The sequence below is a fragment of the Gordonia sp. KTR9 genome, from assembly GCF_000143885.2.
GTDB lineage: Bacteria > Actinomycetota > Actinomycetes > Mycobacteriales > Mycobacteriaceae > Gordonia.
This window is the reverse complement of sequence record NC_018581.1, coordinates 5,216,831-5,274,501: the sequence shown is the minus strand read 5'-3', so window position 1 is coordinate 5,274,501 and position 57,671 is coordinate 5,216,831. Positions and strand designations below refer to the sequence as shown.

The 57,671-nt window shown below is 67.4% G+C and carries 49 protein-coding genes (2 of these 49 running past the window's edge); 23 read left to right on the top strand and 26 right to left on the bottom strand.

Annotation, left to right across the window (positions count from 1 at the left end):
• A protein-coding gene (locus KTR9_RS24335; protein ID WP_014928598.1) for a PadR family transcriptional regulator crosses the window boundary here: on the bottom strand, positions 1-636 show its 5' portion. The gene continues 114 nt to the left of window position 1, outside the view; only the first 636 of its 750 coding nucleotides appear in the window; its start codon is at positions 634-636; the stop codon falls past the left edge of the window.
• Positions 637-923: 287 nt separating this feature from the next.
• Here KTR9_RS24335 and KTR9_RS24330 point away from each other — a divergent pair, with 287 nt between their 5' ends.
• The 4 genes from KTR9_RS24330 (at position 924) to KTR9_RS24315 (ending at position 5,866) form a co-directional block, all read left to right on the top strand.
• A complete protein-coding gene (locus KTR9_RS24330; RefSeq protein WP_010844588.1) occupies positions 924-1,316 on the top strand; it encodes a DUF5318 family protein in 393 nt (130 codons plus the stop codon).
• 126 nt (positions 1,317-1,442) lie between these two features.
• Positions 1,443-3,791, top strand: coding sequence for a transglycosylase domain-containing protein (locus KTR9_RS24325; protein ID WP_014928597.1), 2,349 nt, complete (start codon positions 1,443-1,445; stop codon positions 3,789-3,791).
• Positions 3,751-5,394: a glycosyltransferase family 87 protein gene (locus KTR9_RS24320; RefSeq protein ID WP_014928596.1), complete on the top strand. Its 1,644-nt coding sequence runs from the start codon at positions 3,751-3,753 to the stop codon at positions 5,392-5,394. Before KTR9_RS24325 ends, KTR9_RS24320 begins: the two co-directional genes overlap by 41 nt.
• Positions 5,395-5,458: 64 nt before the next feature.
• Positions 5,459-5,866 carry a hypothetical protein gene (locus KTR9_RS24315; protein WP_014928595.1) on the top strand — a complete coding sequence of 136 codons (408 nt, stop codon included), beginning with the start codon at positions 5,459-5,461 and terminating at the stop codon, positions 5,864-5,866.
• An 8-nt stretch (positions 5,867-5,874) separates the two neighbouring features.
• On the opposite strand, the gene KTR9_RS24310 is transcribed toward KTR9_RS24315, so the two are convergent.
• Positions 5,875-6,447 carry a GNAT family N-acetyltransferase gene (locus tag KTR9_RS24310; protein ID WP_014928594.1) on the bottom strand — a complete coding sequence of 191 codons (573 nt, stop codon included), beginning with the start codon at positions 6,445-6,447 and terminating at the stop codon, positions 5,875-5,877.
• On the bottom strand, positions 6,444-7,928 hold the full coding sequence (locus KTR9_RS24305) for a hypothetical protein (protein ID WP_044507411.1): 1,485 nt from the start codon (positions 7,926-7,928) through the stop codon (positions 6,444-6,446). The genes KTR9_RS24310 and KTR9_RS24305 overlap by 4 nt, the downstream gene beginning before the upstream one ends.
• A 167-nt stretch (positions 7,929-8,095) precedes the next feature.
• Between KTR9_RS24305 and rpsF the strand changes: the two genes are divergently transcribed.
• From rpsF to rplI, 4 genes are all read left to right on the top strand, one after another.
• Positions 8,096-8,377, top strand: coding sequence for a 30S ribosomal protein S6 (gene rpsF, locus KTR9_RS24300; protein WP_004020660.1), 282 nt, complete (start codon positions 8,096-8,098; stop codon positions 8,375-8,377).
• Positions 8,378-8,492: 115 nt separating this feature from the next.
• Positions 8,493-9,017 carry a single-stranded DNA-binding protein gene (locus KTR9_RS24295; RefSeq protein WP_004020661.1) on the top strand — a complete coding sequence of 175 codons (525 nt, stop codon included), beginning with the start codon at positions 8,493-8,495 and terminating at the stop codon, positions 9,015-9,017.
• An 86-nt stretch (positions 9,018-9,103) separates the two neighbouring features.
• Complete coding sequence (gene rpsR / locus KTR9_RS24290) at positions 9,104-9,361, top strand: 30S ribosomal protein S18 (protein ID WP_004020662.1); 258 nt, start codon at positions 9,104-9,106, stop codon at positions 9,359-9,361.
• Between the two features lie 19 nt (positions 9,362-9,380).
• The gene (gene rplI / locus KTR9_RS24285; RefSeq protein ID WP_010844594.1) at positions 9,381-9,836 is read left to right on the top strand and encodes a 50S ribosomal protein L9; all 456 of its coding nucleotides are present in this window, start codon (positions 9,381-9,383) and stop codon (positions 9,834-9,836) included.
• 251 nt (positions 9,837-10,087) lie between these two features.
• Here rplI and KTR9_RS24280 read toward each other — a convergent pair whose 3' ends face one another.
• On the bottom strand, positions 10,088-10,750 hold the full coding sequence (locus tag KTR9_RS24280) for a hypothetical protein (protein ID WP_044507408.1): 663 nt from the start codon (positions 10,748-10,750) through the stop codon (positions 10,088-10,090).
• A 572-nt stretch (positions 10,751-11,322) separates the two neighbouring features.
• Between KTR9_RS24280 and dnaB the strand changes: the two genes are divergently transcribed.
• Positions 11,323-13,554 carry a replicative DNA helicase gene (gene dnaB, locus KTR9_RS24275; RefSeq protein WP_014928591.1) on the top strand — a complete coding sequence of 744 codons (2,232 nt, stop codon included), beginning with the start codon at positions 11,323-11,325 and terminating at the stop codon, positions 13,552-13,554.
• 175 nt (positions 13,555-13,729) lie between these two features.
• Here dnaB and KTR9_RS26610 read toward each other — a convergent pair whose 3' ends face one another.
• Positions 13,730-14,338 carry a TetR/AcrR family transcriptional regulator gene (locus KTR9_RS26610; RefSeq protein ID WP_014928590.1) on the bottom strand — a complete coding sequence of 203 codons (609 nt, stop codon included), beginning with the start codon at positions 14,336-14,338 and terminating at the stop codon, positions 13,730-13,732.
• A gap of 91 nt (positions 14,339-14,429) precedes the next feature.
• On the opposite strand from KTR9_RS26610, the gene KTR9_RS24265 reads away from it, so the two are divergent.
• Positions 14,430-15,170, top strand: coding sequence for an SDR family NAD(P)-dependent oxidoreductase (locus KTR9_RS24265; RefSeq protein ID WP_014928589.1), 741 nt, complete (start codon positions 14,430-14,432; stop codon positions 15,168-15,170).
• 319 nt (positions 15,171-15,489) lie between these two features.
• The gene (locus KTR9_RS24260) at positions 15,490-16,509 is read left to right on the top strand and encodes a hypothetical protein (RefSeq protein ID WP_148281323.1); all 1,020 of its coding nucleotides are present in this window, start codon (positions 15,490-15,492) and stop codon (positions 16,507-16,509) included.
• Between the two features lie 78 nt (positions 16,510-16,587).
• Here the strand turns inward: KTR9_RS24260 and KTR9_RS24255 are convergent, their stop codons facing one another.
• Positions 16,588-16,785, bottom strand: a complete 198-nt coding sequence (locus KTR9_RS24255; RefSeq protein WP_014928587.1) for a hypothetical protein — start codon at positions 16,783-16,785, stop codon at positions 16,588-16,590.
• A gap of 7 nt (positions 16,786-16,792) precedes the next feature.
• The gene (locus KTR9_RS24250; RefSeq protein WP_014928586.1) at positions 16,793-17,896 is read right to left on the bottom strand and encodes a zinc-binding dehydrogenase; all 1,104 of its coding nucleotides are present in this window, start codon (positions 17,894-17,896) and stop codon (positions 16,793-16,795) included.
• A gap of 332 nt (positions 17,897-18,228) precedes the next feature.
• On the opposite strand from KTR9_RS24250, the gene KTR9_RS24245 reads away from it, so the two are divergent.
• On the top strand, positions 18,229-18,978 hold the full coding sequence (locus KTR9_RS24245; RefSeq protein ID WP_010844600.1) for a FadR/GntR family transcriptional regulator: 750 nt from the start codon (positions 18,229-18,231) through the stop codon (positions 18,976-18,978).
• A gap of 7 nt (positions 18,979-18,985) precedes the next feature.
• Here the strand turns inward: KTR9_RS24245 and KTR9_RS24240 are convergent, their stop codons facing one another.
• From KTR9_RS24240 to KTR9_RS24220, 5 genes are all read right to left on the bottom strand, one after another.
• The gene (locus KTR9_RS24240; protein ID WP_014928585.1) at positions 18,986-20,440 is read right to left on the bottom strand and encodes a wax ester/triacylglycerol synthase domain-containing protein; all 1,455 of its coding nucleotides are present in this window, start codon (positions 20,438-20,440) and stop codon (positions 18,986-18,988) included.
• Positions 20,437-21,930 carry an HAD-IB family hydrolase gene (locus tag KTR9_RS24235; RefSeq protein ID WP_014928584.1) on the bottom strand — a complete coding sequence of 498 codons (1,494 nt, stop codon included), beginning with the start codon at positions 21,928-21,930 and terminating at the stop codon, positions 20,437-20,439. Before KTR9_RS24235 ends, KTR9_RS24240 begins: the two co-directional genes overlap by 4 nt.
• Complete coding sequence (locus KTR9_RS24230) at positions 21,927-24,245, bottom strand: glycerol-3-phosphate 1-O-acyltransferase (protein ID WP_014928583.1); 2,319 nt, start codon at positions 24,243-24,245, stop codon at positions 21,927-21,929. Before KTR9_RS24230 ends, KTR9_RS24235 begins: the two co-directional genes overlap by 4 nt.
• A 72-nt stretch (positions 24,246-24,317) precedes the next feature.
• Positions 24,318-25,085 (bottom strand): oxygenase MpaB family protein, encoded by a 768-nt coding sequence (locus KTR9_RS24225; protein ID WP_014928582.1) that lies wholly within the window; start codon positions 25,083-25,085, stop codon positions 24,318-24,320.
• A 131-nt stretch (positions 25,086-25,216) separates the two neighbouring features.
• On the bottom strand, positions 25,217-25,420 hold the full coding sequence (locus KTR9_RS24220; protein WP_004020476.1) for a cold-shock protein: 204 nt from the start codon (positions 25,418-25,420) through the stop codon (positions 25,217-25,219).
• A 214-nt stretch (positions 25,421-25,634) separates the two neighbouring features.
• On the opposite strand from KTR9_RS24220, the gene KTR9_RS24215 reads away from it, so the two are divergent.
• Together KTR9_RS24215 and KTR9_RS24210 are read left to right on the top strand one after the other, a co-directional pair.
• A complete protein-coding gene (locus tag KTR9_RS24215; protein WP_014928581.1) occupies positions 25,635-29,066 on the top strand; it encodes a serine/threonine-protein kinase in 3,432 nt (1,143 codons plus the stop codon).
• Between the two features lie 148 nt (positions 29,067-29,214).
• Complete coding sequence (locus tag KTR9_RS24210) at positions 29,215-30,048, top strand: aldo/keto reductase (RefSeq protein ID WP_014928580.1); 834 nt, start codon at positions 29,215-29,217, stop codon at positions 30,046-30,048.
• Between the two features lie 278 nt (positions 30,049-30,326).
• On the opposite strand, the gene KTR9_RS24205 is transcribed toward KTR9_RS24210, so the two are convergent.
• From KTR9_RS24205 to KTR9_RS24195, 3 genes are all read right to left on the bottom strand, one after another.
• Entirely contained in the window at positions 30,327-31,121 is a 795-nt protein-coding gene (locus KTR9_RS24205) for a class I SAM-dependent methyltransferase (RefSeq protein ID WP_014928579.1), read from the bottom strand.
• Positions 31,122-31,264: 143 nt separating this feature from the next.
• Positions 31,265-32,047, bottom strand: coding sequence for a sulfite exporter TauE/SafE family protein (locus KTR9_RS24200; protein ID WP_044507404.1), 783 nt, complete (start codon positions 32,045-32,047; stop codon positions 31,265-31,267).
• A gap of 60 nt (positions 32,048-32,107) precedes the next feature.
• The gene (locus tag KTR9_RS24195; RefSeq protein WP_014928577.1) at positions 32,108-33,058 is read right to left on the bottom strand and encodes a DUF808 domain-containing protein; all 951 of its coding nucleotides are present in this window, start codon (positions 33,056-33,058) and stop codon (positions 32,108-32,110) included.
• 438 nt (positions 33,059-33,496) lie between these two features.
• Between KTR9_RS24195 and KTR9_RS24190 the strand changes: the two genes are divergently transcribed.
• Positions 33,497-35,143, top strand: a complete 1,647-nt coding sequence (locus tag KTR9_RS24190) for an acyl-CoA synthetase (RefSeq protein ID WP_014928576.1) — start codon at positions 33,497-33,499, stop codon at positions 35,141-35,143.
• A gap of 1 nt (position 35,144) precedes the next feature.
• Here KTR9_RS24190 and KTR9_RS24185 read toward each other — a convergent pair whose 3' ends face one another.
• The 6 genes from KTR9_RS24185 to KTR9_RS24160 all read right to left on the bottom strand — a co-directional run bounded on the left by KTR9_RS24185 (position 35,145) and on the right by KTR9_RS24160 (position 43,980).
• A complete protein-coding gene (locus KTR9_RS24185; RefSeq protein WP_014928575.1) occupies positions 35,145-37,637 on the bottom strand; it encodes a polynucleotide kinase-phosphatase in 2,493 nt (830 codons plus the stop codon).
• On the bottom strand, positions 37,634-39,046 hold the full coding sequence (locus KTR9_RS24180) for a 3' terminal RNA ribose 2'-O-methyltransferase Hen1 (protein ID WP_014928574.1): 1,413 nt from the start codon (positions 39,044-39,046) through the stop codon (positions 37,634-37,636). The genes KTR9_RS24185 and KTR9_RS24180 overlap by 4 nt, the downstream gene beginning before the upstream one ends.
• 207 nt (positions 39,047-39,253) lie before the next feature.
• A complete protein-coding gene (locus KTR9_RS24175; RefSeq protein ID WP_014928573.1) occupies positions 39,254-40,543 on the bottom strand; it encodes a competence/damage-inducible protein A in 1,290 nt (429 codons plus the stop codon).
• A 96-nt stretch (positions 40,544-40,639) separates the two neighbouring features.
• Positions 40,640-42,172: a catalase gene (locus KTR9_RS24170; protein WP_010844485.1), complete on the bottom strand. Its 1,533-nt coding sequence runs from the start codon at positions 42,170-42,172 to the stop codon at positions 40,640-40,642.
• A gap of 73 nt (positions 42,173-42,245) precedes the next feature.
• Complete coding sequence (locus KTR9_RS24165; RefSeq protein WP_014928572.1) at positions 42,246-43,424, bottom strand: CaiB/BaiF CoA transferase family protein; 1,179 nt, start codon at positions 43,422-43,424, stop codon at positions 42,246-42,248.
• Between the two features lie 31 nt (positions 43,425-43,455).
• Positions 43,456-43,980 (bottom strand): MarR family winged helix-turn-helix transcriptional regulator, encoded by a 525-nt coding sequence (locus KTR9_RS24160; RefSeq protein WP_014928571.1) that lies wholly within the window; start codon positions 43,978-43,980, stop codon positions 43,456-43,458.
• 55 nt (positions 43,981-44,035) lie between these two features.
• Between KTR9_RS24160 and KTR9_RS24155 the strand changes: the two genes are divergently transcribed.
• Positions 44,036-44,464 (top strand): DUF5313 domain-containing protein, encoded by a 429-nt coding sequence (locus KTR9_RS24155; RefSeq protein WP_010844482.1) that lies wholly within the window; start codon positions 44,036-44,038, stop codon positions 44,462-44,464.
• Positions 44,465-44,485: 21 nt separating this feature from the next.
• On the opposite strand, the gene KTR9_RS24150 is transcribed toward KTR9_RS24155, so the two are convergent.
• Positions 44,486-45,322, bottom strand: coding sequence for an SDR family oxidoreductase (locus tag KTR9_RS24150; RefSeq protein ID WP_014928570.1), 837 nt, complete (start codon positions 45,320-45,322; stop codon positions 44,486-44,488).
• A 446-nt stretch (positions 45,323-45,768) separates the two neighbouring features.
• Here KTR9_RS24150 and KTR9_RS24145 point away from each other — a divergent pair, with 446 nt between their 5' ends.
• Positions 45,769-47,370, top strand: coding sequence for a GMC oxidoreductase (locus KTR9_RS24145; RefSeq protein WP_044507403.1), 1,602 nt, complete (start codon positions 45,769-45,771; stop codon positions 47,368-47,370).
• Positions 47,371-47,404: 34 nt separating this feature from the next.
• Here the strand turns inward: KTR9_RS24145 and KTR9_RS24140 are convergent, their stop codons facing one another.
• Positions 47,405-48,049, bottom strand: coding sequence for a TetR/AcrR family transcriptional regulator (locus KTR9_RS24140; RefSeq protein WP_014928568.1), 645 nt, complete (start codon positions 48,047-48,049; stop codon positions 47,405-47,407).
• A 253-nt stretch (positions 48,050-48,302) separates the two neighbouring features.
• Here KTR9_RS24140 and KTR9_RS24135 point away from each other — a divergent pair, with 253 nt between their 5' ends.
• Positions 48,303-50,297: an OPT family oligopeptide transporter gene (locus KTR9_RS24135; protein ID WP_014928567.1), complete on the top strand. Its 1,995-nt coding sequence runs from the start codon at positions 48,303-48,305 to the stop codon at positions 50,295-50,297.
• 3 nt (positions 50,298-50,300) lie between these two features.
• The gene (locus KTR9_RS24130; RefSeq protein WP_014928566.1) at positions 50,301-50,912 is read left to right on the top strand and encodes a maleylpyruvate isomerase family mycothiol-dependent enzyme; all 612 of its coding nucleotides are present in this window, start codon (positions 50,301-50,303) and stop codon (positions 50,910-50,912) included.
• Between the two features lie 19 nt (positions 50,913-50,931).
• On the opposite strand, the gene KTR9_RS24125 is transcribed toward KTR9_RS24130, so the two are convergent.
• The gene (locus tag KTR9_RS24125; RefSeq protein WP_010844475.1) at positions 50,932-51,501 is read right to left on the bottom strand and encodes a type 1 glutamine amidotransferase domain-containing protein; all 570 of its coding nucleotides are present in this window, start codon (positions 51,499-51,501) and stop codon (positions 50,932-50,934) included.
• A gap of 152 nt (positions 51,502-51,653) precedes the next feature.
• Between KTR9_RS24125 and KTR9_RS24120 the strand changes: the two genes are divergently transcribed.
• From KTR9_RS24120 to KTR9_RS24105, 4 genes are all read left to right on the top strand, one after another.
• Entirely contained in the window at positions 51,654-52,757 is a 1,104-nt protein-coding gene (locus KTR9_RS24120; RefSeq protein WP_014928565.1) for an alpha/beta hydrolase, read from the top strand.
• A 61-nt stretch (positions 52,758-52,818) separates the two neighbouring features.
• Positions 52,819-53,226, top strand: coding sequence for a hypothetical protein (locus tag KTR9_RS24115; RefSeq protein ID WP_238553994.1), 408 nt, complete (start codon positions 52,819-52,821; stop codon positions 53,224-53,226).
• Entirely contained in the window at positions 53,207-54,790 is a 1,584-nt protein-coding gene (locus tag KTR9_RS24110; protein ID WP_014928564.1) for a sensor histidine kinase, read from the top strand. Before KTR9_RS24115 ends, KTR9_RS24110 begins: the two co-directional genes overlap by 20 nt.
• Entirely contained in the window at positions 54,787-55,455 is a 669-nt protein-coding gene (locus KTR9_RS24105; protein ID WP_014928563.1) for a response regulator transcription factor, read from the top strand. Before KTR9_RS24110 ends, KTR9_RS24105 begins: the two co-directional genes overlap by 4 nt.
• Before the next feature lie 7 nt (positions 55,456-55,462).
• Here the strand turns inward: KTR9_RS24105 and KTR9_RS24100 are convergent, their stop codons facing one another.
• Together KTR9_RS24100 and KTR9_RS24095 are read right to left on the bottom strand one after the other, a co-directional pair.
• Positions 55,463-56,608, bottom strand: coding sequence for a hypothetical protein (locus KTR9_RS24100; protein WP_014928562.1), 1,146 nt, complete (start codon positions 56,606-56,608; stop codon positions 55,463-55,465).
• Between the two features lie 4 nt (positions 56,609-56,612).
• On the bottom strand, positions 56,613-57,671 hold the 3' portion of the coding sequence (locus KTR9_RS24095) for a phosphotransferase family protein (protein WP_014928561.1). Its footprint extends 75 nt past the window's final position; the window shows 1,059 of its 1,134 coding nt (coding positions 76-1,134); its start codon lies beyond the right edge, outside the window; it ends in the stop codon at positions 56,613-56,615.

Here is a 57,671-nt window from a genome sequence, read left to right as displayed (position 1 = left end):
TTCGTCATCGGCTCGTCCGGTGGAGGCATTGGGCCGCCCCGAATCGAACTGTGACCGTTCGCTGTCGGCGAGGTCGTCGTCGAACTGCGTGTCGAACGGATTCGGCGCCCCGTCCTGCTGGGAGCTCTCGGCTGCGATCAGCTCGTTGAGCCAGCGGACTTCGCGTTCGCTGGACTCGAGGCTCAGCTGATGTAGCTGACGGGTGTACCGGTCGACGGCCCGGTTGGACCGTCCGACGATCTCCCGCAATCCCTCCCGACGCTCCTCGACCTGCCGGCGACGGCCCTCGAGGATGCGCATACGCGCAACCGCGGGGGTGCGGCTGAAGAACGCCAGGTGCACCCCGAAGCCGTCGTCGGTGTAGTTCTGCGGTCCGGTGTCGGCGACCAGCTCGGCAAACCGTTCCCGGCCTGCGTCGGTGAGCTGGTAGACGCGCCGGCCACGCCGCACCTTGGCGCCCAGGGGCGTCTCGGGTTCGTCGATGAGGCCGTCGGCCTGCATGCGGCGCAGCGTCGGGTAGAGCGATCCGTACGAGAACGCACGGAAGGCACCGAGCAGTCCGGTGAGCCGCTTGCGCAGCTCGTACCCGTGCATGGGGGATTCGAGAAGTAGTCCGAGAATGGCCAGCTCGAGCACTTCGCCACCCCCTTCACGGTTCTGCCGATGATCTGTCACTTTCTCCTCGGACTTGATGTACCGGCACGCTCTGACGCGCCGACACCTCGTTCCGATGTAGTTCTCAATGTATCGCACCGATATAACTGGTGTCCACGAGTGGTCGGTCAGGGGAAGGACTGGTGTCGGGACAGCGTCCGGACGGCGTGATGCATGTCTCCGAGGGGCGGACGCGGTTGATTTCCGCGGCGGTCACGCGGGACCCCGTCGCGCCGACGCCCCGGCAGAGACCACGTACCCTGAAAACCGTGCAACGCCAGATCGTCGACTACGCCCTGCAGCGGCGCGCTCGGCTGTCCTCGGTCCATGCGGGCCGGACCGCCGTTGCCGAGGTCTGCGACGCGAGTCCGTACCTCCTGCGCGCGGCGAAGTTCCATGGTCGGCCCAGCACCACGATGTGCCCGATCTGCCGAAAAGAGCAGGTCACCCTCGTGTCATGGGTGTTCGGCGAACGACTCGGTCAGGTCAGCGGTTCGGCGCGTAGCAACGAAGAGATCGCCCGGCTCGCGACAACCGCCGAAGAGTTCTCGGTACATGTCGTCGAGGTGTGCCGGACCTGTAGTTGGAACCATCTGGTTCAGTCGTACGTTGCCGGGCTGCCGCCGCAGTCCACGCGTCGCTCTCGACGCGTGGCCAAGTAGCGCGCCGGCCTGCGGGTTTTTGCCCGGGGCGGTTGCCTGCTGTCACAGTGGAGCGGCACGAGGCCAGAGAAGTCGAACGAGATCGACGGGCGACGACGTCCGCTCGATCCGGTAGGAAGGTGGACGATGAGCGAGGCACGCGGTTCTTCGCCCACGCCCCGACGCACCGGCATCCGTCCCGGTCCGGGCGGTGGCGGTCAGAACGGAAGCGACACGGCAACCCGGCACCGGCGGTTCGCGTGGGCGCTCGGGATCGTGGGCGCCGTCGTCCCGGCGATCGTGCTCGTGCTCATCGTCGCGTTCGCGTTCACCTACTTCACCGCCGAGATCCCGGAACCCGACGTGAGCCAGAAGGCCACCATCGTCGACACGTCCGGTCGCACACTGGCCGACATCACCTCACCCGACGGCAACCGCACGGTCGTCCCCTTCGACGAGATCCCCGAGACGATGAAGCAGGCGATCGTCGCCGCGGAGGACCGCGAGTTCTGGACCAACAACGGTTTCTCGCCCCGCGGCCTCTCCCGTGCCGCGATAGGGCAGATCACCGGCAACCAGACGGCCGGCGGCGGTTCGACCATCACGCAGCAATACGTCAAGAACGCGATCGTCGGTGACGAGCGCAGCTTCGATCGCAAGTTCAAGGAACTCGCGATCGCCGCGAAGATGAACGACCGTCATGGCTGGTCCAAGGAGAAGGTTCTCGAGGCCTACCTCAACACGATCTACTTCGGCCGCGGCGCGTACGGCATCGCCGTCGCCACGCAGAAGTACTTCAACAAGTCGATCACCGACAAGCGCCGCGCCGAGCGCAACCCGCTGACCTTCGAGGAGGCGGCCCTGCTCTCGGCGGTCATCCGGGCACCGTCGTATTACGACCCCGATTCCAACCGCGAGGTCACCGAGTCCCGCTGGCGCTATGTACTGGAAGGCATGGTCGCCACCGGCGCCATTACCCAGCAGCAGGCCGACAACGCGGTGTTCCCGAAGACGATCAAGGCGCGCGTCACCGAATCCGATGAGACGCCCGGACCCAACGGACTGATCAAGCGCCAGGTGCTCGGCGAGCTCGACCGTATCGGCATCACCGACAAGCAACTGCGCACCGGCGGCCTGAAGATCAGCACGACGATCGATCCGCAGGTGCAGAACGCGGCGGTGCAGTCGGCGTGCCGCAAGAACCGGATCTACAAGTGCCCGGAGGGCGAGCTCAACGGCGAGCCCGACGACGTGCTCGCGTCGGTGGTGTCGATCGACCCACAGACCGGCGGCGTCCGCGGGTACTACGGCGGCGACAACCCGTCCGGCTGGGACCTCGCCCAGGCCGGGCTGCAGACCGGGTCGTCGTTCAAGGTGTTCGCACTCGTCGCGGCCCTCGAACAGGACATCCCGCTGTCGAAGACCTACAGCTCGGCGCCGTTCCAGGCCAGCGGTGGCCTGACGGTCGAGAACTCCGACGGCGAGAGCTGCGGCACCTGCAACCTCGCCACGGCGATGAAGATGTCGCTCAACACGGTGTACTACCGCCTGATGATGGACCTCGACGGTGGAGCGCGAGCCGTCGCCGACGCCGCGCACCGTGCGGGTGTTGCCGAGTCCTTCGGCAACATCGAGCGGACCCTGCAGGAGGCGAATGGGCAGCCCGAGGGCGGCGTGGTCCTCGGCCAGTACCAGTCGCGGGTCATCGACATGGCCTCGGCGTACGCGACGCTCGCGGCGTCGGGCGTCTACCACGAGCCGTACTTCGTCCAGAAGGTCGTCGACTCCGAGGGGCAGGTCCTCTACGAGCGCAAGACCGAGGGCAAGCGCGTCTTCCCCGAGAAGGTCGCCGACACCGTGACCGCGGCGCTCGAGCCGATCGCGGCGTACTCCAACGGCAACTCGCTCTACGACTCGTCCCTCGGTTCGCGACCGTCCGCCGCCAAGACCGGCACCGTCCAGCTCGGCGACACCGGGCAGAACAAGGACGCCTGGATGGTCGGGTACACCCCGCAGCTGTCGACCGCGGTGTGGGTCGGCACCAACGACGGCACGGCCCTGACCAACTACAACGGCGCCTCGATCTACGGCAGCGGCCTGCCGGCGTCGATCTGGAAGTCGGCGATGGACGCCGCGCTCGAGGGCAAGGAGATCAAGCAGTTCCCCGAGGCCGACGAGCCCATCGGCGGCGAGACAGGCATCCCGTACGAGGCGCCGGCCACCACCGAGGCGCCGACGCGGACGCGTGGACCCTCGGTGCCGACCTTCGACATCCCCGACCAGGCCGGTGACGGCAACCTCACCCTCGCTCCGGGAGTGACGATCCCGATCCCGGGCGCTCCGCGGAACGGCGGCGGTGGCGGCGGCGGAAACAGCCCGGGCGGCGGCGGGCTGGCCCCCGCCGACCCAGGTGGTGGCGACGGCGGCGATTCCGGCGGCGGGGTACCCGGCGGCGGTGACGGAGGCGGAGGAGTCCCTGAACCGCCCATCGGCTGACCCGGACCCGGCTGCCGACTCCGCGGCGAGCGGCTCCGACCCCGTCTGGGACAGCCCTGCACCCATCGCGAGTGATCTGCGCGTCGACGACGCGCGCGTCCTCCCCACGCGCACGGACGGTCTGGTGCGTGAGGCGAGTTCGCTGGTCGGTGGACCGGTGGGGACGCACGCCGTCATCGGCCGGGCCCGGCATCTGACACCGCTGCGCGTGCTTTTCGCGCTGGCGCTGTGCGGACTGGCGCTCGGGTGGTTCGGCAAGGCCGCGTGCCTGCAACAGGCGCCTGCCGACGGCGGTACGACCGCGAACGCCGAGATGCGGCTGGACTGGGACGATCAGCGTCAGTTCACCAACCTCTGCTACTCCGACGTGATCAGCTTGTTCGGTGCGGAGCGGCTCAACCGGGGCGCGTTGCCCTACCGCGACTTCTGGTTCCAGGAGGACTCCGACGGGCAGACCATCAAGCGGTACATGGAGTACCCGGTCCTCACCGGGATGTTCATGTACGGCGCGGCTCAGCTGACCCAGGGGTGGCTCTGGGCGGAGACCAACTGGGGTGTTCCCGGCGCACTCGACGTCGTCCTGTTCTTCACCATCGTCGCGTTGGGACTGACGGCGTTCTGGCTGGTGACCATCTGGGCGACGGCCCTCACCGCACGACACCGCACGTGGTCGGTGTGGCTGGTCGCGTTGTCCCCGCTCGTCTTCGTGCACGCGTTCACCAACTTCGACGCGATAGCCACCGCAGCAGTGGCGACGGCGCTGCTGGCCTGGTCGAGGGAGCGGTTCTGGCTGGCAGGTGTGCTCATCGGGCTCGGAACCGCCGCCAAGCTGTATCCCGCCCTTCTGCTGGTGGTGCTGGGTGTGCTGTGCCTGCGGACCGGGAAGGTCCGCGAGTTCGGGGTCGCGGCTGCGACGGCGATCGGCGCGTGGCTGGCGGTGAACCTGCCGATCCTGATCCCGTACCCGTCCGGTTGGTGGGAATTCTTCCGGTTCAACGGTGACCGGTCCGCGGACCCGGACACGATCTACCGGGTCGTCGCCGACGCCGCTGGTTTCACATGGAACATCGGCTATCTGAATGCGCTGTCGGTGGGCCTGACGGTCGTCGTGATCGCCGCGGTGGTCGCGGTCGGTGTCCTGGCGCCATACCGGCCCCGGGTGGCCCAGCTCGCATTCCTCGCCGTGGCCGGCTTCCTGCTGGTGAACAAGGTGTGGAGTCCCCAGTACTCGTTGTGGCTGGTTCCGCTTGCGGTGCTTGCCATTCCGCACACTCGCCTGCTGCTGGCCTGGATGGCCGTCGACGCGCTCATCTGGGTGCCCAGGATGAGTCTGTTCCTCGACGCCGAGCGCCGGTGGCTCCCCGATCAGTGGTTCACCGCCGCTGTCGTGCTCCGTGGACTGATGGTGGTGGTTCTCTGCGCCGTCGTCCTCTGGCAGATCTGGCATCCGCGCGACGACCTGGTCCGCCACGGAAACGACGGCAGGTGGTACGACGACCCGGCCGGCGGCGTCCTCGACGGTGCTCCCGACCGGATCGGACGACGGTCGAGAGCGACCCAGACGGCGGAGGACCCGCGGGAGCCGGTGCCGGCGGCCGGATAGCGGTCGCGCTTCACGGGAGCCGTACCGACGATTGGGCGAAGGTTTCGGTGGGTATTGACGGGTCATGTCGGATACCGCACCTCATATCTCGGACGACACCGCGGAAGCGGTCGGCAAGGTGGGGGAGGCGCTGGAGTACATCGAGCGCGCCCGCGGCCACCTGTACTCATTCCATCAACTCATCGGACGCGGGGACCTGCTGCTCGGCGAGGCCGTCGACGAGCTGCGCGAGGCGGGCCACGCCGAGTTCGCCGATGAACTGTCCACCGAACTGGTCGGACGCAACGTGCTCGATGGTCGGTGGACGTTCCAGATCGTCGAGGAATTCGACGACACCTACTGGGGTCCGCTGCGGGAGTACGTCGACCGGGTGCGAGCCGATCTGACCGATGGTCAGCGGCACGTTCACGAGGCGCGCTTGAAAGAAGATCGACGCACCCACGGGCATCCGAAGCACACCGAGAAGCCCTGAGCCGGCGGTCAGGCGGTGATCCGCTGCAGCAGGCGATCTCTGGCCGACGGCCAATCGTCATCGGTCATCGCGTACAGGGCGGTCGTGCGCCAGCCGTCGCCGAATCGGCGGTGCTTGCGCAGCAGACCCTCGAAGGTCGCACCCAGCTTGGCGATCGCGGCGCGCGACTGAGCGTTGAGCTCATGGGTGTGCCAGGTGAGGCGGACGGCGCCGCAGTCCTCGAACGCGTGGCGCATCAGCAGGAACTTGGCGGTGGGGTTCACCGCGGTCCCCTGGACGCGTTCGCTGTAGAAGGTGTAGCCGATGCACGCGGATCGGTTGGCCTCGTCGATGTCGTAGAAGCTCGTCGACCCGACGACGCTGCCGTCGGTGTTGTCGACCACCGCGAAAGCCACTCGCGACCGAAGAGCGGACTCGACGTACCGGCGTGCACTGTCCTCGTCGGTCGGCACCCCGGGTGCCCATCGGAAACGGGTGGGGTCACCGATCAACCCGGCGAGCGCGCCGACATCGTCGAGGCCGATCGGACGTAACGTGACCCGGTCACCCACCAGGGGGCCGGTCGCCAGCCACGAAGTCACGGGGACCCTTTCGCCACGGCTTCTCGTCGCGGGTCGAGGGTCACCCCGGAGGCGGCGGGATCAGTCCCATCTCGCGCGCTTCCGGCCACACGGGAGGCCAGCGGCTCACGAAGCGGGGTGCCGACGAGGGTCACGATCAGATAGACGAGCAGGACGGCGTGCACCCACACCGAACCCGCGACGCCGGAGACGATCCACCACGGCAGCGGATCGCCGGCATCCCGGATCGGGAACAACCGGAAGATCGTCAGATCGAGAGCGAGGTCGGTGAGCAGGTACGCCAGGATGACCGGCCAGCGCACCTTCATCAGGACGAAGAACGGCAGTATCCAGAGCGTGTACTGCGGGGAGTGCACCTTGTGGAACAGCATGAAACCGGCCAGCATCGCGCCGCTCACGCCGATCCACGGGAAGGTGCCGACGCGTTCGAAGCGGCGCCACCCGAGGTACATCGCGACCGCGAACGAGGTGAGGATCAGCAGCGGCGACATCACGCTGACGATGGAGTGGTAGGTGTCGGTGGTCCCGGTAACATACCGCAGACCCCAGTACCAGATGGAATTGGTGTCGACGTCGGCCCGGCGACGGCCCTGGAAGGACAGCGCGGCCTTCCACCCGTCGAATCCGAGGACCATGAACGGCAATTGGATCGCGGCCACCGTCACGACGGCGGCGCCCGCAACCCAGCCGGCGCCCGTCCAGTCGAGGCCGCCTCCGGCGTCACGTCGTCCCGCAACCGCGCGTGCGCCGCCGGCGCCGCGCGTGAGAACGTATGCGGCCAGCGGTAACACGAAGATCCCCGGGTAGAGCTTGAGACAGAAGCCGACCGCGAGCAGAACAGCCGCGACCACCGCGCACGTCCGAAGCGGCAGTCGTCGCCGGCCTGTTCCGGGCTGGACGGACGCGCCCCAGGCCATCACGGCGACTGCCCCGACGGCGGTCGCGACGACCGGCAGCTCCCAGTTGTGGAAGGAGTACAGCACCAACGGGGGCGTCGCGGCCCAGAGCAGCGCCCACCATCGGACCATCAGGGCGAGCAACACGGTGATCGCGACCCCGAACGGCGCCAGCAGGAGCGCGGAGTGGGTGAAGAACTCGGTGTCGGTGTCGGCGCCGATCGCACCGAAGAACATGAGGACGCCGGAGAGCACCGGGTACTCGACGACACCGCCGAACAACGTGCCGTCGGAAGCGATTCCGCCGTGGATGTAGGGAAAGACGTGGGTGTTGATGTCGCGGCCGAGCCAGAGGTACATCAGGTCCGAGTAGCAGGGGATCACCGCATCCGGATCCCCGACCGGCCAGTTGCCGCTGCGCCCGAACGCGTCGAACGGTGGGCCCCCGCACCGGAGCTTGGCCCGGAAACTCCAGAACATCGTGACCGTGGTCGCGAGCACCGACACGACAACGATCAGGGCCGTCTCACCACGGCCGGACAGCCGTGCGGACCATCGACCCGGGGTTGTCCACCGTTCCGACATGGGCAACAGCGTAGGTGGTCCGGCAGTGCGCCGCCGAAGCGACCCGCGGCCTCGGATTTCTCTGCGAACGGGCAGGTCATGTATCTTGGACCGGTTGCCGACGCAGGCGACCCTCCTGCCACGGACAGTCCGTGGCCGACCTAGCCCATAGGAGGTGATGTGGTCTTATGCGTCACTACGAATTGATGGTCATCCTCGATCCGAACCTGGACGAGCGCACCGTCGCACCCTCACTCGATACGTTCCTCAATGTTGTCCGCAAGGATGGCGGTTCGGTGGACGGCGTCGACATCTGGGGCAAGCGCCGTCTTGCCTACGAGATCCTCAAGCACAACGAGGGCATCTACGCCGTCATCGATCTCAACGCCGAGCCCGCCACGGTCACCGAGCTCGATCGTCAGCTGAAGCTGAACGAGTCGGTTCTGCGCACCAAGGTCCTGCGGAAGTAATCCACAGGCTTTCTTGATCGTCTGAACACGTCGGTACCGGGTTCTAGGGTTGGACCCAGAACACCCGGTGCATGTCGATCAGCGAGTGCCCACCAACGACCCAAGGGGAACACACATGGCAGGCGACACGGTCATCACCGTCATCGGCAATCTCACCGCCGACCCGGAACTGCGGTTCACGCCGTCCGGGGCAGCGGTTGCCAACTTCACGGTGGCTTCCACTCCGCGCACTTTCGATCGCCAGACCAACGAGTGGAAGGACGGCGAAGCGCTGTTCCTCCGCTGCAACATCTGGCGTGACGCCGCGGAGAACGTGACCGAAAGCCTGACCAAGGGTTCCCGGGTGATCGTGCAGGGACGGCTCAAGCAGCGGTCCTACGAAACCAAAGAGGGCGAACGACGCACGGTCGTGGAACTCGAGGTCGACGAGATCGGCCCCTCGCTGCGGTACGCCACCGCCAAGGTCAACCGCGCCTCGCGCGGTGGCGGCGGTGGTGGCGGATTCGGGTCCGGCGGTGGCGGCGGTAGCCGCGGCGGCGGGAACTCGAACCAGCAGGTTGCCGACGATCCCTGGGGCAGCGCGCCTGCCAGCAACAGCGGCGGATCGTTCGGTGGCGGGGACGACGAACCACCTTTCTGATATCGCTCGGGGCATGATCGACCCGCCCCGAACAGCCCGGGAACGGCAGTGACCGTCCCCGAAGCATTGACTGGAGCAACACACACATGGCAAAGGCAAAGCCGAGCCGGAAGCCTCGCGTCGAGAAGGTCACCAAGACCAAGGCGTGCAGCTTCTGCAAGGACAAGAAGGCCGTCATCGACTACAAGGACACCGCGCTGCTGCGTCGTTTCCTGTCCGACCGGGGCAAGATCCGGTCGCGTCGCGTGACCGGCAACTGCGTGCAGCATCAGCGCGACGTCGCTGTGGCAGTGAAGAACTCGCGTGAGGTGGCCCTGCTGCCCTTCACCTCGACCAGCCGATAAGCGGAAAGGATCAGTTGACATGAAGCTCATCCTCACCGCCGCCGTGGAGAACCTCGGCGAAGCCGGCGACATCGTCGTGGTCAAGGACGGCTACGGCCGCAACTACCTGCTGCCCCGCGGCCTGGCCATCAAGGCCACCCGTGGAGCCGAGAAGCAGGTCGAGGGCATCCGCCGTTCGCAGGAAGCCCGCGAGGTCCGCGGTCTCGAGCACGCCAACGAGCTGAAGCAGGCCCTCGAGGGCCTCGCCGATGTCTCGCTGGACGTCAAGACCCATGACTCGGGCAAGCTCTTCGGTTCGGTCACCGCGGCAGACGTCGCCGGTGCCATCAAGACCGCAGGCGGCCCGACCGTCGACAAGCGCAGCGTCGAGCTGCCCAAGGGACACATCAAGGCAACCGGCAGCTACCCGGTCATCGTCAACCTGCACCCGCAGGTCTCGGCGACCGTACAGCTCGCCGTCGTCGCCGCGAGCTGACCTCAGCGTTACGACCAAAGGCCGGGTGGAGATCCTCCACCCGGCCTTTGTCGTGTCTGCCTGACCGAGAGATCGACATCACCACTGCTCCCTGAGGCCTGACCGAGAGAACGACATCACCACCGCTCCCTGAGGCCTGACCAAGAGAAGGACATCACCACTGCTCGGTGAGGCCTGACCAAGAGAAGGACATCACCACCGCTCCCTGAGGTGCGAGGAGCGAAAGCGACGAGCCACGAAGGGTCGAAGCCCTACTTCGGGGCCGGTGGATTCGCCGGCAGCTGGTTCCAGTACTGCAGCCTCGGCGGAAGGTATTGCGGTGCCGGGTTGGCGCTGTGGTCGACGGCGTTGTTGCCGGGGCCCAGGGTGTCCCACGACGGGAAGAAGAACTTGTGCCAGGCCGGGGTGAAGATCAGCGCGCGGTCGCCGGTACGGCAGGCCACGGCGTCGCGGCGGGGAACGGTGCACGTGACGCCTTCGATGGTGACCCGTTTGCCGACGCCGAGGACCGGTGGTCGGAACCCGCTCTTCGGACCGAATCGATAGGTCTGATCCGTGCGCGCCCACCACGGACCCTGCTGGTCGTCGGAGATGACCGCGCCCGACGCGTTGGGCGGTGCGGTCGCGGGACGGCCCGCACAACCGACGTAGCGGTAGCCGGGACCGACCTGGCACACCCACCGGCCGGTGGTGAAGAACGACCGGCCGTTGTCGACGTAGGCCAGCGATCGGAACGTCGTGGGGTTGACGGGTTGGTAGCGCGAGAGATCGAACTCGACGGGCATCGTGGGCCCGGGCGCGGCGAGAGCCGATGGGGCCGTCGTCAGTCCGGCGGCAGCGGTCAGGGCGGCCAGCACGGTGACCACGCGACGGACGACGACCGACCTCAACCCCAACCTCGACACGCTCGACATTGCACCACAACCGACGGCGTGCCGTCGGCGATCGAAGGTAAGTCGCGCGACTGATGACGCCCGCGACGTCGTCTGGCCAGGTGTAACGCAGACCACACCGGATGTTCACCCGAATATTCGCCACCAGGAGTTGAACAGGCGTCCGCAACACGCCCGCAAGGCGACGCGCCGAAGAAGCCCCAACGATTTCCAATTCGTTGATTGTGGAAATTAGCGAAGGTCCTGACCTGCGAGAACTGTGTTGTTCACACCCGAATTCCTCAGGTTGTCCACAAAGGGTGCACAACGCGTCCCCCGGCCACTCACACACGCTCCACAAGTGATCCCCAGATTCGTCAACAGGTCGGTTTGAGTCGCGGTCGTAGAGGTCCTAGTGTCACGCCTCAGCGTCTCCGTCCGTCTCGGCGCACACGACAGTCCGACTGTCGGTGCCACCCGATAGGAAGAGACAGACCGAAACACGACGTCGACACCGGGGACTCGCGACGTGGCCTACCGGGGCCGACACCAGACTCAAGGTCGTACTCATTCGATGTCGGGTGGGATCGAACGTTGCGAGAGGTTTGACACGCGTGGCTGTTGTGGATGACCGCGGGCGCGGCCCCGCCGCCGGAGGGCGAGGACGGGGAGACGACGAGATCCCCGCCGAGGACTTCGGCAGGCAGCCCCCGCAGGACCTGGCCGCCGAGCAGTCGGTGCTCGGTGGCATGTTGCTGTCCAAGGACGCGGTTGCCGACGTCGTCGAGAAGATCCGCACCGGTGACTTCTATCGTCCTGCCCATCAGGCGGTGTTCGAGGCGATCCTCACCCTGTACTCGAAGGGCGAGCCCGCCGACGCGGTGACGGTCGCCGCGGAACTCGAGCGAGCGGGCGAACTCAAACGGATCGGCGGGGCGCCGTATCTGCACACCCTGATCTCCACGGTGCCCACCGCCGCCAACGCCGGCTACTACGCCGAGATCGTGGCGGAGAAGGCACTGCTGCGTCGGCTCGTGGAAGCCGGCACACGCATCGTCCAGTATGGCTACGCCGGCGCCGACGGCCAGGACGTCGCCGAGGTGGTCGACCGTGCCCAGGCCGAGGTGTACGAGGTCACCGAGAAGCGCACCGCCGAGGACTACGTCGCCCTCGAAGATCTCCTGCAGCCGACGATGGATGAGATCGACTCGATCGCGTCGCGGGGCGGCATCTCGCTGGGGGTCCCCACCGGCTTCGCCGACTTCGACAAGCTCACCAACGGTCTGCACCCCGGGCAGATGATCATCGTCGCGGCCCGTCCGGGTGTCGGCAAGGCGCTGGCGCTCGACACCCCGCTGCCGACGCCCACGGGGTGGACCACGATGGGCAAGGTCGGCGTCGGCGATCACCTCCTCGATGCGCACGGCCGGCCCACTCGAGTCGTCGCCGCGACCGAGGTGATGACCGAACGGCCTTGCTACGAAATAGAATTCAACGACGGCGCGACGATCGTCGCCGACGAGCAGCATCAGTGGGCGGCGGAGATCGACGGCAAACGCCGGGTGGTCACCACGGCCGGCCTGCGGACGCATGTCGGCGGCGCGGTCGTGCGAAACACCGCGCCGCTCGAGTTGCCGCGCAAGCGATTCGCCTACGGCCCGTACACGGTGGCGGCGCTGGCCGGCATGGCCTTCGACGATCCCGAGATCAGCATGCGGATCGACGCGGAGGGCCCTGTCGACGTCATGACGCTGATGGCCGACCTCGGCGGGCGGATCCCGTACGAGTACCTACGGGGTTCGATCGCGCAGCGCCGCGCCCTCCTCGCAGGTTTGCTGGATGCCCGTGCCTCCGTCGACGACGACGGCTGGATCACCGTGCCGGCCGCCACCCGGCACATGACGGCCGTCGTCGCCGACCTCGTGGCCGGACTCGGGTTCAACTACAAGCGGTCGGCAACGGGTTGGTTGCGCGTCGACGCCGACGACGATGTGTTCACCGTGCACCACAAGGCGATTCGTCACAAGGAGCTGCGCAGGCGGGCCGGGGTTCGACGCGTCGTCGCCGTTCGTCCGGTCGACCCGGTTCCGGTGCGTTGCGTCCAGGTCGACAACGCCGAACACCTGTATCTGGCGGGCGAGGCGATGGTCCCGACCCACAACTCGACCTTGGCGATGGACTTCCTGCGATCGGCCGCGATTGGCCACGGCCTCACCGCCGCGATGTTCTCGCTGGAGATGAGCAAGACCGAGATCGTCATGCGTCTGCTGTCGGCGGAGGCGAAGATCAAGCTGGCCGACATGCGTGCCGGCACCATGAGCGACGACGACTGGACTCGTCTCGCACGCCGTATGGGTGAGATCTCGGAGGCGCCGTTCTTCATCGACGACTCACCCAATCTCACGATGATGGAGATCCGCGCCAAGGCGCGCCGGCTCAAACAGCGCCACGATCTGAAAGTCGTTGCGGTGGACTACATGCAGCTGATGACGTCGGGCAAGAAGGTCGAGTCGCGCCAGCAGGAGGTGTCGGAGTTCTCCCGTCAGCTGAAGCTGCTGGCCAAAGAACTCGAGGTCCCCGTGATCGCGATCAGCCAGCTCAACCGTGGCCCCGAGCAACGTACGGACAAGAAGCCCCAGGTGTCGGATCTCCGTGAGTCGGGATCGCTGGAGCAGGACGCCGACATGGTCATCCTGCTCCACCGCCCCGACTCGATCGAGCGCGACGACCCGCGCGCGGGCGAGGCCGACATCATCGTCGGCAAGCACCGTAACGGCCCGACCGCCACGATCACCGTCGCGCACCAGTTGCACCTGAGCCGGTTCGTGGACATGGCGCGGGGGTAGCGAGCGAGAGAGAGAGCCCGAGCTCGAGGACTACGTGCCCGAGGGGCCGTCGTTGGGGTTGGCATCGGGCCTCGCTACATGGTCAGGCTTCACGACTGAACGAACAGCACGGACGTCGGCGACAACCCAACTCGGGAAGGAGTCGAACGGTGGCCTCGACCCGGAGAAGCGCCGTCTAGACATTCGGCCACCATGCCGGAATCGTCTGCTCGAGTCCGCGCACCCACCGGTCGGGATCGGCGTCCTCCTCGGCCGCCTCACACCACGCTTCCAGAACGCCGACGAATCCGCTTGCGCTGTAGGCGAGTACGACGTCCCGATCGACGGTCGGGATCCGTCCTTCGGCCTCCCACCGGTCGATCATCCTCGCCACCTGCTCGGAGACCGCATCGCGCAGGGCGCTGCGAAGGCGGCCGGACTCAGGAGAGGCGAACGCGGCCCGAAACAGTGACCGGTCGGCGGCCATGCGGGTGAACGATGGCCGGGCAATCTGCTCGAAGGCGGCCACCTCCTCACTGTCGCTGCGATCCGTCTGCGCCGGGGGGAGCCGCAGCATGTCCACGATCTCTGTGGTCATCGTCGAGACCAGAAGATCCGACACAGAGGCGAAGTGCGTATAGAAGCTCGTGCGGTTCACGCCGGCGAGTCGGCAGATGTGGGCGGCACTCAGATCCGGCGGATCCTGGGCCAGCGCCAACCGGACACCTGACCGCAACGCCGCGATGGTGCGCGGTGAACGTGGGTCCGCGCGGCGCGTTGCGGCCGGCGGTGGGAGCGAGGTCACAGCGTCGAACTCGTTTCTCCAGTAGATTCTGACACCTGTCAGAATATAATGATCTATATCTTTGCACGAAAACCGGAAAGGGGCGTCGGCGATGACGCGATTCGAGGGCAAGACAGCTTTGGTAACCGGCGCGGCTTCGGGCATCGGCGCCGCGATTGCGCGTCGACTCCATGCCGATGGCGCGACAGTGATCGTCGCGGACGTCTCCGACACCCGTGACGACCTGGCGGCCGAGCTCGGAGAGCGGGCGGTCGCCCGTCATCTTGATGTCTCCGACGCAGCCGACGTTGTGCGCACCGAGGAGTGGATCCAATCTGAATACGGTGGCCTCGACATCCTCGCGAACAACGCCGGTATCGGCGGCCCCACCTTCTTGACCCACGAGTACCCCGTCGATGTCTTCGACAAGGTGATCGCGGTCAACCTGCGCGGGCAGTTCCTTGTGCTGCAAGCAGGCATCCGCCTCATGCTCGCCAGCGGCGGCGGTGCGATCGTCAACACCGCGTCCATCGGCGGTTTTCGGGGTACACCGCAGTCGATCGCCTATATCGCGTCGAAAGGCGGCGACGTGATGCTCACTCGCACCGCTGCGCTCGAATATGCCCAGCAGGGCATTCGCATCAATGCGGTCGGCCCCGGCGTCATCGGCACCCCGATCATCGCCGATGCCCCGCGTGAGTTGGTCGAGGTACTCGAGTCGCAGGTTCCGCAGGGGCGGCTGGGACGACCGGAGGAGGTCGCCAACGTCGTGGCTTTCCTCGCCGACAACGAGCAGGCGTCGCATGTGACGGGTCAGGTGTGGCTGGTCGACGGCGGCCGCTCGGCGGGCTAGAAGGCAACCGCTGCATCAGATGCACACCGCCACAACGTGATTCGGCGTTTGTGGTTCGATCGAGCCCCGCGCGCCATGCACGTCGAAGGACATCGGGAGCGGTGAACACCTTCGCGACGTCGAGCGACTCGTGAACCCATGGCGCGCGGGTAGTTCGTCGCATCCCTGAGTGTGGGGTGAGAACTCGCTGATAATCGCGCCGCCGGGTGCTTCTCGATGGGAGAAGTCGTCCGCCGGCCCGGTAGCGTGCGTCCGGGACGTGTCCGCGAGAGTCGTGGTGGAGTTCGGATCGGCTGGCGTTGTGAGTGTGAAAACTGTTGTGAGCAAACGTATCCCGGCGTCGATGGTGCCGGCGGGTGCGCTTGCGGTGCTGCTGGCTGCACTGTTGGTCGGCGGGGTCGTCTACCTGGTGCTGCCCACGGACTCGGCGGACGCCGAGGACACCAGACCACCGGCTGAGCAGATCGACGCGGCAGGCGACTCCGTGTCGTCGGCCAAGATGATGTTCCAGCTGATGTCCGCGGGCCTGAACAGCGCGACCGGAGGCATCGCCACCGCGACGGCGAGCGCGCGCGACATGTTCGACGCCGTCGACACCGCCGCTTCGGCGTCGGATCAGCTCGTCCGCGGTCTGGGCAACGCGCCCGACGTCTCGTCGGCGACACGACAGGTCAACGACGGTGCGCTCGCGGTGTCGGCCGTGCTCGGGCAGGCGTCCGCCCTGTCGAACTCCGTCACGCAACTCGATTCACTCGTGACACCGTTGATCGGTTACCTCGAGACCGCGCGGACCCCCGGGTCGGCGGACGCCCTCGACCGGCTGCGCGCTCTCCAGGGTTCGAGTCGCGAGATCAGCAAGCAGCTCGGCTCCCTCGACTCGCTGCAAGGCGAGTTGGCGACCATGCGGAAGTCTCTCGAATCCGCCGCCGCCGGCATCGACTCCGCGATCTCCCAAGCACAGACCGCGGCCGGCCAGCTCTCCACGGGTCTGAACCGCCTCGCATCCGCGCGGGAGGACACGCTGAGTGCCACCGACAAGGTGAACGCCGGGGTGAAACAGCTTCAGGGTGTCCTCAACTCGATCAACGACGACCTCGACAACGCGTCGACGAACCTGACGCCCGTAGCGACCGACGACACCGCGCCCCAGGCGTCGAACGAGTCCGTCGGGAGTGTCGCCGAACGCGTCGGTTGGGCGGTCGTCGCCGGTTCGGCGGTGGGTGCGATCCTGCTGGCACTACTGCTGATCCGAGTGGCGCGGTCACGGCCCGACGACGCTCCTGATCGGGCAACCGACGACGCCGACCTGGTCGGAGCATCGGCGGGCGCCGACCGCTGACGAAGCATCCGCAGAGTGCGGCCTGAGTGCCGGTTTCCGGTACCCATCCCGCACTCTGCTGGGAGGCCGGCGCTGACCTCAGCTCAGCAGCACCCATCCGAATCGCAGGCACAGGGCCGTCAACCCGAGGACCGCGGTAGCGACCAGCCAGCGCCGGGCCAGTCGTTCGGCGTGCAGATGGTCGTCGCCGGGCCGCAGATAGGCGTACGCAGCGATCAGCGCGCACACCGATGCGGCGGTCCCGACCATCAGGACGAGGACGAGCATGATGACCATGGTGCCGTCATTCGGAGCCCATCTCGATGATCGCCCGGCCGATGATCTCGCCGCGGGCGAGGGCCTGATAGGCGTCGTCGACGTCCTCGAGACGATAGCGGCGGGTGATCACCCGTTCCGGCTCCACGATCCCCCCGGCGACCATGCGCAGCAGCGCCGGCATGTCGCGTCGGGCTTTCGCGCCGTAGGAGCCGCGGATCTGGAGGCTGCGGCGTACGAGGCGGGCCAGGTCGAGTTCGCCGGGCGTGCCGGCCGGTGCAATGCCGACGACCACGGCGCGGCCGCCGTCGTCGAGGATGTCGAGCGCGGTGGCGAAGGTGCTCGGATGTCCCAGGGCCTCGAAGGCGACGTCGACGCCGTGGCCGCCGGTCAGTGCCCGGACCTCGGCGACGACGTCGGTGTCGCGGGAGTTGACGGTATGCGTCGCACCGAGTTCCGCCACCGCCCGGAGCTTGTCGTCGTTCACGTCGATGGCGATGATCTGGGCGACCCCGGCTGCCGCGGCGAACTGGACGATCGACGACCCGACGCCGCCCGCCGCGACGACGGCGATGCGATCGGCGAGCCGCAGTTCGGCGTTGTTCACCGCACCGAGCGCGGTGAACGAACTGCAACCGAGGATGGACACCTCGCCCAGCCCCACTCCGTCGGGGACGACGAACGCGTCCGAGGCAGGGACGACACAGTATTCTGCGAGTCCGCCCATCGAGTACATGGCGAGCGGGCTGCCGTCCGCGCGGGCCAGACGGGTCTCGCCGTCGTAGAGCGTGCCTTTGAGTCGGTTGTGCGCGAAGAACTTCTCGCACAGATCGTCCAACCCGCGCGCGCAGTGGCGGCATTCGCCGCACGGCATGATGAAACTGCACACGACCCGATCGCCCACGGCGAGGGTGTCGACACCCTCGCCGAGCTGCTCGACCACGCCGGAGACCTCGTGGCCGAGGACCGCCGGCGCAGGGAAGGCGACCTCGGACTTCAGCACGTGCAGGTCGGTGTGACAGACCCCGCACGCCGTGACCTTGAGCAGGATCTCGCCACGACGGGGCGTCGGGCGGGGGATCTCCTCGACAGCGAGTCTCGGTGTACTTCCCTCCCAGACAGCAGCTTTCATGACGAGTCTCCTTCTGTGGGCGGGACGAGTTGGGCCCCGCAGCGGCCCGACTCGCTTGCGAGGGGGTTCCCTCCGGCGGGCCGGTGTCGACAGCACCAGGGGCGTTCGACGGGTGGTCGTCAATCGATCATAGGGTCGGAGCTGTCAGCTCCCGGCCGGGTCGGCGACCTTCGGCTCCGTGGCGATCCGGGAACCGGGGATGCTCGGAGAGTGACCGTTCATCTCTCGCAACCGCCCGTTCGACGACGATGACAGGTCCCGATCGCAGTTCGACGGCAGGTTCGGGCGGGTAAGGTGTCGGCACCGACCGATCAGCCGACCCCGGGAGCCGCATGACCGTCGCCGACAAGCCCGCCACCCGGCGGCCGCGCGGGCAGAAGATGTCTGCGCGGGTGGCCAACATGGTGGCCGAGGAGATCCTCGGCGGCGGCATCGTCGAGGGCCAGCGCCTCCCGACCGAGAAAGAGATGGTCAGCGAGTACGGCGTGGCCCGCACGACCGTGCGCGAGGCGCTGCGTCTCCTCGAGAGCCGCGACCTCGTGACGATCAAGGCCGGAATCGGCGGCGGACCGATAGCCAAACGGCCCGAACTCGATTCGCTCGGCAACATCATGAAGCTCTTCCTCCAGATCAACGGCGCGAACATCAGTGACGTCATCGATGTCCGTCTGATGCTCGAGCCGATGGTGGCCCGGGCAGCCGCGCAGAACGTCACCGACGAGCAGGTCGAGTCGATGCAGTCGGCTCTGGACCGGATGCGGGATCATCTGGAGGACCACGCCAGCTTCCAGGAGAGCAACGCCGCATTCCAGCGGGGGGTGTACGAGGCGGCGGGTAATCCCGCGTTGCGCGTGGTGATGGAGACGTTGTGGCTGCTCGTCCGCGACGCCGAACCCGTGGAGCATCCCCTCGCGACGCGGCGCGCGGCCTACGAACTCCAGCAGGACGTCCTCGACGCGATGCGCGCTCGCGATGTCGAGGCGACCGCGGCGGCGATGGACTTCTTCAACCAGGAATCCGCGCGGTACTACCGCCGCCGGCTCCGCGACATCATCTCCCGGCCCGTGCAGTGGCGGATCTGAGCGTCGGCTACACCACCCGCCGCAGAACCCCCGGCACCACCTCGTCGTCGGCCGCCAGCGCGAGCACCTCACCGAAACCGGCGACGAGGCAGTCCGCGAACAGCTCGAGGTCGGTGACCGCGGCACCATCGGAATTGATTCCGAGACAGGCTGTTCCGTTGTGGGTGATCATCGTCGCCATCATCGCGCAACCGGGGAGCGGGCCGAAGGGAAACATCCGCTCGACCTTGGCGCCGGCCACGTAGGTGTCCCACGGGATGCCCGGCACGTTGCTCGCCTGGAGATCGTTCTGGCTGGTCGTCCCGCTGAACTGCATGAGGACCGAACCGGGGAGCCAGGCCATCACCGAACCGAGGGTGTTGAAGATGTCGACCGCCGGTTCGTGCCTGGCGACGCGCACCTGTTCGCGGATGGTGAGCACGCGCTCGAACGGGTCGGTGATCCCGACCGGTCCGGCCAGTCGACCCACCGCGATGCGGTTTCCGCCGGCCGGATCCTCCGGACGGCGCACCGAGATCGGGATCGCGACCGGCATCGTCTCGATCGGGGTGCACATCTTCTCGTGATAGAGGCGGAAACCGCCGACGAGCCCGGCCAGGTAGATGTCGTTGATCGACGCATGGGTCGCCGTCGCGGCCGCCTTGAGGTCGGTGAACGGGACCTCGAAGGCGCTGAAACGCCACGACAGGCTCCGGTGCGCGAGCAGCGGGGAACCGGGTGGACTGACCAGACCCGCGACCCGCGGAACCGAGCGCCCGTATCGCAGAACAGAACTCAGTGCTCGCCGAGGGTGGGCCAGGGCGCGTACGCCGCGGAAGGTGGTGTCCACGCGGTGCGGGATTCGCCGGATCTCCTCGCCCACCTGCCGGCGTAGCAGGTCGAGGGAGGTGATGTTCACCGGGTCGGGACTCGGTGGTTGCGGTTTGCCCGGGTTGTGCTCGCGCGTGGGCGAATGCAGCTGTGCGAGTCCGATGATGGCGCCCATGCCGTCGGTCAGGGCGTGGTGGGCCTTGAGGAAGTACGCCGCCTTGCCGTCGGGGAGGCCTTCGATCAGCGTGCCCTCCCACGGCGGCCGGGCGGCGTCGAGGGCGGTCATCGCGAGCTGCTCACACGTGACGAGCAGCTCGCGCATGCTGCCGTTGCCGCCCAACCGGATTCGGCGCAGGTGGTAGTGCAGGTCGAAGTCCGGGTCGACCGCCCAGCTCGGCGTTCCGGTGCCGAACGGCGAGTCGACGACGCGCTGCCGGAATCGCGGTGCCATCCGGCTACCCCATTCGTGGGCGGCCACGAGCCGGTCCCAGTCCGGGGCGCAGTCGTACACCTCGAGCATGCAGATCGTCCCGCGCATCCGCCGGTCGGTGTCGCCGCGCCACATGATGGTGTCCACCGAGCTCATGTGCGGCTCGTTGGCCCAGTCCAGCGGCCGGTCCACCCCATCGGTCAGGTCGGTCTCGTCGCTCACAGTTGCCTCTCCTCGGGAACCTCGACCGGTGGCCGGACGTCGTCGTCGGCGAAGAAGTCCAGCGGCCAGTCGGCCAGGGCGCTGACGTACATCTGCCGAACCTCTTCGGCGCGGGCGCCGATCTCCTCTGGTGACCAGGTGCTCGTGTCCACCGGCGGCAGGACCATCACCTCGACGGTTCCCGGACGGATGAGTTGCGCTCCGCGCCACATCAACTCGCCGGTGTTCCGCAGGACCACCGGTACGACGGGAACACCGGCCTGCATGGCGATGTGGAAGGGCCCCTTCTTGAACCGGCCCACCCGTGGGGTGGGCGACCGGGTGCCCTCGGGTGCGACCACCAGCGACATCCCCTCGTCCCGTAGCGCTTTCACCGCGGGCGCCAGTTGTTCGATCGCGCGGCCCGGGTCGGCGCGATCGATGAACACGAGCCCGGCCTGCTGCAGGATCAGACCGACCACCGGGACCCGCTGCACCTCCTTCTTGGCGACCCCGGTGGCCTCGGACCGGACCAGGTTGATCATCACCGGCAGGTCGAGCTTCGACTGGTGGTTGAACAGGAACACGCACGGGCGTGCCGACGTGAGGTACTCGCCGCCCTCGAGGACCTGCACGTGGATTCCGGCCAGTGACAGCCCGACGTCGGTGCCGGTCGGCAGGGCCTCGACGAGTGCGTGGGGATCGCGTCGGACGAGCCCGGTGGTGACACCCACCGCGGCGGATGCGAGAAAGGAACTGTAGAAGGCGCCGGTTCTGGCCAGCATCCCGAGCCGGTTGTACGTGGGATTCTTCAGGTCGATGATCGGCCAGCCGCGGGATTCGGCCTCCGCCCGGAGGATTCGACGAGGAGACACCGCTGCCGGGTTGCCCACGGACTCGAGGTAGGGGATGTCCTCGTTGCCGTCGCTGTAGGCGAACGAGGCGGTCAGATCGATACCGTGCTCGCGCGCGAGAGTCCGCACCGCGGCGGCCTTTCCGGGTCCCCAGAGCGGTCGGCCCCGGATGTTGCCGGTGACCACCCCGTCGACGACCTCGACGTCGGTGGCGAGCGCGAAGTCGGCCTCGATCTCCCGCGCGATGGGTTCGATCTGGAATCGGGTCGCCGACGACGCGATCACGATGGTGTGTCCCATCTCCCGGTGCGCGCGCAGGATCTGCCACATCTGTGGCCGCAACTTGGCTGCCGTCTCGTATTTGAAGAGGTGTTCGCCGAACTCGATCAGCTCGGCGTACGTCTTGCCGGCGAAGGTCGGGCGCGTGGCGTCGAGTACTTCCGCGTAGTCCTGTTCGGAGACGACACCGCGCAAGCCGATCAGCAGGAAGTCGGTGAGCTCACCGAAACCGAATTCCATGCTGCGCAACCGTGCTCGCATGATGGCCGCCGCGGAGAACCCTTCGATCAAGGTGCCGTCGTAGTCGAAGAGCGCGGCGACCTTCTTGCCGGTGGGCGCAGATCGGATGGCCCGCATGCGGTCGGTGAAGGCGCTCACGTCGTGACCTCCGACCAGACGGCGGGTTGGATGTCCTCGATCGACGCGATCCGCGCCAGCCGCCCGCGCATCGACTCGACCTCGTCGAGCCAGGCCTGCCGCGCGGCAGCGAGGTCCGCAACGTTCTCGCCGTGGATCAGGTTGCGGTTGTCGGCGAGCTGATAGCAGCCGTCGTAGAGGTCCTTCGACACCGAATCCTTGCTGCGCACAACACCCTGTAGCGACAACTGACGACCGAGTCCCAGGCAGTCGGTGATCAGGTCGTCTCTGTCGCGAGACGTCGTGCCGAGTTCCACGAGCTTGGCCGCGAAGACCAGCTGGGCGTCGAAGAACGGCTGCAGGGTGCGTCGGGCCAGGAGGCCGCCCGTGTGCCCGTGCAGTACCTCATAGGTCCATTCCCGGGTCGGGGTGACCGCACGCCAACCGGGGGCGAGTAGGTCGAGCTCGAGGCCGAGGCGGTGTAGGAACTCGGTCTTGGGCGGGAAGAAGAACTCGAACTTCAGCAGGTCCCGGATCCGAAGGGCCTCGCGTTGCGACGCGGCGAGCAGCCCCTCGTCGGCGATCGGACCGTCGGCCGTCTCGTCGTATCCGATCGGGGTCTCCTCGGGCGGGATGTCGTCGGCCCGGACCTCGCCGTCGGCCACGGCGAGCATGGCGACCTCGACGATCGCCCGGTCGACGAAATGGTGCAGCGCGCCGTTGCGGTAGTAGGCGGCGACCGCATGGTTGTCCGGCACGATGGACCACACCGGCTCGGACCCGCCGTCGAAACAGCTCACGACGCCGTTGCCGGCGAGGACACGCAGGGTCTGGGTCAGGCCGACCCCGCGACACAGGGCTGGGTCCGGTCCGGGCAGCTCGCGCCGGCGGATGTAGTCGAGCAGGGGAGCCAGGATCGCCTCGATCTCGGCGAGGGTGTACGCCCGGTCGTGCGCGCCGAGGAGGGCGAAACCGGCCAGCGACGTGGCCGATATCGGTGTGGCGGAATTGATCTCGTCCATCACCCGAAACGCGACCTTCTCGAGGCGCGCGCGTCCTTCGCCGGCCTCGTCGAGAGCGGTTCGCAACGAGATGGGCGTGCCGAATCGCACCCGCGCCTCACCGAGGTAGTCGCGTTGCGCCTTCGCGTACCGCAACAGCCACCCGACCCCCTCGGGTTTCTTCGTGCCACCGGCATCCTCGGCCGCCATCGCGCCGATCTCCTGGAGCTGGTCGTACACGATCGACGTCGGCACGATCGTGACGTCGGCCTCGTCGAGCTGGCCCACGGCGTCGACGACATAGGTGAGCAGGCCGAGTTTGGGCTTCCGCAGCTTGCCGGTCCGGCTGCGACCCCCCTCGATGTACCACTCCAGATTGAAGCGCTTCTCGACGATGTAGGCGAGGTAGGAACGCATGGCGAACTTGTAGACCGGGTCCGCGCCGAACTTCCGTCGGATGAAGATCATCCCGGCGCGGCGGGCGACCGGACCCACCGGCCAGAACGACAGATTGTTGCCGCCCAGCACCAGATTGGGTGGGAAATCGTTGGTGCGCAACACTTTGGCGAGGACGAGCGGATCGACGTAGGACCGGTGGGACGGCAGGAAGATCAGACCGGTGGACTTGTTGAGCGTGCGCAGGGTGTTGAGGTTCTCGACGTCGACCGTGACGTTCCAGGCCCGCTCGTGCAACCGGTTGAAGGTCGCCGAGAACACGTCGTCCATGAGTCGACTCTGGGTGGCGACGAAGGTCGAGAGTTTGTCAGTGGCCTCGGCGACCACCGCATCGGTGGGCCGGCCCAGTTCGGCTGCGAGTTTGGCCGCAGCCGTCCGGAATCGAGATGAGCTGCTGATCTGCTCGGCGACCAGCCGGGGGACCTTGTAGCGGTCGCCGACGATCTGACGTTCGGCTCGCTCGGCCGACATCGACGCCTGGAACAGGACGAATTGGGCGAACGGCTCACCCTGTGCCTGGTGGTGGGTGTAGCGGGCGCGTAGTTCCGCGATCGTGGCGGGTGCACCGGCGACGACGCGAAGACTGTCCGGCCGTCGTTTGCGGATCAGCGGCTGAACCGCGCCGAGTGGGCGCCGCGGATTGGACAGCACCAGCACGTCGCCCAGGGTGACCCGTCGCTCGCCCTGCCGGACGGCCGGCAGCCACACCGCCCGGACCGGGACGAGGAGCGTTTCCGGCGCCATCGCGTCGAAGTCGAGCTCCACCGATCGGGAGATCGTCGCGTCCGGGTAGTTCGCCGATGTCCACTCACGCACTGCCCGCATCTCGCACGACGTGCGGGCCTTGGTCAGCACCACCACGGGATCGGTCACCTGCATCACCCTCACGTCTCCTCGGGCCGCACCACGCCTCATTGTGACGTGGACTACATCGGCGAGGGCGGGTTTTCGTCAGGACGGCCGACGCGCCGCGAGGACCTTGGTGCGCACCTCACCCGGCCAGATGTTGTGGGCGGGGGCGACCGTGTCGGCGGCCCGCAGCATCGATGCGGTGAGCGCCAGGCTGCGCCGGTCGGACCGCGACGGCGTCACGCCGAGATGCTCGGCGGCCGCGGGGTGCTGGATGGCGCGCACGGCGGGGGAGGGGAGTGCGCGGAAGTACCAGTAGTCGGGCCGCAGCAGTTGCGCTCGGTACCACCCGAGCCCCGGGTCGGGATCGAGTTCGGTCGCCAGCGCGTCGGCGAAATACTCGTCGAAGTCGGTCAGCGTCGCCGGAAGCTCGCGGGCGGAGATGCCGTATCGGCCGTACCACTCGCGGGTCTCGGCATACAACCGCTCGCGATCGTCGGGCTCGAGCCCCCCGAAGAACACGTCGACACAGGTGAAGAGCGCGTCGACGTAGGTCGCGTGCTCGAAGAGGAAGGTCGCGGGATTGAGTGCGTGATAGCGCCGCCCGTCGGGTCGTCGACCGTGAAAGTGGTCGTGGCTGTAGCGGATTCGGCGCAGAGCGTCGAAGTCGTCCTCATAGGCCGACCGGATGATGCAGGGAGTCGTCCGTCGTTTGTGGACGAAGACACGACTCTCGACCATCGAGAACCGGTGCGTGGCCGAGGCGATCGACGGGTGCAGCATCTGCAGGGAGACGGCTCGGCAGATCGACATGACGAACCGGCGGTCGCCGACATAGCGCCAGAGGAGTGAGTTCTCGTCGAGCGGCACACTCGTCTCCCGTCCGCGTCAGACCAGTATCTGACCACGAACGTTATCAGATATGGCTGTGACGCCCCGGAAACGACGAAACGCCCCGTCCGACCGAGAGGCCGAAGGGGCGTTTCGCGAAAGTCAGGAGCTCAGAGCGCGCTGACGTTGGTAGCCTGGGGGCCCTTGGCACCCTGCTCCACGTCGAATTCGACGCGCTGGTTCTCCTCGAGGTTGCGGAAGCCGCTACCGGTGATGGAGGAGTAGTGGACGAAGACGTCTGCGCCCTGATCGTCGGGAGCGATGAAGCCGAAGCCCTTTTCGCCGTTGAACCACTTGACGGTTCCCTGTGCCATACTGCTGTACTTCTTTCTTCAGTGAGCGCAACCACCAAGACCGATGGCTGCGCTAACAACTCTTTCACAGATGTCGGCGGTTGCAAACCCGAGGGCGGGATCACACCAGAAAAACTTGATGAATCTTCCCCCGTACCGAACCCTCAGAGGGCCCGGCCCGGCGTGAGTATTCTGGACAGAGCACCAGGCGATCGACACGCGATCGAGGCAAGTCATGGCCGAGAACGATCCGCTGACAACACAACGCGATGCCGTCCGCGACGTCGCCGGTGAACTGGTGGCGTCAGGTTTCACCGACCCGGTCGAGATCGGCCGAGGTGGTTACGGAGCGGTGTACCGCTGTCGGCAGCCGGCCCTGGACCGCGACGTCGCGGTGAAGGTCCTGACCGATCACCTCGACGCCGAGAACCTCGAAAGGTTCGTTCGTGAACAGCGGGCCATGGGACGGTTGTCGGGCCACCCCAACATCGTGAACATCCTCGAAGTCGGTTCCACCCCCGAGGGATTTCCGTTCATCGTGATGCAATATCACCCGCACGCCTCGCTGGATGCGCGCATCCGCAAGGGCGGACCTCTCGCCTGGCAGGAGGTCCTGCGGTACGGCGTCAAACTGGCGGGCGCACTGGAGACCGCGCACCGCGCCGACACCCTGCATCGAGACATCAAGCCCGGCAACATCCTGCTGACCGAATACGGGGAACCACAGCTCACCGACTTCGGGATCGCGCGGATCTCCGGCGGCTTCGAGACCGACGCCGATCTGGTGACCGGTTCGCCGGCATTTGCCGCGCCGGAACTGTTGGCCGGTGATCCGCCCTCGGTGGCCGCCGACCTCTACGGCCTCGGCGCGACGCTGTTCTGCGCGCTGACCGGGCACGCCGCCTTCGAGCGTCGCAGCGGCGAGCAGGTGGTCGCCCACTTCCTCCGGGTGGCGAGTGAAGGAGTGCCCGACCTCTCGGCGGCCGGGTTCCCGGTCGAGGTGTCGCGCTGCATCGAGCACGCGATGGCCCGAGAGCCCCGGAACCGTCCTGATTCAGCGGCGGCGCTGGGGGAGGAGCTCCGCGAGGCGCAGCGGCGTCTCGGCGAACCGCCTGACGAGATGGCTCTGCCGGCCGGTCCGGCGGTCTACCCGTCCGCGCCGCAGTCGGCGCGTCGCCGGATCACGACCGGCCCGCCGACGCCGTCGACCAAGTTCCGGCCGCCACTGCGGCCGCGCGCCCAGGTCTCGCGTGCCCGGCTCATGGACGCGCTCCGAGACGGGGAACGCCGGCGTCTGATGCTCATCCACGCCCCGACCGGTTACGGCAAGACGACGCTCGCGGCGCAGTGGGCGGAACGTCTCGTGGACGCTGATGTGGCGGTGGCCTGGCTGACGGTCGACGACGGCGACAACGACGTGGTGCGGTTCCTCGCGAACCTCGTCGAATCGCTCGGCCGCGCCGAACCCGAGCTCGTCGGTGACCTGGCCGCCGTCGTCGAGGAGCACGGCGAACGCGCCCAGGAGTACGTGCTCACCTCCCTCATCAACGACATCCATTCCCGCCGCCGAAATCTCGCACTCATCGTCGATGACTGGCACCGGGTGAGCGATCCCGCGGTCATCGGGGTGATGGACTATCTGCTGGAACACGGATGTCACCACTGGCAGATGATCGTGACGAGCCGCACGCGGGCCGGGCTCCCGATCGGTCGTCTCCGAGTTCACGACGAGATCGTCGAGATCGACATGACCCGTTTGTGTTTCGACGCGGCGGAGGCCGGCCGGTTCTTGCGTGACGTCGCGGGGCTGGAGCTGGGCAACGACGATGTGGACCAGCTGTGGAGCTCCACCGACGGGTGGGTCGCCGCGCTGCAGCTGGCGTGTGTGTCCCTGCGTACCTCGGACGCGCCTTCGGAACTCATCGGTCACATCTCCGGACGCCACCATGCCATCGGTGATTTCCTCGCCGAGAACGTCCTCGGCGCACTGGAACCCGAGGTGTTGCAGTTCCTTCTCAAGGCGTCTCTTCCGGAACGCATCTGTGCCGGGTTGGCCACCGCCCTGACCGGTGAGCCGCGCGGGCAGGCGATGTTGGAGCAGATCGAGATGCAGGACCTGTTCCTGGCCCGGACGGACCAGGCGGGCGAGTGGTTCCGATTCCACTCGATGTTCGCCGAGTTCCTCCGTCGACGCCTCGAACGTGATGAGCCGCAGGTGATCACGTCCTTGCACCGCACGGCGTCGGAGTGGTTCGCGGCGCACCGCATGCTGGCGGAGGCGGTCGATCACGCGCTGGCCGCCGGGGACGTCGACCGTGCGGTGGAACTGGTCGAGACCGATGGTCAGTCGCTGATCGAGCATTCCCGGATGACCGCCCTGCTCGCGCTGATCGAGAAGCTCCCGCCGGTGACGGTCGAGGCCGATCCGATTCTCCAGCTGCAAGTGGCATGGGCGAATCTCCTGCTCCATCGCACGGCGGATGCCGACACGGCACTCGATCGTGTGGATTGCGCGCTCGAGCGGTTGCCGCAGGCCGAGGCCGGCGCCGGGATACGTCTGGAGGCAGAGATCGCCCGCGCCTGCGTGGGCGCGATCTCCGACCGCGTCGACGGGCTCGACGAGCTGAGCACGAGGCTCGTCACGCAGACCGACGAGCTGTCGCCGTTCCTGGTGTCCACCGTGCACAACGTCGGAACGCTGAGTGCCATGTTCCGATTCGACTTCGAGGGCGCTCACCGCTGGCAGCAGAGCGCGATACCGGCGCACCAGCGCAACAAGGGGCCGTTTGCGGTGATGTACGGCTACAGCCTCGACGGGCTGGCCTACCTCGAGCAGCTCGACCTCGACCACGCCGAGGCGTGTTTCCGTGTGGGGCTGCGGTTGTCGCGCGAACGTGGCTCGCCGGTGCTGTCCCAGGGTGCCCGACTCGCCTGTGCTCTTCTCGCCGAGATCCTGTATGAGCGTGGCGAATTGGCCGAAGCCGAACGGCTCCTCGGTGAGAGCACCCTGATCGGGGCCGCGGAGGGGGTCGTCGACATGATCGAGGCCCGCCACCTCATCGGGGCGAGAGTGGCGTTGTGCCACAACGATCGGGAGACCGCGGCGAAGTATCTCGACGAAGCCGTGGATGTCGCCGACCGGCTCGGCACCCCACGACTCCGTGCCCTCGCCGAGAACGAGCAGGTGACGCGGCAACTCCCGACTCGGCGGCCGATCGTGCCCCGCGTCGATACCGACCGGGATACGCCGAGCGAGGGCGTCGCCGCGGTCGTCGCGCAGCTCGACGCCGAGACCGCGATCCGGCTGCTGATGGATTCCGACGATGGTCCCGACGCGTCCGACGCCGCGTGTCGGCGAGCGCAGTGGTGGGTCGACAGGTTGACCGGGACCGGACGACGACGGGCGCTGTTGCGGGCGCAACGACTCCTCGCCGTGTGCCTCGCGGCGGCGGGACGGTCCGAGGAGGCCCAGGACCTCACCGTGTCGGTCCTGGAGCAGTGCGGGGCGGCCGGGCTGGTGCGATTCCCGCTCGATGGTGGTGACGGATTCCGGCGGCTCGTCGAAGCGGTCGCGACAGGTATCCGCGCAGGTGAGCGGTCGAATCCGGCCTCACTGCCGCCGGAGTTCCTCGATCAGGTCATCGGCGGCGGGCCGGTTGAACGATGAGGTCTCGGGAATACCGGAACCGACGGATCGACTTGAACCTGAACGCGGCCACAGCCGGGCGCCTCGACATCGGGTGTCCCGATCAGCTCGTCCCGAGGACGGCTCCGCGGCCGGTATCGCCAGACCCCAACAGAGAGGACAAGTTCGCATGACAGTCCCCACCATCACTCTCAACAACGGAATCACGATCCCGCAGTTGGGTTTCGGCGTTTTCCAGGTTCCGCCGGAAGACACGCGGGAGGCGACTCTCACCGCGTTCGAGGTCGGGTACCGGCACATCGACACCGCTGAGATGTACGGCAACGAGAAGGGCGTCGGCGAAGCGGTCCGGGACTCCGGGATTCCTCGCGACGACATCTTCATCACCAGCAAGCTGAACAACGGCTTCCACGACCACGACGATGCGCTGAAGGCGCTCGACGGCACCCTGGCCGACCTGGGCATCGAGCAGATCGACCTCTTCCTGATCCACTGGCCACTGCCCGAGGTGGGCGACTACGTCCAGACCTGGAAGGCCCTGGAGAAGGCCTACGCCGACGGCAAGGCGCGCGCCATCGGCGTGTCGAACTTCCACCAGGCTCACCTGCAGCGTCTGTTCGACGAGGCCGACATCGTGCCCGCGGTGAACCAGATCGAGGTGCATCCGTACCTGTCGCAGAACCCGTTGCGCGCGTTCAATTCCGAGCACGGGATCGCCACCGAGGCCTGGTCGCCGATCGCGCAGGGCAAGGTGACCGACGACCCGGTCATCACCGAGATCGCCCAGGCCAAGGGCCGTTCCCCGGCGCAGGTCACCCTGCGGTGGCACATCCAGCGCGGTGACATCGTCTTCCCGAAGTCGGTCACCCGCGCACGGGTCGAGGAGAACTTCGCCCTGTTCGACTTCGAACTCTCCGACGCCGAGGTCGCCCAGATCGACCGTCTGAACAGCGACGACCGCATCGGTCCCGACCCGGACACGTTCAACTACGTGCCGGAGTGACCTGACCCTCCGTCGACTGTGCGCGAATCCGTGCTGCAAGTCCTGCTCCCTAATCCGAAAGAACCGCATAACTCCTGGTCCCTGAGGTGCGAGGAGCGATAGCGACGAGCCTCGAAGGGCCTGGTGAGGCACGTTGCGATGCCCTTCGTGGCTCGCTTCGCTCGCACCTCAGGGAGCAGAGAATTCGGACGCTCACTAAGGTCCTTTCCGGAGTCTACGACGGCCGCCAGGCCGCAGATACTGAAGTGTCAGCGGCCTTGACCGCGGGACACAAGAGGTCAGGAAAGTACCTCGGTGCGAGCGGGTTTCGTCAGCGAGGCACGCAACTGACTGAACCGGAACAGCGCAGGCTCACCGACGACATCGGCGTACCGATCGATGACGGCACCGACGAAGTCGTCGTCCGCGCTGTCCGGTAGTCGGCTCGTCCAGTCCGATGCTCCGACCGCGAACCAGGCACGGAAGTCGGCAACCGAGTCGAACTGCCAGGTAAGGTCTTTCACCGACAGATTATCGACGACGAATCCGGCGTCGGTTGCCAGTTCCCCGAATCGGACCGGTTCCACGTGAACGTACGGCGCGGTGAAACCGTCGAAGTAGCGCTGCCATTCCGCCTTCGCAGCGACCTCCATGGCCACCTCCTCGATGCTCGGTCGCTCTGTCGCACAAACCAACTGGAGTACCGCCCGGCCGCCGTCGACGAGACTCCGGGCGATCCCGCGCAGCGCCGTGCCTTGCTCGTGCACCCAATGCAGTGCGTTGAACGACACCGCGATGTCGAAGTCGTCGTCGAAGGGCAGTGCCAGCACATCGTCGACGTGGAACTGGACGCGCAGCAGATCCGGCGGGACCCGAAGCAGCGCGCGTTCGATCATCCGGCGCGAGGCGTCGACGCCCACAACCGAGCCCGACGGGAGCCGGTCGGCCAGCAGCATCGTGATGAACCCGTCGCCGCAACCGATGTCCAGCAGGCGTTCGGTTCCGGCGAGTTCCAGATCCCCGATCGATTCCTCGGCGACCATGCGCTGCAATGCGCTCACGTCCGCGTACCGCTCGCCGTCCCAATCGACCATCGCGCGCTCCTCGGTTGTCCTGACCTCCGGTCATTGTCCCCGGCGCCGGCAGTCGTCGCGCGGCTTCGGCGTTTCAGCCAGGCGAGTCCAGCCGTCCTGGCGCGCCCGGCGGCAGGCTCCAACCCTCCTCCACAGGCCCAGCCTCAGGCCAGCAAGCGCCACAGGCCGATCAACCCGACGAGGACGATCACCGCGCGGAGCGCTGGTGGTGAGAGGCGGCGTCCGTAGCGGGCGCCGATGAAGCCGCCGACAAGCGATCCGACCGCGATGGCCGCGGCGGCCGACCAGTCGATCCGGTCGAACGCGACGAGCGTGTACGTGACGGCGGCGACGACGTTCACGACCAGGGCGAGGAGGTTCTTCGCCGCATTCATGCGTTGCAGATGATCGGGCACCACCACGCCGAGGATGCCCATCAGCAGGATGCCCTGAGCAGCCGTGAAGTAGCCACCGTAGACGCCCACGGCGAAGGTGCCGACGATCATCGCGGTCATTCGTACGGGACCGAGGTGTTGTGGGGTGAGGTCACCGCCGGTGGACGAGCGGCGGCCCACCCATTTCTGGATGTAGGGCTGGGCGACGACCAGGATCAGCGCGGCGACGAGCAGAACCGGGACGACCGTCTCGAACACGGACTCCGGCAGGTGGAGCAGAAGCCAGCAGCCGACGATCGCACCGACGAACGACGCGGGTATCTGCCAGCGGAGGCGCGGCCACTGGCCCTCGAGTTCGCGCCGATATCCCCATGTGCCGGACACCCCGCCGGCCACCAGCCCGATCGCGTTGGACATCGTCGCGGTCACGGGCGGAACGCCGAACGCGACCAGCGTCGGGAACGTGATGAGGGTCCCGCTGCCGACCAAGGCGTTGATGGCGCCCGCCCCGACGCCGGCGACGAGCACGGCGACTAGTTCCCACATGGTCACAGAGTTCGAGGGTGCCGTCCGGCGACAGCGGCGGAGTCACCGGGGTGGTTTCGACGGGGCTCAGTGCGCGGTCGCGTCCTTCTTCCGACGCGGGATGACGTGCAGGATCGCCACGATGATCGCACCGACCACCAGGCCGACGACGGCGGAGAGCACGGTGCCGGCGGTCCAGGAGAGCACGGAGCCGAATCCACCGTGGACGAGATGGCCGAACCAGTGCTCGACGTCGTGGAGCCGGTCCGCCGGCCAGTGGAAACCGGCTTCGCCCACGTTCACGATCAGGATGTGGCCGCCCACCCAGAGCATGGCCGCGATACCGACGACGGTCAGCGTCGACATGATCTTGGGCATCGCGCGGACCAGGCCGCGGCCGATCTTCTGCAGCGCTGTCGAGTCGCGCTGGGCCAGCGACAGGCCGACGTCGTCCATTTTCACGATGATCGCGACGACGCCGTAGACGAGGGCGGTGATCAAGAAGGCCACGACCACGAGTACGGCCAGGCGCGTCCAGAAGGGTTCGGACTCCACCGAGGACAGCGAGATGACCATGATCTCCGCCGACAGGATCAGATCGGTGCGGATCGCGCCGTTGACCATCGTCTTCTCGAACTCGGGACCGGCCTCACCAGCTGCCTGTTCCTCCTCGTGGTGGCCGCCGCCAACCGCTTCCCACACCTTCTCGGCACCTTCGAAGCACAGGAACAGGCCGCCGGCGATCAGCAGGTAGGGAAGCGCCCCGGGCAGGAACTGACTGAGGATCATCGCAACCGGCAGGATGATGAGCAGCTTGTTGCGGATCGATCCGATGGCGATCTTCCGGACGATCGGGAGTTCACGGTCTGGAGTGAACCCGTGGACGTAGCGCGGCGTGACCGCGGTGTCGTCGACCACCACGCCCGCCGCCTTGACGCTGGCCTTGCCGGCCGCGGCGCCGATGTCGTCGAGAGATGCGGCGGCAGCCCGGGTGAGGGTCACGATGTCATCGAGCAAGGCGACGAGACCACTGGCCACGGGAACCTCCGGTTTCGAAGTACTGAGTACTCGAACAGTATGCCGAAACGGACGCGAGCCAGAGAGTTCGGTGACCGACCGCGTCCGTTTCGCCGGGTTTCCCAGCACGCAGGGCGAGGTCCATGCCGCCTACGCGGCGGCTCAGGTTCGGCGCCACCGTCAATCTGAAGACGGGGGTTGTCAGACTTGGTAGCCTGTCGCCACGAGTTCGCCGTCCGGCTGACCCGCAAGGGCCGGCGAACGGTGGCCGTGCGCGAGATGCGGTGAACAGTGCAGCGCGACAATCGTTTCGGGTGAAACGGACATCGACCGGCAGGGTCGGCAATATCCTGTGCACCTGTATCGCGACTGGTGACGAGGGTGACCAGAGGTGCGTCGAGCGCGCAGCCGACCCGAACAGGATGACAACGCGGCTCAGCCGCGAAAGGTGGGGTGGACATGGTCTCGGTGACCGGTGCAGTCGGCACGGTGGTCGAATCGGCGCAGGACGCGTTCGGCGCTTTCAAGGTCCTGCGGCGGTCGGGCCTGGTGGATCCGACGCGGCCCAAGGAACTGCTGACCACGATCAAGCGTGCCAAGATCATCGGTCCGTGCGCAGCGGCGGTGGCGCACGGAGCCGACGAGTACCCCGAGGCCGGGGCGGTCGCCGACGAACACGGCGAGCTGACCTTCGGTGAACTGAACGCACACGCGAACGCACTCGCCAATTTCTTGCTGTCGTCCGGGATCAAACCGGGGTCGGTCATCGGCGTGATCGCGCGGGACCATCGAGGCCTGTTGACCACCATGAGTGCCGCGGGCAAGGCCGGATTCCGCCTCGCGATGATGAACACCGGCTTCGGCAAGACGCAGTTCGCCGAGGTCGCCGAGCGCGAGAAGATCGTCGCGATGCTCTACGACGAGGAGTTCACCGACCTCGCCGACACCCTGCCCGCCGACACCCTGCGTATCGTCACGTGGGTCGACGGCAACCGCCCGACCGGCGACGGCGTCCGGACCCTCGACGACATCGTCGACAGCGGCGACTCGTCCACCCCGCCCGAGCCGGCGGAGTGGGGTGGGCTCGTCATCCTCACCAGCGGTACCACGGGGCTGCCCAAGGGCGCCCAGCGTTCCAAGATGTCCCCGTTCGCCAGTGCCCTTCTCCTGGACCGCATTCCGTTGCCCCAACGTAGTGCCATGGTGATCGTCTCACCGATCTTCCACTCGACCGGTTTCGCGCTGTGGGGTGTGGGGACCGCGCTGGGCAACAAGACCGTGGTGATGCGCCGGTTCGACGCCGAGAAGACGCTGGCAGCGATCTCCGAGCACAAGGCGGAGGTGTTGGTGGCGGTCCCGACCATGCTGCACCGCATGGTCGCTCTCGGACCCGAGGTCATCGGCAAATACGACGTGTCGTCGCTGAAGATCATCGTGCTCGCGGGTTCCGCACTGTCGCCGACCCTTTCGGAGGCGGTGCAGGACACCTTCGGTGACGTGCTCTACAACCTGTACGGTTCGACCGAGGTGGCGATCGCCACGGTCGCCCAGCCGAAAGAACTGCGCCTGGCGCCGGGCACGGTGGGCCGAGCGCCGGTCACCAGCCGACTGGCGCTCTTCGACGACGACGGCAAGCGGATCTCCGGAACCAACGTGCGCGGAAGGCTGTTCGTGCGCAACGGCGCCCCGTTCGAGGGGTACACCGACGGCCGCAACAAGGAAGTCATCGACGGGTACATGTCCACCGGCGACATGGCCCGGTTCGACGAGCACGGACTTCTCCACATCGACGGCCGCGACGACGACATGATCGTCTCCGGCGGCGAGAACGTCTATCCGCTCGAGGTGGAGAACCTCCTCGGCCGACATCCCGACATCGACGACGTCGCGGTGATCGGCGTCGACGACGACGAATACGGAAAGCGGTTGCGCGCCTTCATCGTCGTGGCCGAACACGCCAATCCGACGCCCGAGGACATCAAGGCGCACGTCAAGGGTCACCTGGCTCGCTACAAGGTGCCGCGAGACGTCGTCTTCGTCGACGAGTTGCCACGCAACCCCACCGGCAAGCTGGTCCGCCGGCACCTGCCGACCGGGCCGCTCTGACTTACAGTCGCGGGTCGACGGCCTCCGACTCCATCGCGAGGACGCCGAACACGCACTGGTGAACGCGCCACAGCGGCTCTCCGGCCACCGCTCGACGGAGGGCTTCGAGGCCCAGCGCGTACTCCCGAAGCGCCATCGACCGTTTCAGTCGGAGATTGCGGTTCTTGAGCCGAGCGAGCGTCGTCGGGTCGGTGTAGTCGGGGCCGTAGATGATCCGCAGGTACTCGCGCCCACGGACTTTGAGCCCGGGCTGTACGAGGCCCTTGGGGCCGCGCACGAGATTGGCGAGCGGCTTGACGACCATACCTTCGCCGCCGTTCGCGGTCAGGTCCTCCCACCAGGTCACACCCGCCGCGCGAGAGGATTCTGCGGTGGTCTCCACGACGAGGCGGCGGGTGGGCCGGAACAGTTCCGGGTCGGCGACGGCCAGGCGGTCGGCGATGTCGAGATGCCATTGGTGATCACGGTTCTCGTACGTCGCGGCATCCCCGGCGAGGACCTGGAAAGGTGCAACCTGGATACCCAACGGGGAAGCGATCGGTTGGACGTGATGGCGATAGGAATCGACGAAGAGGCCGGCGTTGACGCCGCGTGTTCGGGTCCTGTCGAGTAGATCGCCGACGTCGGCCCCTCGCGCGGCCGCGGCCGTCAGCACGTCGATCGTGGCCGGTATCGCGGTTGTCGCCGCGGCTCCGACCCTGGCGTACTGACTACGAACCATCGGCTCCGCCTTCGCTGTCCACGGCAGCACCTCGGCGTCCACCAGTAGGCGGGTGGTGTCGAGCTCGGTCCACAAGCCCGCCTCGGTGACCGCGTCGGCAATCCGCGACAGCACCGCCGCCTGCCGTTCGTCGGAGAAGAACGCCCGCCCGGTGCGGGAATGGACGGAGCCGGACCCGTCGCGCGCCACACTGACGACGGCGCGAGACCCCATGTGCTTCTCTTCGCAGACGACCCGACCGATCGAGTGCTTCGCGTAGTGGTCGAATGCCTCATCCGGGTGCTCCAGGAATTCGTCGCGCGACGAGCTGTCCACCGGCGACATCGTCGGCGGCAGGTAGAACAACCCGGCCGGCGCAATCGCGAACCTGCTCATCACTTCCAGTGCGCCCGCGGCGGTCTCATCTCGTACGGAGATCCGTCCCATGTACTCGGTGGAGATGACGCGGTGCCCGAGGACATCGGTCAGCCTCAACACCTCCGGGCGGCGGGACGGCGGGACCAGGGGGCGGATGGGCTGGTAGTACGTCGCCCGCGCCGGTACCGACATGACCTCTCGCTCGGGATATCGCAGCGCGGTGAGGCTACCCCCGAAGACGCACCCCGTGTCCAGGCACATCGTGTTGTTGATCCACTCGGTCTCGGGTACCGGCGTGTGCCCGTACAAAACGGTTGCCGCACCGCGATACTCATCAGCCCACGGGTAGCGGATCGGTAGGCCGAACTCGTCGGTCTCACCGCTCGTGTCGCCGTACAGGGCGAACGCCCGCACCCGGCCGGAGGCCCGGCCGTGATACTTCTCGGCCAGGCCCGCATGGGCGACGACCAGTCCGCCGTCGTCGAACACGTAATGGGCGACGAGGCTGTCGCAGAACCGACGGACCTCGGCGACGAACGCATCGTCCTCGGTTGCCAGCTGATCCAAGGTCTCCTGCAGACCGTGGGTCGCCCTGACATCCTTCCGGCCCAGTGCGCGAACGAGTTTCGCCTCGTGATTGCCCGATACACAGAGGGCGTTGCCACTCGCGACCATACCCATCACCAGACGGAGGGTGCCGGGAGAGTCCGGACCGCGATCGATCAGATCGCCGACGAAGACCGCTCGGCGACCATCTGGGTGTGCGGCGTCCACGGAGTGGCCCTCCTCGCCGACGATCGCGTAACCCAGTCGCCGGAGGAGGATCTCGAGCTCTTCGCGACAACCATGCACATCCCCGATGACATCGAATGGACCGTATTCGTCCCGACGGTCGTTGAGCAGGCGTGTCCGCACGATCGAGGCCGACGCGACGGCCTCGGGGGAGCCCAGGACATGGATCGCGCGGAATCCCTCGCGCTTGAGGCCGCGCAACGACCGCCGTAGCTGGTCGTGCTGACGCTTGACAACGTGCGCGCCGAAGTCGCGGTCCGGCCGAGAAGCATTGCGCTCCAGCGCCAGTGCGACCGGAAGATCGAGGACGATCGCCACCGGGAGCACATCGTGATCCTTCGCCAGTGCCACCAGCGACTTGCGCGCGGAGGCCTGCACGTTGGTGGCGTCGACGACGGTCAGCCGGCCGCGATCGAGCCGCTTGCCGACGATGTATTCGAGCAGGTCGAACGCATCTGTGGTCGCCCCTTGGTCATTCGGGTCATCCGAGACCATCGCGCGGCAGTCGTCACTGGACACGACCTCTGTCGGCAGGAAGTGGGTGCCCGCGAACACCGACTTGCCGGAACCACTGGTCCCGACGAGGACGACCAGGGACAGTTCCGGGATGCTCAGTTCGGTCATGCTGATCCCCCTGTCGTGGTCGATTGGGCGAACACGGCCATCTGTGTCGGCGACCCGACCTCCTCGTCACATTCGCCGACGGGCCGCAGATCGACGTCGTATCCGTAGCGTTCGCCTACCTGGCGGGCCCACGTTCCGAACTCCCGGCGGGTCCACTCGAAACGGTGATCGGGGTGTCGGAAGCCGCCCTCGGCCAGAGCCGGATACCGCACGTTGTACTCGCTGTTGGGTGTCGTGACGACGACCCGGCGTGGCCGCATCGTCCCGAAGACGTTGTCGACGACCGCCGGAAGCCGTTCCGGGTCCATGTGTTCGATGACTTCCATGAGGATCGCCAGATCCAGGCCGTCGAGGCGATCGTCCTCGTACTGCAGCGACGACAGCAGCAACGTCAGGCGCCCGGACTGGCGCTCGGTCATCCGGTCGACATGCAACCGCTTGGCTGCCTTCGACAGGGACGAGTCGGACACGTCCGTTCCGATGACACGTGTCACCCCGTGCAGCTCGAGCAACGAACCGAGCAGCGCGCCCGGTCCACACCCGAGGTCGACGATCGTCGCCGGCCGGAACTCACGAACGACGTCGAGGACCGCGTCGTGCCTCCACCGCACCAGGGGACGCGAGACATCGGGCTCGGCGTCGTCCGCCGCGTCGTCGAGCGGCCGGTCGTCCAGCTCGATCAGTCGCTGCGTGGCAGCGTCTTTCAGTCCGCGCTGATGGGCCAGATAGCGATGAGTGATCAGCTCCCTCTCCGGGTGGGCGGCCAGCCACCCCGATCCTGCGCGGACCAGCTTGTCGACCTCGTCGTCGCCGACCCAGTAGTGCTTCGCGTCGTCCAACACGGGCAGCAGGACGTAGAGGTGATTCAGCGCGTCGGCCAGACGAAGCGACCCGACGAGGGTCAGTGACACCAGCGGTGCAGCTCCCCATTCGGGTCTGGTGGCATCCAAGTCGATCGCGTCGGCTGTGACGTCCCACCCCATGGGTTCGAACAAGCGGCGCACCAGATCAGGATCACCCGGGACCGCGGGGAGGGCGATGGTCAGATCCAGCTCCGACTCCGCGAGTCGATCCCGAGAGGCGCAGCGGCCCTGGAGCGCCGACCGGAACACCTTCCCCATCGCCACCGCGAGCAACGACGACGCGACGTAGGGACGGTCGTTGACGTACTGGCCCAGCGCGTACCCGTCGCGCGCACCAGAACGTCCCCGCACCAACGCGACCGGATCGACCTCGATCACCATCGCTGCCGTGCACCTGTCGTCGTCGACCTCGGGGTAGAAGACATGCGCCGTGCCTCCGTACACATCGAACGCCTGAACCCTCTCCGGATGCTTGTGCAGCAGGAAGCCCAGATCGCTCGGTGTTTCGAGGATCGACGAACGTTCGGCCGAGATGGTCAACAGCATTCGGACAGTCTGACTGACCGACTGTGGTCTGGAAACAGGTTTCTCGACTCGGCGGGCCCTTCGAGGCTCGTCGCTTTCGCTCCTCGCACCTCAGGGGGCAGGGGGCTGGTGCTGTCGCTCCTCGCACCTCAGGGGGCAGGGGGCTGGTTGCTTTCGCTCCTCGCACCTTCAGGGGGCAGGGGGCTGGTTGCTTTCGCTCCTCGCGCCTCACGGGGCGGAGGGGGCGGTCTCGTTGAGCGCACGCACGACGAGATGCAGTGCGGCGGTGGTGGTCAGCGACCGGACACGCTCGCGGTCGCCGGGAAACCTGCGGGTGACGGTGAGGGTGGGCCGGCCGCGGAGGGCCACGCCGAAACACACGGTCCCGACGGGTTTGGCCTCGGTGCCGCCACCGGGTCCGGCAACGCCGGTGGTCGACACGGCGACATCGGTGCCGAATCGCGTGAGAGCCCCTTCGGCCATCGCCGCCGCGACCTCCACGCTGACGGCGCCATGCGTGGCGATCAGCTCGGTCGGTACGTCGAGCAGGTCGGATTTGGCGTCGTTGGAGTACGAGACCACGCCGCCCATCACATAGGCCGAGGATCCGGGCCGATCGGTCAGCCGGGCGGCGACGAGTCCACCGGTGCAGGACTCCGCGGTCGCGATCAGCTTCCCGTCCAGCGCTGCCACCAGCTGGTCGTCGATCGTGGAACCGTCGGTCGAGAAGATCTGCCGCCCATGGTGTTCGGTGAGGAAACCCAGCAGGGCGTCGTAGACCGGGGTGTCCCCGGCGGCGAATCGGGTCACCATGTCGAGTTCGCCTCGTCGTAGGCAGGTGGTGATCTCGAGTCGATCGAACGAGGAGATCGAGGTCTCCGCCGATCGGAGGGTCTCGGCGAGTTCGGCTTCGAGGAGTCCGTAGGCGCGGATGGTCGCCTGACGGAGATCGTCGGCGCGGGACAAGACATCGGCGATGGCCGCGGAGGCGATCGCCGTCGGCCACATCGCCTGGAGCTCGCTGGGTGGACCGGGCAGGACGACGATCGTCGGGACACCGGCGGCAGCGGGGATGACGACACCCGGCGCGGTGCCGGTGGGTGGTACCGGAGCAGCCCCGACCGGTACCAGGGCCTGTTTGCGGATACCGGCGCGCGTCGGACCGGAATCGACGTCGAATCCGACCCCGCGCCAGCGCTGGATGATCGCGGCGATGTGTTCCTCGAGTCCGGGATCGAGGAGCAGTTCGCGACCGCAGAACGCGGCGACGGTGGCGACGGTCAGGTCGTCGGCGGTGGGACCGAGCCCGCCGCTGGTGACGATGAGGTCCACCTGTTGCTCGGCGAGAAAGCGCAACTGAGCGGTGAGGTCGTCGGGTCGGTCGCCGCAGATCGTGATGTGGGCGACGTCGACCCCGAGTTCGAGGAGTTCCGCGGACAGCCAGGGTCCGTTCTGGTCGGCGATCCGGCCGGTCAGGACCTCGGTTCCGGTCACCACGATGCCTGCGCGCACACTCACGGATTCGAGCCTAGTGGTGTGTCTGCCGCCGACGCAGAACGCGCCCTCGGCGAGAGGGCGCGTTCCACGGCGTTCGGAGAGGACAGGATGTGACGATCAGGCCTTCTCGGCCTTCGCCTTCTCCTGCATCGACGAGCGGGCCGGGTTGGCCTGGTCGTCCTTCTTGGGGTCGGATTCGTCCTGCTTCTCGGTCACCCCGGACTTGATGCGCGCGCCGATGTCGGGGTCGACGCGATGCCAGTACTCGAAGGCCCGCTGGAGGATCGGTTCGGAGACGCCGTTGAGGAGGTGTCCGACGACGTTGTCCACGAAGCGTTCACGCTGCTCGTCGTCGAAGACCTCGCGGACCAGCGTGCCCGCCTGACCCCAGTCGTCGTCCTCGGGGTGGTCGACGTAGGCGCTGCGGAGGATCTCACCGTTGGCCGCCCACTGCGGCTCGCCCTGTCCGGGATAGAGCGCGGACGGCCCGCCCTTCGAGTTCGGGGCGTACACCGGGTCCGTGACGTTGTGGATCCGCATGGCGCCGTCCTTGGAGTACGAGTGGACCTCGTTGGTCGGCGCGTTCACCGGGATCTGCTTGTAGTTGCCGCCGATCCGGTGGCGGTGGGCATCGGCGTAGGAGAACACGCGCGCCAGCAGCATGCGGTCGGGGCTGAAGCCGATACCCGGCACGACGTTGTTGGGCTCGAACGCCGCCTGCTCGATCTGCGTGTGGTGATCCACCGGATTCGTGTGGAGGGTCATCTTGCCGACCTCGACGAGCGGGTAGTCGCCGTGTGGCCAGACCTTGGTCAGGTCGAACGGGTTGAACCGGTAACTCACCGCGTCGTCGAACGGCATGAGCTGCACCTTGAGGGTCCAGCTCGGATGGTTGCCGGCGGCGATGTTCTCGAAGAGGTCCCGAGTGTGGAAATCGGTGTCGGCCGCGGCCATCTGGTCGGCTTCGTGCTGCGTGAGATGCTCGACGCCCTGATCGGACTTGAAATGGTACTTCACCCAGTGCTTCACGCCTTCGGCGTTCACCCACAGATAGGTGTGGGAGGTGTAGCCGTTCATGTGGCGCCAGGTCTTGGGGATTCCCCGGTCACCCATCAGCCAGGTGACCTGATGTGCGGACTCCGGTGAGAGCGTCCAGAAGTCCCACTGCATGTCGTGGTCGCGAAGGTTGTTGTCCTGTCGGCGTTTCTGCGACCGGATGAAGTGCTGGAACTTCATCGGATCCTTGACGAAGAAGACCGGCGTGTTGTTGCCGACCATGTCGTAGATACCTTCGGACGTGTAGAACTTCAGCGCGAAACCGCGCGGGTCACGCCAGGTGTCCGGACTTCCGCGCTCGCCTGCGACCGTCGAGAATCGCGCCACCATCTCGGTTTTCACGCCCGGCTGGAACAAGGCGGCACACGTGTATGCCGAAATGTCCTGCGTGGTCTCGAATGTGCCGAAGGCGCCGCTGCCCTTGGCATGTGGCTGGCGCTCGGGGATCCGCTCGCGGTTGAACTGCGCCATCTGCTCGATCAGATAGTGATCGTGCAGGACGATCGGGCCGCCGGCGCCGACGGTCAAGGAGTGTTCGTCGCTCCCCGCCGGTGCTCCCGAATCCCGGGTGGTGAACAGTGAATCGTCGGACATATCGCCTCCGAGAGGTCGTCGTATCCGTGCATGAACAACGGGACCCGAGGGCTGCAGGTCCGTTCCGCCGATCCTACGCTGACGGGGTCTGCGGGACGTCGATCCCGAATTCCCGCAAGACCTCCTCGGTGTGCTGCCCGAGTGCCGGGACAGGGCCCATCGCCAGTTCCACGTCGTCGAAGGTCAGCGGCGGCAGGAGCGCCCGTACCGGGCCGACCTCGGTGTCCACCTCGCGCCAGCGGCCGCGCTCGCTCAGCTGCGGATGGTCGACGACACCCTCGAGGTCGCGGATCTCGGCGGCGGGTATGCCCGCCTCGGCGAGACGTCGGTCGAGTTCGTCGGTGGTGAACCGTTTGGTCTCCGCGCTGATCACCGCGTCCACCTCGGCTCGTCGCGAGACCCGGTCGATGTTGGTGCGGTAGCGGGGGTCGTCGGCGAGATCCGGGCGGTCGAGGGCGACGCGGGTCAATGCGTCCCAGCCACGGTCGTTCTGCACGCCGATCAGGATGTCGCCGTCCTGGGTCGGGTACTTGTCGTAGGGCACGATCGCCGCGTGTCCGAGACCGGCGCGGGCGATCTGCCGGCCGCCGTAGAGACGCAGGTACATCGGGTGGCCCATCCATTCGACCGTGGCGTCGAACATCGCCACCGAGACCCGGGCGCCGAGTCCGGTGGTGGCCCGTCGCAGCAGCGCCGACAGCACGGAGGTGAGGGCGTACATTCCGGCGGCGATGTCCGAGGACGGGATGCCGGTCTTCGCCATCTCCTCCGGTGTCCCGGTCACCGAGATGAGCCCGGCCTCGGCCTGGACCAGCATGTCGTAGGCCTTGCGGTCGCGATACGGTCCCGCGTCGCCGTACCCGGACATGTCGACGACGACGAGTTCGGGATGGTCCGCGCGCAGATCGTCGGCGCTCAGACCGAGCCGGCCGGCCGCGCCGGGGGCGAGATTCTGGACGAAGACGTCTGCGCCAGCGGTCAGGGTTCGGATGGCGTCGCGTCCGGCCTCGGTCTTGAGGTCGAGTGCGACCGACTCCTTGCCGCGGTTGAGCCATACGAAGTGCGAACCGACTCCGCCGCGCACCGCCGCGTCGTAATGCCTGGCGAAGTCGCCGTCGCCGACCCGTTCCACCTTGATGACCCGGGCGCCGAGGTCGGCCAGATGCCGGGTGGCCAGCGGTGCGGCGACGGCCTGCTCGAGCGCCACCACGGTGATGCCTTCGAGGGGCAGCGGTCCTTCGTCCGGGGTCACCGGCCAAGGATCGCCGACGGTGTGACGCGCGTCAACGAGAACCCTCGCGGTCCTCGAGGTCGTTGGTGGCCTCGGTGAGACGGTGCAGCAGGTGGGTGAGCGTCCGGATGTCGTCGGGGTCCCACTGGGCGAGTCGCGCGCGCCAGTCGGTGACCGCGGAGGCGAGTACCGCGTCGATGCGCTCGCGACCATGGTCGGTGAGGGTGACCACGCGGGCGCGCGCGTCGCGCGGGTCGGGGTGCCGCTCGGCCAGTCCGAGCCGCACGACCGCGTCGATCTGACGCGTGACCGTCGACTTCTCCATGCCGACGGCGGTGACCAGCTCCGACATCGGCATGGAATTGTGCCGGGCCAGCACGGTGATGAGGGGGTAGCACGACGGGTCGAGCCGCGGATCGATGGCGCGGGCGCGCAGGCGAGTGCGGACCCGGCCCCGCCGCCAGAAGTCGGCGAGTTCGGCCTCGAGACCGCTGATCGGATCCGGGCTGATGGGACCCGGACTGACGGGATCCGGACCGGCGGGGTCGTCGGCCGACGCGGTCATCTCCGAACCCATGCGGGTCAGATTACCCAGCGGATGTGGGGGAGGCGACGTCGGACGACGACCGCACGTGGTGCACGATCGAGAGGTGGCCACCTCACAGCGCACCAAGCCGAATCCCTGGGAGTACGTGAAGTACGCCTACTGGGCGCGTCTGCCGAAGTCGATGCTCGACTGGGTGGCCCACGATCTGGCCGGTCCCGGTGCCTCGGTCCGGATGGTGGTCCGCTGGGCGGTGCCCTGCATCGTCGTGCTGATCCCGATGCTCTTCGTCCCCGCCGACTGGGGTGTCCGGATCACGATGACCATGCCGATCCTGCTGGCCTACCTGTTCTTCTCGATCGCGCTGAACCGGGTGTACCGGCGTCACCGGCTGGTCCAGCACGGCCTCGATCCCGATCTGGTCAACAAGCTCGAGCGGGAGAAGAACTCCGACCTCTACGACGAGTACCACCGCAAGTACCGGGGCGAGCGCCGGCGACCCGGCCCGACAGGTTGACCGTCCCGCCCGGTTCCGGACTCAGTACAGGTAGTCCTCGCCACTGGCCCGCACCGTCACGTCCGACAGGCTGATCCCCCACGGCTGGTCGATGACGTGCACGACCGCCCGTGCGAGATCCTCGGGGGTGATGAGCCAGTACTTCACCGAGTCGACGTCGGTGAGTTCCGCGGGAAGCGTGCCCTGCATCAACTCGGTGATGTGCTCGCGATACGACGCGGCGCGCTGTCCGACGATTCCGCGGATCGCGCGGTCGTTGACGATCCAGCTCGCCAGGTTGGTGCCGGCGACGCCGGTGGGTTTGACCGTCGTGACCTTGATCTTGCCCTTCGCCTCGATGCGCAACGAGTCCGACAGCATCGTCACCGCCGCCTTGGTCGCGCTGTAGACCCCCGAGCCCTCGAAGCCGCCGTTGCCGTAGATCGACGCGATGTTCACCACCTGACCGCGACCCTGCGCGATCATCTGGTCGTACACGGCGGAGATGCCGTTCACGACGCCCTTGATGTTGATGTCGATGGCCTTGTGCCACTTCTCCCAGGCCCGTGCGTGGTCGGCGAAGAACGCCAGCGGCATGACGCCGGCATTGTTGACGATCACGTCGATCGCGCCGAAGCGATCCACCGCCACCGCCGCGGCGCCCTTCATCTGGTCCATGTCGGTGACATCGGCGAGGTGTGCGACAGCCGATCCGCCCGCGGCAACGATGCCCTCGACGGCTCCGGTGAGTCCGGCATCGTCGATGTCGACACCGACGATGTTGGCGCCCTGCGCCGCGCACATCTCCGCGATGACCTTGCCGAAACCGCCTCCGGCGCCGGTGATGATGATGGTCTTGCCCTGCAGATGATCAGACATGGAGCTCCCCGGCCGCGACAAATGGTCGCGCCATCCTAACAACGCTGGTCCCCGCCGCCCGCTCGGCGAATACCCTGTTCCTCTCCCTTGCTCGTCGGTACCGTGCAAGCGGTCCTGACCCCGGTCCACGCGAGAAGTACTCCGCCGCAACCATGCCCGCGAATCATCCGCGACATCCGATCGCCGCTCCATCCACGCCCGGGGACGATTCAGTCACATGACTGATGGGGTTGTCAAGGGTTACGTTGGCCATGGCCCAGATCACTGCTGCTCACCGAAGTTGCGCTTGACACAGCAGACGGTCATGGCAAATCCTGTGTCCCGACGGCCACGCCCCGGCACGTCCTCCGCGGAGTCCCCGACCCCGCAACCGGTCTCCCCGTCTCTCGAGATCAACGAAATGCCATGCGTCGAGGGCTTTCTCGCGCACCGACGACAGGAGAACCATGACCGGGGTGTCACCGACGAGACGTACCTTCCTCCGAGCGGCGGCGATGACCGCGGCGGGCGCGGCGACAACCGTCGTCGCCGGCGCCGGTCCGGCGTCGGCTGATCCCTCGCGGCGAATTCGGCGGACACGCGAGGAGCATCGGGTGGTGATCGCCGGCTCGGGTTTCGGCGGTGGCGTCGCGGCGCTTCGCCTCGCGCAGGCCGGTGTGCCGGTCCTGCTGCTCGAGCGGGGCCGACGGTGGTCGACGGGTCCGAACTCGGAGACGTTCCCGCGTGCGTCCAGTCCGGACAAGCGGATGTTGTGGCACGAGTCGACCCCGAATCTCTTCGGCAAGCCGTTGAGCGTCGAACCCTATGTGGGACTGTTCGAGTCGGTCGCCGGCGCCAACATGACCGCACTGTGCCCGGCCGGACTCGGCGGCGGTTCGCTTGTCTACCAGGGCATGACCCTGCAACCGAGCGAAGCGGTGTTCAACGAGCACTTTCCCGACGCGCTCGACTGGCAACTGCTGAACCGGGTGCATTACCCGAGGGTCGCGCGGATGCTGAAGATCGCGGTGGCGCCCGACTCGGTGGTCCGTTCTCCCCAATATCTGGCACCGCGACAGTTCGCCAAGAGGGTCAGGGCCGAGGGCCTTCCGCTGCAGAAGATCCCGATGCCGATCGACTGGGGTTATGCCGCAGCCGAACTGCGCGGCGAGATGAAGCCCGCGTACACCAACGGCGACGGCGCCATCGGCGTGAACAACGGTGGCAAGCACAGCGTCGACGTCACCTACATCCGTCAGGCCGAGGCGACCGGGCGCGTGCAGGTCCGCACCCTGCACACGGTTCGGCAGGTCTCCCGCCGACCCGACGGCCGCTGGTCCCTCGAGGTCGAACGCACCGACGAGTCCGGAAAAGTGGTGGAACACAAGGAATTGATCACACGGACCCTCATCATGTCCGCGGGAAGTGTGAACACCACCAAGTTGCTGGTGAAGGCACGCGCGACGGGCACCGTGCCGGACCTGCCGGATGGTCTGGGGCACGGGTGGGGCACCAACGCCGACCGGATCTACACCTGGACCAGCCCCAGCATCGACTTCGGGACGGTGCAGGGCGGTCCGGTCGTCTTCGGCAGTCCCAACTGGAGTGACCCGAAAAGTGCGTTCACCGTCATCCAGGCATCCCTTCCGCCGCTGCCCGTCTACACCGGCACGACGATGATGGTCGGCTTCGGAGTGAGCTCGGGTCGCGGTGTCATCTCCTACGACTCGACGATCGGGGATGCGTTGATCCGCTGGCCGCACGAGGGTGACTCGGAGATCCAGACCAAGCACATCGACCGAACGGTTCGGCGGATCGCCGGGCCGGACGCCATCCTCACCGACACCAACGCGGTGTTCCCGTCGACCTGGCACGCACTGGGCGGGGCCAACATGGGCACGGTCTGCGACCTCGAGGGACGGGTCGAGGGCCAGCGCGGGCTCTACGTGATCGACGGCGCACTGATGCCCGGCAACACCGCGGCGTGCAATCCCTCGATGACCATCGCCGCGGTGGCCGAGCGTGCACTCGACCGGATCGTCGCCGAGGACGTCGGCACGGTGATCTGAGCCGTGACGACGGGAGGGCGGACGAACCCGTCGATCACGGTGGGGTGACCGGCGCGAGCCACATGCCGGTGAGCGCGTCGACGACGAGATCGCGCTGATGTTGCCAGGTCTGGGGTGCCGCTCCCGGCGCCGGTACCTCAGCTGCCCGCTCGATGTCGGCCAGCGCGTTGACGATCATGTGGCGCGTCAGGTTGTTGCGTACCGCGAGCACGTCGTCGGGGAAGGTCGGCAAGCTGCCGTAGAAGCGGTCGAGAATCGTCATGAGGGCTTCCGATCTCGCCGTCTCCTCGTAGAGCAGGACTGTCGCGGACGGGTCACTCGACACCTGGGCGAAGAACCGCGCGAAGTAACTGGGTGCACCGAGTTGCGCCAGATACTCGACCTCCGGCCCGACGAGGCAGCCGAGCCAGTCGCGGACCCCCGGGTCGGGTCCGACCTCCGCCAGACACTTGCGGCGGAGGCGTTCGATCGGGACGTTGTGCGAGGTGAGCGTGGCGCGGAGAAGATCGTCCTTGGAACCGAAGTGGTGGCCGACGGCGTAGTTGTTGCCCTGACCGGCCGCCTTGCTGATCTGGCGGTTCGACACGGCTGCCACGCCGTTGAGGGCGATCAGCTTCTCGGCCGAGCCGATCAGCAGCGCACGAGTGCGGGCAGACTGCTCCGTCTTGCCTTCGCCCATGACTAGATGATGCCCTACCGGAGCACGATGAAACGGCGGGAGGCCCGGCCGTCCGGTCGAGCGCGGGAAACAGGCATTGCGGACAGGCCGGCCGGATCGTGCCTCGGCTCGACGCGCGAACCGACCTCCGCCTACATGGGAAGCCCCTGCGCGAGTGGACACCCGGACCTAAGGTGAATCGACGAACGCCCGGATGATGATCCACCGTCCGAACGACCATCGGTCGCAGGACCCGACTGTTGGGAGGGACACGATGGCCACTGCGCCTCCGGCCACGGCGAACCTGAGGGAACTGACGCTTCGAGGAGCCGTCCTCGGCGGGATCATCACGCTGGTCTTCACCGCAGCCAACGTCTATCTCGGACTCAAGGTCGGCCTCACCTTCGCCACCGCGATCCCGGCGGCCGTCATCTCGATGAGCATCCTCCGGTACTTCGCGAACCACTCGGTGGTGGAGAACAACATCGTCCAGACCATCGCGTCCGCGGCGGGGACGCTGTCGGCGATCATCTTCGTCATCCCCGGTCTGGTCATCATCGGGTGGTGGACGGGCTTCCCGTACTGGATCACGATGGCGGTCTGCGCGATCGGCGGAATCCTGGGCGTCATGTACTCCATCCCGCTGCGTCGCGCGCTGGTCACCGGATCCGACCTGCCCTATCCCGAAGGTGTTGCGGCGGCCGAGGTCCTGAAGGTCGGCGACTCCGCGGGCGGTGCCACCGAGAACAAGGCGGGCCTGCGCACGATCGTTCTCGGCTCGGTCGCGTCGGCCGCCTTCGCGTTGCTCACCAAACTGAAGCTGCTCTCCGACTCGATCTCGACGACGATCAAGATCGGCACGGGCGGAACGCTGTTCAGTGCCGGTCTGTCGATGTCGCTGATCGGCATCGGCCACCTCGTCGGGGTGACCGTGGGCATCGCCATGCTCGTCGGGGTGGTGATCTCCTACGTCGTGCTGCTGCCAATCGAGACCCAGGGGCGCACGGCGGGAGAGGATCTCGGCGATGCGGTCGGTGAGATCTTCGCCAATGACGTGCGGCTCATCGGTGCCGGGGCGATCGCCATCGCGGCCATCTGGACCCTGATCAAGGTCATCGGTCCGATCGTGCGTGGGATCAGGGCGGCCATGGTCTCCTCCCGATCGCGCCGTGAGGGGGTGACGGTGGACATCACCGAGCGGGACATGCCGATCAACATCGTCGGCGGCAGCATCCTCGTGCTGCTCGTCCCGATCGGGTTCCTGCTGTGGAACTTCGTCCACGACACGGTCCTGGAGGGCAATGCGACCGGGATCATCGCGGTCAGCATCGTGTTCGTGTTCGTCATCGGACTTGCCGTCGCCTCGGTGTGCGGTTACATGGCGGGCCTCATCGGGTCGTCGAACAGCCCGATCTCCGGTGTCGGCATCCTGGTGGTCCTCATCGCCGCGCTGCTCGTCAAGCTGACCTTCGGGCCCGCGGACGCCTCGCAGACCGACGCGCTCATCGCCTACACGCTGTTCACCGCCGCGGTCGTCTTCGGTGTCGCGACCATCTCCAACGACAACCTGCAGGACCTCAAGACCGGTCAGCTCGTCGGGGCGACCCCGTGGAAACAGCAGGTGGCCCTGATCATCGGTGTGCTGTTCGGGTCCGCCGTGATCCCGCCGATCCTGCAGCTGATGTACGAGGCCTTCGGGTTCGTCGGTGCGCCGGGAGCGACCGAGGACGCGCTCGCGGCACCGCAGGCCGGCCTGCTGACGACCCTCGCGCAGGGCGTGCTGGGGGCGGACCTGAACTGGGGACTCATCGGTATCGGGGCGCTGATCGGCGCCGTGGTGATCGTGATCGACGAACTCCTCGGCCGCGCAGGGCGATTCCGCTTGCCGCCGCTGGCCGTCGGCATGGGCATGTACCTGCCGATGTCGGTGGTCCTGGTCATCCCGATCGGTGCGTTCATCGGCCACTTCTACAACCGGTGGGCCGAACGCAGTGGCGGCGCGGTTGAACACAAGAAGCGGATGGGCGTTCTGCTGGCCACCGGTCTGATCGTCGGCGAGGCGCTCTTCGGCGTGGTCTTCGCCGGGATCGTCGCGGCGACCGGCGACGACTCGGCACTGGCGATCGTCGGAGACGGGTTCGAGCGATGGGCACAGATCCTCGGCGTCATCGTCTTCGCCGCGACGATCGCCTTCCTCTACGACCGGGTCCGCAAGATCGCGATCGCGAGCTCAGCAGAGTCGCCGACGACCACCGGCACGAAGGACTGAGGGATGAGCGAGGGGGCACTGCCGCGCGCGATCGACGACTTCACGGCCGGAGCCGAGCATCTGACGCAAGTGGTCGACCTGATCGACGACGACATGTGGGACGGTCCCGGACTCGGCGAGTGGTCGCTGCGATCGCTGGTGGGGCACGCGAGTCGATCGCTGACCACCGTCGTCAGCTACCTTGCCGAGCCGAGCTCGGATGTCGAGTTGCATTCCACCGCAGAGTATTTCGCTTCCATCCGCGGCTACGGCGACCCCGCCGAGGTCCGCCGGCGCGGAGTCGACGCCGGCCTGGCACTGGGAGACGATCCGCGAACCGGGGTGCGGGAACGTCGGGCGCAGGCCGTCGAAGTCCTTGCGGGAGCGGATGATCGTCCGCTGACGACGCCGTTCGGCGGCATCATGCTGTCGGACTACCTGCCGACCCGGACCTTCGAACTCGCGGTGCACGGCCTCGACATCTCCCGCGCGATCGGAGCGGATCTCCCGCTACCGGCGTCGGTGCTCGCCTCGGCCCTGTCGACCGCAGTGGCGACGGCAGCACTCACCGGCCAGGGCGAGCAGGTGCTGCTCACCCTGACCGGCCGGGAGTCGGCGCCGGTGTCCGTGGTCTGAGGCTCCTCCGCGCGGGAAGTCAGCTCGCGACGTTGCTGTGGGCGACTTCGGCCACGATCGCGGCGTTGAACGCTGCCAGGTCGTCGGGTTTGCGACTGGTGATCAGAACGTTGTCACCGTCTCGACACGTCACGACCTCCTCGTCGACCCAGGTGCCGCCGGCATTGATCACGTCGGTCCGCACGCTCGGGAAGGACGTGAGCGTCCGCCCGCGGACCACGTCGGCCTCGATGAGGGTCCAGGGCGCATGGCAGATGGCCGCCACCGGCTTGCCCGCGTCGAAGAAGCTGCGCACGAATCGCACGGCGGGTTCCGAAGTACGCAGGAAGTCGGGGTTCGCGACACCGCCGGGCAGGACCAGCGCGTCGAAATCCATCACCCGAGCGTCCTCGAGGGTGAGGTCGACCGGAAAGGTGTCGGCCTTGTCGAGGTGGTTGAACGCCTGGACGGTCCCCGAGTCGGTGGACACCAGGACGGGCTTTCCGCCGCACGCCTCGACCGACTTCCAGGGCTCGGTGAGTTCGACCTGCTCGGCGCCCTCCGAGGCGACCAGGAAGGCGATCGTGGTGCCGTTGAGTTCTTCGGCCATGCTCGTGTACCTCCTATGCGCACCGCCTAGGGCAGCGGTGCCTCGTCAGGTGCGATACCCGCAGGTGTGCCGCACCAAACGGTCGTACCCCGCCCGGACCCGGCCCGACCGGGGCGTGTTGAATGTCCCCGGGTGACGACTGGGAGGTAGTGGTGGGAGGCTTCGACGGCGTCGCGACGCTGGTTCATCTGGCGCGCGGCGGACAGATCGGTGAGTCGCACGAGACCCCGCACACGCTCATCGCCGACGGGCCGCATCGCACACTGCGGCGGTACGGCAGCGACGACGAGGTGGTCGCGGCCGTCGGCACCGGACGCCGGCCGGTGCTGCTGATCCCGCCGCTCGCGGTGTCGACGGCGTGCTACGACCTCGCCGAGGGACTGTCCGTGGTGCAGTTCCTGCTGTCGACCGGCCGGGTCCCCTACGTGCTCGACTTCGGCGACATGACCCGCGCCGACCGTCACCTGGGGTTCGCCGACTTCTTCGACGACATCGTCCCCGGGGCCGTCGCCGCGACGGTCGCGGACTTCTACGGCACCGACGACCGGCGTGAGTCCGGCTCGCCGTCGGGTACCGCCGACGTCGACGTGCTGGCCTGGAGCATCGGCGGGACAATCGCCCTGCTGACCGCGGCCGCGAACCCGGATCTGCCGCTGGCCTCGGTGGTCGCGGTCGGGACTCCGCTCGATTACGCCAAGGTCCCGCCCTATCCGCTGGTGAAGAACGTGATGCGGCCCGTCGGTGCGACACCGGTGAAGCTGGTCCTGCGCGCACTCGGCGGGATTCCCGCGCCGCTGGTGCGCCTCGCCTACCGAGGTACGGCGTGGCAGCGCGAACTGAAGAAGCCCGGGTACATCCTGCGCAACGCCGACGACACCGACGCCCTCGCGCGGATGAAGGCCATCGACCGGTTCCAGGAGACGATGCCCGGCTACCCGGGCAAGGTGTCCGAGCAGATGTGGGAGAACTTCATCATGCGCGGCGAGCTGGCCGAGGGCGTGCTCGACTTCGACGGCCGCGTCGTCGATCTCGCCGAGGTCGCGGTACCGGTCGCGCTGTTCGGCAGTCACCGGGACGCGATCGTCAGCTGGGCGGCGGCCCATCACGGGGTCGAACTCCTGGCGGGGTCGCCGCACGTGGACTTCACCACCGTCGAGACCAGTCATCTCGGGCTGATCGCCGGGTCCGCCGCGGTCGAGTACACCTGGCCGCGGATCGACGAGTTCCTGAACGGACTGGACCGCCGCGACCCGTAGATGAAAAAACCTTCATCTACGACTCATGGGCGGCTCACCGGAGTCCGACAGAGTCGTCGGCATGAAGATCTCACGAGTACTCGCCACCCTCGCTCTCGGTGCGCTCGCGGTCGCTGTCGTGACCGCCAGCTTCTTCCTCATCCGTTCGCCCGAGCCCGACCTGGCGTCCGACGCGGTGCCGGTCGATGTCGCGTCGCAGACGGCCCAGACCGCGGCGCCCAAGGCCCAGACCCCACCGGCCCCTGCGCCCGTTCCGCAGATCCCGGCCGGTGCGCCGGTCCAGCGGGCCGTCCCGCCGAATCTGAACTCCGACGACGATGACTGGTGCGACGTCCGGGCGGTCGACCGCGACGACGACTGCGACGACGATCGCGGCGGCTGGGACGATCAGGACGACAACCGGGATGACCAGAGCGACGACCAGGGCGACGACTGGGACGATGGCATCGATGACGACCAGGACGACTGACGACGCCGACGGGCCGAGATCAGCCGGCGCCGGGAGCGGAGCGAGCGGGCCGAGAACAGCCGAGAGCGTGGGTGTGCGACAGCGCCCCGCGCTCTCGGCGCGCTGGCGTATCACGGCCTGGATCATGCTCACCACGTTCCTGCTGCTGGCGGTGGTGTTCGTGGTGACCCGCAACCTGCTGCTCCGCGACGTCGACAGCCGGGCCAATCATGACGTCGCGCAGGAGGCCAGCGAGTTCCGGACGTTCGCGGCCGAGGGGGTCGACCCGACGACCACCGAACCGTTCACCTCGGTGTCACGGCTGCTCGAGGTGTTCCTGTCCCGGCAGTCTGCCGGGCAGGGCGAGGTCATGGCCGGTGTCGTCGGTGACACCGAGATCCTGGAACTGCCGGGTAATGCATGGCCGGCTGCGGGCGAGGGACCCCGGGTGCTCGACGAGCTGCGAGCCCAGACCGGTCCGGCCGGTGTGCTGATGACCGACCACGGTGAGATCCGCTGGGGGAAGGTCGATCTGGAGCCGGTCGGTGCGTCCCCGGCCGACCCGGCGGCGGCGCAGCCGGGGACGTTCATCGTCGGCATCTACACCGATCCCGGGAGGGAGTTGGTGGACCGCACGATGCGGGTCCTCGCGATCGTCGGCCTGGCCGGCATGATCGTCACCACCGGTGTCGCCTACCTGGTCGCCGGCCGGATTCTGGCGCCGGTGCGCAGCGTGCGGGTGGTCGCCGCGGAGATCAGTGAGAACGACCTCACCGCACGCGTGCCGGTCATCGGACGTGATGACGTGGCCGCGCTGGCGCAGACGTTCAACGCGATGCTCGACCGCATCGAGGACGCCTACACGACGCAGCGTCAGTTCGTCGACGACGCCGGCCACGAACTGCGCACACCCATCACGGTCGTGCGCGGTCATCTCGAGCTGTTGCCCGATGATCCGGAGGAACGACGCAAGACGCTCGACCTCGTCGACAGCGAGCTGGGTCGCATGGGGCGCATCGTCGGGGACCTGCTGCTGTTGGCGAAATCCGAGCAACCCGACTTCGTGGTTGCCAGGACGGCTGATGCGGCTCAGCTGATGCTCGACATCGAGTCGAAGGTCCAGCCGCTCGGTGATCGGGAGTGGTTGCTCATGGAGGTTGCCGAGGGGACGTGCATCGTCGACCACGAGCGGATCACCCAGGCGATGCTGCAATACGCGTCGAACGCGGTCCGCCACACCCACGACGGCTCCGTGATCCAGCTGGGGTCACGGTTCGCCGGTGCTGGCACGCAACGCCACCTGTCGATCTGGATCACCGATGACGGTCCGGGCATCGAGCAGGAGGACGCGGCGCGGATCTTCGAACGTTTCCAGCGCGGCCGGAGCGCGTCGGCACCGGAGCACTCGGCCGGCGCCGGCCTGGGTCTGGCGATCGTGCGTGCCATCGCCGACGCCCATCATGGCGTTGCCTGGGTGCGAAGCATCCCGGGTCACGGTGCGACGTTCGGCATCGACGTCCCGGCCCCCGACAACTCGTACGCCGGCGCGGCGCCGTCGGCGCCAGGAGAAGGAGAACGGCGATGAGCCGTGTTCTGATCGCCGAAGACGACGCGAGGATCGCCTCGTTCATCGGCAACGGCTTGCGTGCGGCGGGATACAGCACCGAGCACGTGTCCGACGGACTGTCGGCGCTCGAAGCCGTGCGCGGCGGCGGTTTCGACATGGTCGTCCTCGACATCGGTCTGCCGTCGATGGACGGGTTCGACGTGCTGTACTGCATGCGAGGCGAGGGGATCACGACGCCGGTGGTCGTGCTCACCGCCCGAGACAGCGTGAGCGACACGGTGAGTGGGCTCGAAGGCGGGGCCAACGACTACATGACCAAGCCCTTCCAATTCGCCGAACTGCTCGCCCGAATCCGGCTCCGGCTCGTCGACGACTCGGCCGTCGCGTCGGAGAACCTGTTGGCCGCCGGGGATCTGCGGTTGGATCTGAAGTCGCGGCGGGCGCGGGTGGGCACGGACACGATCGATCTCACCGCGCGCGAATTCGCACTGCTGGAGGTGTTTCTCCGGCACCCCGATCAGGTGCTGTCCCGCGAGCAGATCCTCGGCCACGTCTGGGGTTACGACTTCGACCCGGCCTCGAACGTCGTCGACGTCTATGTGCGGGCGCTCCGGAACAAGATCGGCTCGCATCGACTGGAGACGGTGCGCGGCATGGGATATCGGCTTCGCGCAGTCGACTAGGCGGCCCTCACCCCGGCGCGACGCTGAGCCAGTCTGCGAAACCGGACGGGTCGTGCCGGCCCAGCGCCCCGTGTTCGAAGAGTCCCCATCCGGTGCGGGTGGTGCCGTCGGCCTCACGACATTCGGCGCGTCCGACGTGGTCGATCACCCCGAACGGCGTGCGCCCGACGATCTCGGCGCTGGTCATGTCGTAGGTGAGGCGTTCGGTGAAGTCCGCTCCACGCCAGACGCCGTGGGCCCAATCGGGGTCGCCGCCGTATCCGCCGCCCACGTGGATCGGCACGGGGAGCAGCGAGTGGACCGTCAGCGTCACTTCTGAGCCGCCCGCGCCGGTTGTGGAGATCGTGGCGCCGGTGGGGACCCGGGTGCCGGGTGCGTAGTCGACCGAGACCCGGGGCCACCCGAGTTGCTCCACGCGCCCGTCCTTCCAGACGCGCGAACAGTCGTTGAGCGTGCGGTAACCGTCGGGGTCCTCCTGGATGATGACGACGAGCTGGAAGTCGTCGAAGGCCATCGGGACGTACAGCCACCACATGCCTTCGAACGGCGGGTCCGACGGCCGTCCGGCCGGTTCGGGCTCACCGACCGGCCGGATTCCCCACGACCGATCCCGGGTCCCGACCCAGGTCGACGGGTCCACGTCGATGTGTTCACCGTCGATGGTGATCGATCCGCGCCAGCTGCCGACCTGCGCGAACCGTTGCGCGTCGAGGGTGACCTTCGAGCCCTGCCGCATCACGTGCGGTTGCTCGAGCAGGGCGTCGAACAGGCCCTCCCAGTGCAGATCCAGGGCGATGCCCTCGGTCTCGGCGACCGTCAGGTGGAGGGCGCGCAGCGGATCGTCGACGGCCAATCGATAGTTGCCGACGCGCTGTTCGAGCCGGTTGTCGTCGATGGCGTCACCGAAGTGCACAGCGGTCTGGGTGTCGATCCCGTCGGGCCTCCGCCGCCGGATCAGGACGAAGGCGTCCTTGACGCCGAGGTTGGGGTAGTACCCGATGCCGGTGATGAGGAAGATGGTGCCGCTGCGGTCGTGCGCGTTCAGATAGGCGCGGTCGTAGAAGTTCCGGTCGCTGTTGCCCGGCCACGCGATCGGCTGCGGTAGTTGATGAATGGGATATTCGTCCATCGGTCCCAGGCCGGATCGGCTCATGCGATCAGTCCTCCTCGAGGAGTCGTTCGAGCAATGGTCGGTGGTAGAACAGGGTGCCGTCGACGTCGTCGGGGCGTTCGAGTTCGCCGAAGTGCACGCGGCGGGCGCCGGTGCGCATGAAGACGCAGCACCACTGCACCGCGGCGTGCACGTAGAACCAGCGCAGGTCGCCCAGTTCGACGCCGGTTCGCTGCCGGTAGGTGTCGCGGACGTCGTTCTCACGCAGCAGGTCCGGCAGACCCGGGAGGCCCGCCATCGTCGCCAGTTCCTGAAAGACCCGGTGCGCGAACACCACCCAGGCGATGTCGAGTTCGCGTGGACCGGTGCGCGCCATCTCCCAGTCGAGGACCGCCGTGGGGGTGAAATCGACGAACATCACGTTCCCGATACGTGAATCACCCCAGGACAGAACGGGTTCGGTCCTCGCGATATCGTCGGGGAAGTTGTCGGCCAGCCAGGCGAGTGCCCGTTCGACCAGAGGCGACCGACCGATTCCGTCCACCGAGAAGTCGTACCAATCCCGAAGCCAGGCGAGCAGACGGGCGAGGAGGGTGTCGCCGGCGGGGAGGTCGTCGGCGAGGAAGCCGAAGTGCCGCGCCGCGTCGGGGATGGAGTGGAGGTCGGCGATCACCCCGACGACCGACTCCTGGGCGCGGCGGCGGTCGGACTCGGCGGCGTCCCCGAACCAGTTGTCGCCGAACGTGTACGGCATCACGTCGGGCGGGACCTCGCCCTCGCATCGGTCCATCAGGAAGAACGGCGCACCCAGCAGTGAGCCGCTGGGCTCGAGGTGGTGGACCGCGGGGACCGGGACGTCGCTGAACCGTGCGATCAACCGCATCGTCTCGTACTGGTGATCCATCCGGTAGGAGCGGAAGACGGGGACGTCGGCGCTCGACGGGGCCATCCGCATCACCCAGTGCCGGGTGGGCTCCCCGGGCCAGGACACCGACACGGGGATGGTCTCCGACGACATGCCGTTGCTGTCGACGCCGGCGGCCACCGTGACCTCGGGCGCGGCGTCGGGAGTGTCGTCCTGCTCGGCCAGCCAGCGTGCGAGCGT

Excerpts from the sequence above, each read along its gene's own strand:
- KTR9_RS24180 (WP_014928574.1), bottom strand. The coding sequence starts at position 39,046 with ATGCTGTTGACCATCTCGGCCGAACGTTCGTCGATCCTCGAAACACCG.
- KTR9_RS24135 (WP_014928567.1), top strand. The coding sequence starts at position 48,303 with ATGGCCACTGCGCCTCCGGCCACGGCGAACCTGAGGGAACTGACGCTT.
- KTR9_RS24265 (WP_014928589.1), top strand. The coding sequence starts at position 14,430 with ATGACGCGATTCGAGGGCAAGACAGCTTTGGTAACCGGCGCGGCTTCG.
- KTR9_RS24245 (WP_010844600.1), top strand. The coding sequence starts at position 18,229 with ATGACCGTCGCCGACAAGCCCGCCACCCGGCGGCCGCGCGGGCAGAAG.
- KTR9_RS24100 (WP_014928562.1), bottom strand. The coding sequence starts at position 56,608 with ATGAGCCGATCCGGCCTGGGACCGATGGACGAATATCCCATTCATCAA.
- KTR9_RS24315 (WP_014928595.1), top strand. The coding sequence starts at position 5,459 with ATGTCGGATACCGCACCTCATATCTCGGACGACACCGCGGAAGCGGTC.
- KTR9_RS24205 (WP_014928579.1), bottom strand. The coding sequence starts at position 31,121 with ATGGTCGATTGGGACGGCGAGCGGTACGCGGACGTGAGCGCATTGCAG.
- rplI (WP_010844594.1), top strand. The coding sequence starts at position 9,381 with ATGAAGCTCATCCTCACCGCCGCCGTGGAGAACCTCGGCGAAGCCGGC.
- KTR9_RS24295 (WP_004020661.1), top strand. The coding sequence starts at position 8,493 with ATGGCAGGCGACACGGTCATCACCGTCATCGGCAATCTCACCGCCGAC.
- KTR9_RS24145 (WP_044507403.1), top strand. The coding sequence starts at position 45,769 with ATGACCGGGGTGTCACCGACGAGACGTACCTTCCTCCGAGCGGCGGCG.
- KTR9_RS24280 (WP_044507408.1), bottom strand. The coding sequence starts at position 10,750 with ATGTCGAGCGTGTCGAGGTTGGGGTTGAGGTCGGTCGTCGTCCGTCGC.
- KTR9_RS24115 (WP_238553994.1), top strand. The coding sequence starts at position 52,819 with ATGAAGATCTCACGAGTACTCGCCACCCTCGCTCTCGGTGCGCTCGCG.
- KTR9_RS24125 (WP_010844475.1), bottom strand. The coding sequence starts at position 51,501 with ATGGCCGAAGAACTCAACGGCACCACGATCGCCTTCCTGGTCGCCTCG.
- KTR9_RS24160 (WP_014928571.1), bottom strand. The coding sequence starts at position 43,980 with ATGGGTTCGGAGATGACCGCGTCGGCCGACGACCCCGCCGGTCCGGAT.
- KTR9_RS24185 (WP_014928575.1), bottom strand. The coding sequence starts at position 37,637 with ATGACCGAACTGAGCATCCCGGAACTGTCCCTGGTCGTCCTCGTCGGG.
- KTR9_RS24325 (WP_014928597.1), top strand. The coding sequence starts at position 1,443 with ATGAGCGAGGCACGCGGTTCTTCGCCCACGCCCCGACGCACCGGCATC.
- KTR9_RS24220 (WP_004020476.1), bottom strand. The coding sequence starts at position 25,420 with ATGGCACAGGGAACCGTCAAGTGGTTCAACGGCGAAAAGGGCTTCGGC.
- KTR9_RS24210 (WP_014928580.1), top strand. The coding sequence starts at position 29,215 with ATGACAGTCCCCACCATCACTCTCAACAACGGAATCACGATCCCGCAG.
- KTR9_RS24105 (WP_014928563.1), top strand. The coding sequence starts at position 54,787 with ATGAGCCGTGTTCTGATCGCCGAAGACGACGCGAGGATCGCCTCGTTC.
- rpsF (WP_004020660.1), top strand. The coding sequence starts at position 8,096 with ATGCGTCACTACGAATTGATGGTCATCCTCGATCCGAACCTGGACGAG.
- KTR9_RS24130 (WP_014928566.1), top strand. The coding sequence starts at position 50,301 with ATGAGCGAGGGGGCACTGCCGCGCGCGATCGACGACTTCACGGCCGGA.
- KTR9_RS24255 (WP_014928587.1), bottom strand. The coding sequence starts at position 16,785 with ATGGTCATCATGCTCGTCCTCGTCCTGATGGTCGGGACCGCCGCATCG.
- KTR9_RS24305 (WP_044507411.1), bottom strand. The coding sequence starts at position 7,928 with ATGTCGGAACGGTGGACAACCCCGGGTCGATGGTCCGCACGGCTGTCC.
- KTR9_RS24110 (WP_014928564.1), top strand. The coding sequence starts at position 53,207 with ATGACGACCAGGACGACTGACGACGCCGACGGGCCGAGATCAGCCGGC.
- KTR9_RS24230 (WP_014928583.1), bottom strand. The coding sequence starts at position 24,245 with ATGCAGGTGACCGATCCCGTGGTGGTGCTGACCAAGGCCCGCACGTCG.
- rpsR (WP_004020662.1), top strand. The coding sequence starts at position 9,104 with ATGGCAAAGGCAAAGCCGAGCCGGAAGCCTCGCGTCGAGAAGGTCACC.
- KTR9_RS24140 (WP_014928568.1), bottom strand. The coding sequence starts at position 48,049 with ATGGGCGAAGGCAAGACGGAGCAGTCTGCCCGCACTCGTGCGCTGCTG.
- KTR9_RS24170 (WP_010844485.1), bottom strand. The coding sequence starts at position 42,172 with ATGTCCGACGATTCACTGTTCACCACCCGGGATTCGGGAGCACCGGCG.
- KTR9_RS24250 (WP_014928586.1), bottom strand. The coding sequence starts at position 17,896 with ATGAAAGCTGCTGTCTGGGAGGGAAGTACACCGAGACTCGCTGTCGAG.
- KTR9_RS24190 (WP_014928576.1), top strand. The coding sequence starts at position 33,497 with ATGGTCTCGGTGACCGGTGCAGTCGGCACGGTGGTCGAATCGGCGCAG.
- KTR9_RS24150 (WP_014928570.1), bottom strand. The coding sequence starts at position 45,322 with ATGTCTGATCATCTGCAGGGCAAGACCATCATCATCACCGGCGCCGGA.
- KTR9_RS24215 (WP_014928581.1), top strand. The coding sequence starts at position 25,635 with ATGGCCGAGAACGATCCGCTGACAACACAACGCGATGCCGTCCGCGAC.